Below are 44,445 nucleotides of genomic sequence, written 5' to 3' on the forward strand. Positions count from 1 at the left end.
CCTGGACAGCGCGGTGGCGTAGCGCAGCAGGTCGGGCACCGTCGAGAACAGGCCCGCGTGCCCGGAGACGCCGTCGAAGGCGTGGTGGGCGTTGCCGTCGGCGACCTGGCCGATCACCGGTTCGGCGCGCCAGCGGGCGAAGTCCGTGCTGCGGTAGGGGACCGGGTACGGCCGCCCGGTGTCCAGCATGGTCATCTCGACCCGGTCGTCCAGGGCGCCCATGGCCACCTCGGAGCCGGCCGGGCCGGCGTACGTGGTCGAGGTGAGGCCGAGCGGCCGGGTGACCAGCTCGGCCAGCGCGCGGTCCAGGCGCAGCCCGGTGACCGCCGCGACGATCCGGCCGAGCAGCACGAAGCCGAGGTCGGAGTAGTGCCGGGCGCGGCCGGGCCGGTAGCGGGGCGGCGGCAGCTGCGCCTGGATGTACAGCGGCCACCACTCCCACAGCCCGCCCCGGTGCAGGAGCAGGTCCCGCACGGTGATCGCCTCGTACGACCGCGGCAGGTACGCGCTCAGCGGCGCGTCCAGGTCCACGAGCCGGTCGGACACCAGGCGGATGAGCATCGTGGTCGTGGCCACGACCTTCGTGACCGAGGCGAGGTCGTGGTAGGTGTCCATGGTCATGGGCGCCGCCCCGGCGAGCCCGTCCTCCTCCTGGCGCACGGTGCGGTGCCCGGCGCACTCGGTGAGGTCGAACCAGGGCGTGCGGGCCGCCATGACCAGGCCCGGCGGCGGAGCGGGCGGCGGGGTGGCCGGCGACGTCATCGGGTCAGCACCAGGGACCGCGGCGGCTCGGCGGCGGGGGCGGGCAGGACCAGCGGTCCGGCGCCCGGGGTCAGCGTGCCGAGGATGCGGGCGGCGTGAGCGCCCGTCCCGCCGGGCACGGTGCCGGGCAGGCCGTGCGCGGTCAGCCAGCCGATCAGGGCGAACGCGATCGCCTCCTTGTCGTCGGCGGGCGCGCCGTAGTCGTCGGACGGCGCCACCCGCACGCCGGGCAGCGCCGCCCGCAGCCCGTCCATGATCACGGGGTTGCGGCAGCCGCCGCCCGAGACGACCAGCGCGCTCACCCCGGCGGCCAGCACGTCCTGGGTGACCGTGCGCACGGTCAGCTCGGTCAGCGTCGCGACGAGGTCCGCGTCCCCGATCGTTCCCGTCCCGGCAGCCGCCTCCGCCGCGTCGCCGAGGCGCAGGCCCGCCTTCGCCAGGGCCGTCTCCACGTACTCCGGGTGGAACAGCTCCTTGCCGGTGCTCTTCGGCGCCGGCAGCCGGTAGTACGGCTCGTCCAGCAGCACCTCCAGCAGCCCCTCGGCCACCCGTCCGGAGGCGGCGATCCGGCCGTCCTCGTCGAAGCCCCGCGCGTTCAGCCCCCGGCCCGTCACCACCGCGTCGATCAGCGCGTTCGCCGGCCCGATGTCGTAGGCGTACAGCAGCGAGTCCCCGCGCACCACCGTCATGTTCGCGATGCCGCCCAGGTTGAGCGCCGCCGCCCCGCCGTCGTGCGCGCCGAGCAGCAGCCCGTCCAGCACCGACACCAGCGGCGCGCCGTGCCCGCCCGCCGTGATGTCCCTGATCCGCACGTCCGACAGCACCGGCGCACCCGTGCGCTCGGCGATCCACGCGGGCTGCCCGATCTGCAGCGTGCCGAGCGCGTGCGCGCCCTCCACCCAGTGGTAGACGGTCTGCCCGTGCGAGACGACCAGGTCCACCGGTCCGCCCGCCTCGATCGCCGCGGCCGCCGCCTCGGCGAAGCACTGCCCGATGAGCGTGTCCAGCTCGCACACCTCGGCCAGCGTCGTGCGCGCCGGCGGCAGCGCCGCGATCAGCCGGGACCGCAGCCCGGCGGGGTACGGCGTGCTCGCCGTGTGCCCCACCCGGCCTTCGAGCACGCTCCCGACCGGCTCGAAGTCCACCACGGCCACGTCGATCCCGTCGTGCGAGGTGCCGGAGATCATCCCGAGAACCTTCATGCCCGCTCCCCGCGCTCTTCCAGTGCCGTCCGCAGCCGCCCGCCGGCCCTGGCCAGCCGGGCCGCCGCGTCCTGCGGTGACAGGTCGAAGCGCGAGGCCACGACCGCCTGCTTGACGTTGAAGCCGTTGGCGTCCAGGGCGGCCAGCGCCTCCTCGCGCCCGCTGCCGGTGATCGTCCGCACCATGCGCACGGCCCGCTCGCGCAGCTTGCCGTTGCTGGCCTTCACGTCGACCATGAGGTTCCCGTACGTCTTGCCGAGCCGCACCATCACGATCGTCGAGAACATGTTGAGCACGAGCTTCTGCGCCGTGCCCGCCTTGAGCCGGGTCGAGCCGCTGATCACCTCGGGCCCGACGAGCACCTCGATCGCGTGCTCGGCCGCCGCGCTCAGCGGCGTGCCCGCGTTGCACGACAACCCGACGGTCAGCGCGCCGCGCTCGCGCGCCCGCCGCACGGCCGCCAGCACGTACGGCGTGCGCCCGCTGGAGGCGACGCCCACCACGGTGTCCAGGGGCCCGATCCCGGCCTCGGCCACGCCCGCGGCCCCCGCCTCCTCGTCGTCCTCGGCCCCCTCGCAGGGGGACACGATCGCGCTCTCGCCGCCCGCGATGATCGCGAAGACCTGCTCGGGCGGCGTGGAGAACGTCGGCGGGCACTCGGAGGCGTCCAGCACCCCGAGCCGGCCCGGGGTGCCCGCGCCCACGTACACGAGCCGGCCGCCGGCCTCCATGCGCGCGGCGGCGGCCTCGATCGCCGTGGTGATGCTGGGCAGCGCCGCCGCGACGGCGGCGGGCACCGTGGCGTCGGCCGCGTTCATCGTCGCCGCCAGCTCCCCGACGCTCATCGCGTCGATGCCGGCGAAGCGCGGATCGGCCGACTCGGTCGTCAGCTCTGAGAGGTTGTTCACCGCTTTCCTCGGTTTCGGGGGTCGAGAGTGTCGCGCAGGCCGTCGCCGAGCAGGTTCAGTCCCACCACGAGCAGTACGACGACCGCGCCGGGCGCGATCAGCGTCCACGGGGCCACGAACACGAGGCTGCGCGCCTCGAAGATCATCGAGCCGAGCGACGGCGCCGGCGGCGGGGTGCCCAGGCCCAGGAAGCTCAGCGACGCCTCGGTCAGCACCGCCCACGACAGCGACAGCGCCACCTGGATGACGATGATCGAGGTGATGTTCGGCAGTACGTGACGCAGCATGATCTGCCCGCGGCTCTGGCCGGTGGAGACGGCCGCCTTCACGTACTCGATCTCCCTGAGCGAGAGCACGGGCCCGCGGGTGACGCGGACGAAGATGGGGACGTACACGATGGCGATGGCCACGGCGATCGTGAACCAGTTGCGGTCCAGCACCGAGGCCAGCGACAGCGCCAGCAGCAGCGGCGGGAAGGCGAACAGCACGTTCGTCACCCCGCCGATCGCCCCGTCGGCCAGGCCCCGGTAGAAGCCGGACACCAGCCCGCCCAGCGTGCCCACCACGGTCGCGAACGCCACCGCGACGACCGCGATGAGCGCCGAGTTGCCCACCCCGGCCGCGACCCGGGAGAAGACGTCCCGGCCGAACTGGTCGGTGCCGAACAGGTGCTCGCCCGACGGCGACAGGAACCGCGAGGGCGGGTGCTGCGCGATCGGGTCGTACGGCAGCAGCCCCAGGTAGCCCAGCCCCGCCACCACGGCCAGCAGCACCAGGATCACGACGCCCGCCAGCCCCGCCGGGCTGCGCCGCAGCAGGGCGCTCATGAGGCCCTCACCCGCGGGTCGATGATCCGGTAGAGCATGTCGGTCAGCAGGTTCACCAGGACGAACGCCAGCGCGATCACCAGCACCGTGCTCTGCACGACCGCGTACTCCTTCTGCTGGATGCCCAGCAGCACCTGCCGCCCGATGCCGGGCACGGAGAAGATCTGCTCCACCACGACCGCCCCGCCCAGCAGGTAGCCGAACTGCAGGCCGGTCATGGTCACGATCGGCACCAGAGCGTTGCCGAGCACGTGTCTGACCTGCAGCCGCCGCTCCGGCACGCCCTTGGCGCGGGCGGTGCGGACGAAGTCGTTCGAGCGCACCTCCAGCACCGCCGTGCGGGTGGTGCGCAGGATCGGCGCCGCGATGCCGAATCCCAGAACGAGCGCGGGCAGGAACATCTGCTGCAGGTTGAGCAGCGGGTTCTCGAAGAGTGGGGCGAAGCCCTGCCCGTTGGGGTTGAACCCGAACGACGCCGCGAAGACCGACAGCAGCGTCGTGGCCAGCAGGAACGCCGGGATCGACAATCCCGCCAGGCTCACGACCTGGCCGGCGGCGTCCCTGGCCGAGTTCGTCCGGGAGGCGGCCAGCATGCCGAGCGGCACCCCGATCAGCAGGGCCAGCACGATCGAGAACACCGCCAGCTCGAACGTCACCGGCAGCGCGTTCAGGGTCAGCTCCAGCACGCTCTGCTGGGAGCGGGCCGAGTAGCCGAAGTTCCCGGTGAACATGTTGCCCAGCCACGAGAAGAACTGCGTGACCAGCGGCTGGTCCAGGCCGTAGTACTGCTCCAGAGCCTGCCGCTGGGCCGGGGTGAGCGCGGCGGCCTCGGTGCCGAGGCCCGCCGTGATCTGGTTGCCGGGGATCGCGCGGAGCATCACGAAGACGAACACGGCCACCCCGAACAGGATGCCCAGCGTCTCGGCGACGCGCCGCACGACACGGTTGCGCAGGAACATCAGCCGACGGAGGTGGTGCGCAGGTACTGCAGCGAGCCGCTGGCCATCGGCACGAAGCCCTGCACGTTGGAGGTCGTGGCGGTGTAGGTGTAGCCGGCGAACAGCCAGATCCACGCCGCGTTGTCCTCCAGCTGGGCCGACACCTGGTCGTAGATGGCCTTGCGCTCGGCCTGGTCGGTCGTGGCCTTGCCCTCGGCGAACAGCTTGTCGAGCTCGGGGGAGCTGTAGCCGGCGACCTTGTTCAGGTTGCCCTTGCTGGTGAAGTAGCGGCCGTAGGAGCCGTCGGGGTCGGGACGGCCGCCGTTGAGCGCGACGGCCGCGTCGAAGTCGGCCGCCACCCAGCGGTCCACGAACGCGCCGGACTCCAGTACCTCCAGCTCCAGGTTGATCTTGGCCTCGGCCAGCTGGGCCTTGAGGTTCTGGGCCTCGTTGACGGAGGTGGCGTACTCGCCCTGGGACACGATGGTCTTGACCGTCACGCCGCCGGACTTGCCGGCCTTGCCGAGATACTCGGCCGCCTTGGCGAGGTCGCGGGTGGGGCAGGGGCGCTTGTTCGGGTCCGACTTGAACGCCGGGGCGGTGATCGGGCCGGTCACCTCGCCCTCGCCGAGCGCCGCGGTGTCCAGCACCTGCTTGCGGTCGATCGCGCACTGCACGGCCAGGCGCACGTTGACGTCCTTGAGGTCGCCGCGCTGCGCGTTCAGCTGCAGGACGTGGTAGTTGAGCTGCGGCGTCTTGGCGACGGTGATCGTGCCGCCGCCCCCGGCGGTCTGCGCGACGAGCGGGTCGTTGAAGACCGCGAGCTGGACGTTGCCCGACTGCATGGCCGAGACGATGGACGACTCGTCGGGGATCACCCGGAACTCGACCGAGCCGACCTTGGGCTTCTCGGCGCCCCAGTACTTGTCGTTCCTGGCCAGCGTGATCGACTGGCTGGGCACGCGCTTGCCCAGCGTGAACGGGCCGGTGCCGTTCGGCGTGGCGTTGAGCTTCTCCTCGGTGTCGTCGGAGGAGAGGATGGCCATGTTGACCGTGGCCAGGTTGGCGGGCAGCGCGGCGTCGGGGCCGGTCAGCTCCAGCACGACCGTGCCCGCGTCGGGTGCCTCGACGGACTTCACCGACGACAGCGAGGCCCTGGCCACGGCGGCCGTCTTCTCGTCCATGATCTTGTCGAGGGAGTCCTTGACGTCCTTGGAGTCGAAGGCGCTGCCGTCGGCGTAGGTCACGCCCTGGCGGAGCTTGAGCGTCAGCTTCTTCCCGTCCTGCGAGGTCTCCCACGACTCGGCCAGGCCGGGGACCACGTTGAGGTCCTTGTCGAACTCGGTGAGTGTGCCGTACAGGTTCTGCAGCACGTTGACGGCCTGGAACTGGGTGGCCTTCCAGGGGAAGAGCGTGTCCGGGTCGGAGGTCACGCCGACCACGAGCGTGCCGCCGGCCTGACCGGTGGAGCCGGTGCCGGCGGCGGGCCCAGGAGAGGAGGACGAGCAGCTGGTGAGGGCGAGGGAAAGCGCAGCGGCGAGGCCGGCCGCGGAGACGGCGCCACGGGGCATGTGGTCTCCTCTGGGCAGTAGGTCATAAAATTACGCAGACCATACCACCAGGGTATTTTCTTTCCATCAACCGGGATGGGTGACGATGGCCGAGGACGCCGAGACCCTGCTGATCCGCATCCGTGCCGCCATGCCCGCGCTGCGGCCGTCGGAGCGGCGCATCGCCGAGGTGTTCACCGGCGATCCGGCCGCGGTGGCGAACCTGTCCATCGCCGAGCTGGCCGCCCGCTGCGAGACCTCCACGACGTCGGTGGTGCGCTTCTACCGGCGCATGGGCTACGCCCACTACATGGACTTCAGGATCGACCTGACCAGGGCGGTGGCCAGGGAGGAGCACGCCAGGTCGAGCCTGCCCGAGGTGTCGGGCGACATCGACCGGAACGACAGCCTGGAGGGCATCGTCTCCAAGGTCGCGATGAACGAGACGCTGTCCATCGCCGACACGGCCCGCTCGCTGGACATGGAGGCGCTGGGCGAGGCGGTGCTGCTGCTGCTGGCCGCCCGCCGGATCGACACCTTCGGCGTGGGGGCGAGCGCGCTGGTGGGGCTCGACCTGCAGCAGAAGCTGTCGCGCATCGGGCGTACCGCGATCAACTGGCACGACTCCCACTCGGCCTGGACCTCGGCGGCCACGCTGAAGTACGGCTGCGTGGCGGTGGCCGTCTCGCACACCGGGGCCACCGTGGACACGGTCGAGTTCCTGTCCATCGCCCGCAAGTCGGGGGCCGCGACGGTCGCGATCACGAACTTCAGCGACTCGCCGCTGGCCCGCACGGCCGACGTGACGCTCACGACCGCCGCGCGGGAGACCAAGTTCCGCTCGGGCGCGCTGGGCAGCCGCATCGCCCAGCTCATGGTCGTGGACTGCCTGTTCACGGCGGTCGCGCAGGCCTCCTACGACGAGTCGATGGAGGCGCTGCGCAACACGTACGCGGTCGTGCACGACCGCGTCGTCAAGCGGATCTAGCCGTGTTCCGGTCGCGCTCTAGGCGGGGCGCTGGACCGTCTCGCAGTCCACGCTGACGTTGTCGCCCGCCCCGGGGTCGGCGAGCGCCAGGTCGGTGCCCTCGCCGCAGGACGACAGGTGATCGGAGACGTTGTCCCGCAGGTCGATCACGTCGTTGCCGCGGCCCGCCGACAGGGTGTCCCGGCCGTTGCCGCCGGTGAGCCTGTTGTTCTGCGCGTCGCCGGTCAGCGTGTCGCCGAAGGAGCCGCCGACCAGGTTCTCGGTCTGGACGTTGTCCTTGTCGGCTGGGCGGGAACCGTCGGCCTCGCGCCCGTCGTTTCCGGCGAAGTCCAGGCTCACCCGGACGCCGGTGGTCCCGTTCGGGCCGGTGGCCGGCACGCCGGAGTAGTCCGCGGTGTCCTCGCCGGCGCCGCCGGCATACAAGATCTGGCTGGTCGCCGCGCCCACGGTGCCCTTGGACCGGCTGGGACGGAAGACGTCGTCGCCGCCGTCACCTTCGACGGTGCCCGCCAGCGGGACCTGCGTGACGAACCTGTCGGCGCCCTCGCCCAGCCGGGCGGCGATCCTGGTGATGCCGACGGAACAGCGCACGGTGGTGAGGTCGCCGGGGGCCGAGACGCAGCCGGCGCCGGGCGTGATGTTCACCGAGTCGCTGATCCGCAGCGCGTTGGTGCCCGACTCGAGCGTGATCAGGACGTTGTTGGCGTCGGCGGAGCCGGTGTAGTCGAGCTGTAACAGGCCGCCGGTCACCACCCGTACCGACGCGGACGAGGTGCCGGCCGCGGCGTGTCCGGTCGCGGGGAGCGCGGCGAGCGCTCCCACGGCGAGGCCGCCGAGTAGAGAAAGGTGCAGGGCTCGGCGCTTGAGCGTGCTCATGATTCCTCCTATGGAGAGGTTGAATGATTGACGGCTCCATAGTGGTGTGGAACTTTGTTCTGCTCTGCGTCTTTGTGCACGGATGATCTGTCTTCCTCGCAACATCTTCACAGCCGCGATTCACCTGGGGTTCACTGGCCCGCTCTACCTTGTAGGCCCATGAGCTGGAGGTACCGGGCCAACGCGACTCTTGAGGGCCTGACGGGATACACATTGACGCGGCGGCTGCGCAAGGAGCCCCCGAAACCGCCGCCACCGCCCAAGGTGCCGCTGGAGTTGCAGCGGCTGCCCGGGGACACGGTGCGGCCGCCCACGGACCCGGAGCACGACCGGCTGCTGCGCGAGCCCGTCTTCCTGCTGTCGTCGGTACGGTCGGGCTCCACGCTGCTGCGCGTCATGCTCAACAGCCACTCGCAGATCCACTCGCCGATCGAGACGCACTTCCGGCGGGTGACCGTCGGCCTGGGCACCGACCCCGTACGCCAGGCCATGGAGCTGCTCGGCCACAGCCACAGCGACATCGAGCACCTCGTGTGGGACCGGCTGCTGCACCGCGAGCTGACCCGCAGCGGCAAGCCGATCATGGCCGAGAAGACGCCCAGCAACGTCTTCGCCTGGCGGCGCATCTCGACCTGCTGGCCGGACGCGCGCTTCGTCTTCCTGCTGCGCCACCCGATGTCGATCGTGCAGTCCTGGCACGAGGCCGACCCGGTCAAGCGGCCCATGGAGGAGGCCGTGCCGCGCACGCTGAGCTACATGACCTACCTGGAGGAGGCGCGTACCCACCTGGAGGGCCTGACCCTGCGCTACGAGGAGCTGGTCGCCGACCCCGAGGCCCAGCTGCGCAGGCTGTGCCTGTTCCTGGGCGTGGAGTTCGAGCCCGTCATGCTCAACTACGGCAAGAAGGACCACGGCGGCTTCGTCAAGGGCATCGGCGACTGGCGGGACAAGATCCGCACCGGCACGGTCGTCGCCGGGCGTCCCCTGCCCTCACCCGAGGAGATCCCCGCCGAGCTGCACGACATCTGCCGGACGTGGGACTATCTCCGGTGACAAGGGTCTCACCCCGGTGGTGGCCGGTATGTGACAGAGTTCGCTCGCGATTTGCCCGCCATTCGCCCGGGGCTCCGATATGTTGCCCTTCGTGATCAACGGGCCCTCTCGCCGAGCCTTATTCGCCGGTACCCTCGCCGGCCTCACCCTGCCCGCGGTAACCCCCGCGGGCGCCGAGGCCTCCGCCCGCGGCAACCTGCCCGCGCGGCCGAACATCCTGCTCATCCTGGCCGACGACCTGGGATGGGGTGAGATCGGCAGCAACGGGCAGCGCATGATCCGGACCCCGAACCTGGACCGGCTGGCGGCCGAGGGCGTGCAGTTCAAGGCCGCGTACGCGGGGGCGCCGCTCTGCGCGCCGTCGCGCTGCGCGCTGCTCACCGGGCTGCACGCCGGGCACAGCACCGTGCGGGAGAACCCGGAGGGCGGGCCGCAGCACGCGCTCACCGACGCCGACCTGACGTTCGCCGAGCTGCTGCGGCTGTCCGGCTACCGTACGGCCTGCATCGGCAAGTGGGGCTTCGGCCCCGAGGAGCCCGGCCAGGACTCCCACCCGAACGCGCGCGGCTTCGACGAGTTCTTCGGCTACATCGGCCACGCCCACGCCCACCATTACTTCCCGAAATACCTCTGGCACAACGGGAAGAAGGTGCAGCTCGACGGCACGTCGTACGCGCCGCACCTGTTCCGGCAGCGGGCCGTCGAGTTCATCAACGCCGACAGCGAGGACCCGTTCCTGCTGTACTACGCCAGCAACCTGCCCCACTCGCCGAGTGTGATCCCCGGCGACGCCGGCCCGTACGAGGACAAACCCTGGAGCGGCCCGAACCGCCGCCACGCCGCGCAGGTGGCCCGGCTCGACACCGACGTCGCCGCACTGGTCAGGGCGCTGCGCGACTCGGGCCGGGCCAAGGACACCCTCGTGCTGTTCACCAGCGACAACGGCCCGCACCGGGAGAAGGGCGTGACGCCCTGGCTGTTCGACTCCAACGGCCCTTTCCGTGCCGACAAGCGCGACGTGTACGAGGGCGGCATCCGCGTCCCGATGATCGCCTGGTCGCCCGGCCTGCGACCCCGGGTGGAGCGGCAGCCGGTGGCGTTCTGGGACGTCCTGCCGACGTTCGGGGACCTGGCCGGGGTGCCGCTGCCCGCGCACCTCGACGGCCGCTCCTTCCGCGGCCTGCTCACCGGCGAGGGCGCCCCCAAGCACGACCACCTGGTGTGGAACCGGCCGCGCAAGGCCCAGGCCATCCGCCGGGGCCGGTGGAAGGTGGTCAGGCTGGCGCCCAACATCGCCGGCGCCGGGCCCGAGGGCCGGGTCGAGCTGTACGACCTGCTCGACGACCCCGGGGAGCAGCGGGACCTGGCCGCCGCCCGGCCCGCCCTGACCCAGGAGCTGGTGGACCGGCTCGACCGCTCGATCGGGCCCGACCCGCGCATCCCGTACGGGCTGCGGACGGAGCTCCAGGGCGGCCAGGTCGTGGTGACCCTGCACAACGGCTCCTCCGTGCCCTGGCGCCGGGTTCAGCTCGGCCTCGACGGGCAACGCCGGACGCGGGCGCACACCGTCGAGCGGGTGGACCCGGGGACGGCCATCGCGGTCGGCTTCCCGGAGCCGTCCGGCCGCATCACGGCGCGGGCCGCCTTCGAGGCGGACGGCAGGTCGCACGTCTTCCGCCGGGCCCACACGGGCGGGGAGCGCCCGCTCACGCTGCGCTCCGTCGGCTGAACCGGGGCGTCAGGGGGTCATGCGCGTGACCCCCTGCGCCACTGCTTCCAGCTCATCTGCCAGAAGCCCCAGCCGTTGTCCCACTCCAGCCGCCGGTCCGTGCCGGTGATCTGCACCACGTCACCCCGCCTGGTGCGCTCGTAGAACCAGGCGGCGTGGCGCGGGCTGACGTTCACGCACCCGTGGCTGACGTTGGCCCGGCCCTGCGAGCCGACCGACCACGGCGCGCTGTGCACGAACTCGCCGCTGTCGGAGATCCGCACCGCGTCGTTCACCACGGTCTCGTAGTACCCCGCCTGGCCCGGCGCCCGGCCCGGGGAGGTCATGACCTCCGGGTCGGTCTTGGCCATGGTCAGGTGGACCCCGCTGGTCGTCGTGTACTCGCGGGTGGCGCCGTTGCCCGCGCTGATCGGGATCGTGCGCACCTTCTCGCCGTCCCGCCGGACGACCATGGTGTGCTCGTCCACGTCCACCGTGCTGATCCGGGCCGCGCCGATCTCGAACGTGGTGCGGTGCCCCTTGACGCCGTACACGTTCCTGCCGGCCCGTACCCCGGTCAGGCGGGCCTCGAAGGTCACCTTCTGGTGCGCCTTCCAGTACGTACGGGTGCGGTAGACCGCGGTCCGGTCGTCGAGCCAGCGCCAGGCGCCCTCGGACCGCTTGCCCGACTCGACCACCAGCGCCCGCTCGACGGCGGCCTTGTCGGCCACGTCCCGGTTGAACGTCACGATGATCGGCATCCCCACCCCGACCTTCTCGCCCCGCTCCGGCGTCACGTCCTCGACCTCGATCGTCCTGGCGGGCTTCAGCGTCCGGAACCGGCTGGTCGCGGTCGCCGCCGTGCCGCCCGCCCCGGTGGCCGCCGCGGCGACGGTGAAGGACCTGGCGGGGGCGAGCGCGCGGTCGGACGTCCACTCCGTACGGGCGGCGTTGAAGTGCCCCTTCACGCCCTTGACCGTGACCTCCGTGAGCGTCCCGCCCGACACCCGCACGGCGACGCCCCGCTCGGGCCGCACGTTCCGGCCGCCGTCGGCGGGCGTGATCTCGATCACCGGCGGCGCGGCCGCGGGCGGCGGCCCCGCGACGGGGACCGCGGGCGGCTTGCCGGGCCGGTCCAGGGCCAGGACCACCGCCGTGGTCAGCAGCATCACGGCAGTAAGGATCACGAAATATCGCAACAACCGGCGGATCATGACCAGAGCCTGGCGAGGGCCCTGTTTCCCCGGCGTTAGCGGCGGCTCGCATGGAAGCGTCACCCCGGCGGCACGTCACCCTAGTAACAACGAGTAATGACATCGCTACTGAAAGTTGACATTCTGATATCCAGGACATTCCTACGACGAGAGGAACGCATGAATCTGATCACCCGCTCGGAATGGCACGCGAAGAAGCCGTCGAGCGACTACACCCGCCTGTCGTCCACCCAAGGAGTCAAGATCCACTACACGGGTGGCAAGGTGCCGGCCGACCTCGCGGAGTCCGGCAACCACGACCGCTGCGTCGACCTGGTCCAGGACATCCAGCGCATGCACATGTCAGGGGGCCGCGGCGAGAGGTACATCGACCTGGGCTACAACATGGTGTGCTGCCCCCACGGGCGCACGTTCATGGGCCGCGGCCCCCACGCCCTCCCGGCCGCCAACGGCGCGGGCCTCAACTCCGACCATTACGCGGTTCTTGCCCTGGTCGGCAGTTCGGGGCTGACCGAGCCGAACGACGACCTGCTCAACGCCCTGGTCGACGCCATCGAATACCTGCGCGAGCACGGCGACGCCGGCCGCCAGGTCAAGGGGCACCGCGACGGCTACGACACCTCGTGCCCGGGCGACCCGCTCTACCGCTGGGTACGCGACGGGGCCGACCGGCCCTGACGGTCCCCTTAGAGCAGGCGCCCGACGTGGGCCAGCGCCTGCTTGAGCAGCACGCCCTGCCCACCGGCCATCTCCTCCTGCACCATCGGCGAGGCCGCCTCCTCCGGCGTGAACCACACCAGGTCGAGCGCGTCCTGCCGGGGCCGGCAGTCCCCGGCGACGGGCACGATGTAGGCCAGGGAGACGGCGTGCTGCCGCGGGTCGTGATAAGGGGTGACGCCCGGCGTGGGGAAATACTCGGCGACCGTGAACGGCTGCGGGGAGATGGGGATGCGGGGGAGCGCCACGGGGCCGAGGTCCTTCTCCAGGTGACGCATGAGCGCGTCGCGGATCCGCTCGTGGTGGAGCACCCGCCCCGAGACCAGCGCCCGGCTGACCGTGCCGTCCGACTGGATGCGCAGCAGCAGCCCGACGTGGGTGACCACGCCGGTGTCATCGGCCCGCACCGGCACGGCGTCGACATAGAGGATCGGCAGCCGGCCCCGCACCGACTCCAGTTCTTCCGGGGCGAGCCAGGCGGGCGTCGTTTCGGTCTTTTCGGTCATCTGCTGATCGTACGGCCCGGTGGGTCACCGGCGTACCGCGCTCCTGCCCAGTGAGATCGTGCCGGCTGTGGTCCGGCCCGCCAGCCAGGACGTCGTGCAGATGAACAGCACGATGCCCAGGAACGGCAGATATTCGAGGACTTTTCGCTTCATGTGAGGTCATGCTCCGATCTGCTCTTGACCAGCCGCCTGCGTTGCGGCTGCACGGTGTAGCGGGGGTCGTTCGCCGACTCCATCCCGGCCCGGAAGATCCCGAACCTGGTGCACGCCGACCCCGCCAGCAGGGCCGCGCCGGCCGCCATGGCCGCGATCCGGCTGCGCCGGCCCAGCGTCGCCCCGGTCAGCGCGCCCGCCAGGGACAGCGCCTCGCCCAGCCGCAGCAGCCTGCTGCGCTTCAGCGGCTCGGCCAGCGGCCCCAGCCGGCGCTCCATGCGGGTGGCGGCCGCGCACTCCACGGCCGCGCCCAGCAGCGCCGCCCGGCGCGCCGGGGCCGACTCCGACAGCGGCGCGGCCAGCATCCCGAGCCCGCCCGCCGCGGCCGCCGCCGACCCGGCGAACAGGAACGGCATCTCCCGGAACCCCTCGTGCCAGGCGGGCACGGCGGTGTCGCAGATCAGCGCGGCCGTGTACGTGGCCACCGCCGGCCCGGTCAGCCCGGCCCCCACGGTCGCGGCCCGCCCCAGGCCCGGGAACAGCCCGGTGACGCCGGTGGCCGCCGCGCAGGCGGCCTGCGGGGCGTACCCGCTGAGGATCCAGGTGCCGACGCTCATCGGCGAGGTCACCTTGAACACCCGCAACATGTTGAGGAAGCGCTCCGGCCGGCCCAGATCGTGGACCAGGCAGTAGAGCGAGCCGCCCACCGCGCCCAGCGCGCCGACCTTGGCCGCCCTGGCCAGGTGGGGCCGGCCGGTGAGCTCGGCGGCGGCGGCCAGCGTGGACGACGCGCCCGCCAGACCGCCCAGGAACAGGTAGCCGGCGATGTCGGGGGCCTGCCACGTCGGCTCGTTCAGCACCGGCCGGCCGTAGTAGGAGTCGAAGTCCGCCTTCGGCACCATCAGCCGCTCGCGCCTGCGGCCCGCCGAGCCCGGCGTCGCCTCGCGCTCGCCGCGCACCTCGGCCGAGCCGTCCAGCCGCACATCGGTCTGGCTCATCAGCGCCGCCGCCTTCCCTTCCCGTCCGTCCGGCTCATCAGCGCCGCCTCCCCCATCACGCTCGCCCGGTCCATCAGCGCCGCCCTCCCCGCACGTCCGAGCGGCCCTTCAGCGCCGTGGCCGCCACCCCCGCCAGCAGGGCGAGGGCCGCCACGCCCACGTGCCGCCACATCGACGGCAGGTCCCTGGTGGTCACCACCGGATCGGGCGGCAGGCCGTACACTTCAGGCTCGTCCAGCAGCAGGAAGAACGCGCCCGTGCCGCCCACCCCGTCGTCCGGGTCGTGGCCGTACAGGCGGGCCGAGCCCATCCCGGCCTCGCGCACCTGCGCCAGGCGGCGCTCGGCCCGCTCGCGCAGCTCGTCCAGGTCACCGAACTGGATGGAGTCCGTCGGGCACGTCTTGGCGCAGGCCGGCTCCTCGCCCGCGCCCAGGCGGTCGTAGCACATCGTGCACTTGGCCGCGGTGCCGCTGGTCTCCCGCTTGCCGATCACGCCGAACGGGCACGCGGGCACGCAGTAGCCGCAGCCGTTGCAGACGTCCTCCTGCACCACGACCGTGCCGTACTCGGTGCGGAACAGCGACCCGGTCGGGCACACGTCCAGGCAGGCCGCGTGCGTGCAGTGCTTGCACACGTCGGAGGCCATCAGCCAGCGGAAGTCCATGTCGCCGACCCCGGGCTCCTGGTGCCCGAGGGGCCGCCGCTGCTCGACGAACGCCACGTGCCGCCAGGTGTCGGCGCTCAGCCCCACGGTGTTGTCGTAGGACATGCCGGTGAAGTCGAGGCCGTCGTCGGGGACGTGGTTCCACTCCTTGCACGCCACCTCGCACGCCTTGCAGCCGATGCAGATGCTGGTGTCGGTGAAGAACCCCACCCGGCTCTCGCCGAGCTTCTCTTCCAGGTCGAATGCCACGGCTCACACCTCCATTCCGGTGTCGGCGCCCACGCCGGCGCGCCGCTGGTAGGACCTGACCAGCTCCGGCAGGGCGGGGCCGCGCGGCCGCCGCCCGGGGCGGATGTCCGCCGACAGGGCCTTGACCTCCTGGATGTGCGAGTTGGGGTCCAGCGAGATCGATGACAGCTCGTTCGCCGCGTCGCCCTTGGCCAGCCCGTTGGGGCCGTAGTGGAACGGCAGGCCGATCTGGTGCAGGACCCGCCCGTCCAGGTGCAGCGACGGGATCCGGTCGGTGACCATGACCCGGGCCTCGATGGCGTTGCGCGCCGTGATGATCGTGGCCCAGTCGCCGTGCACGAGCCCGCGCTCGGCCGCCAGCGCGGGCGAGACCTCGCAGAACATCTCCGGCTGCAGCTCGGCCAGGTAGGGGGTGAAGCGGCTCATGCCGCCCGCGGTGAAGTGCTCGGTCAGCCGGTACGTCGTCACCACGTACGGGTAGACCGACGCCCCCGGCTCCTCCCCGCTCGGCTGGTAGCGGTTGTTCTCGTGCGGATAGACCTTGCGCACCGGGTTGCGCTGGTGCCCGTAGAGCGGGTTGGCCACCGGCGAGTCCTGCGGCTCGTAGTGCGTGGGCAGCGGCCCGTCCACCACCCCCGCGGGCGCGAACAGCCAGCCCTTGCCGTCGGCCTGCATGATGAACGGGTCGATCCCCGACAGCGCCTCCACGCCCTGGGCCTCCGGCGGCGGCCGGTAACCGGGGCTCTTGTCCGTCTCGAAGTCGGGCACGTCGTGGCCGGTCCACCGGCCCGCGCTCTCGTCCCACCAGACCAGCCGCTTGCGCTCGCTCCACGGGCTGCCATCGGGCCTGGCCGAGGCCCGGTTGTACAGCACGCGCCGGTTGGCCGGCCACGCCCACGCCCATTCGGCGGCGATCCAGTCCTGCTCCGAGCCCGGTTTGCGGCGCGCGGCCTGGTTGACGCCGTCGGCGTAGACGCCGCTGTAGATCCAGCAGCCGCACGACGTGGAGCCGTCGGCCTTGAGCGCGGCGTAGCCCGGCAACGGCCGGCCCTCCGCGTCCCGGCCGTTGATCTCGGCCAGCACCGCCTCCGCCGACGGCTCCGCCGTCTCGCCGGCCACCGGGTAGTCCCAGGTGAGGTCCAGCACGGGCGCGTCCATCGGGTCCTGCGACCCGGCCAGCTTCTCCCGGATGATGCGGCCCAGGTGGTACATGAACCACAGGTCGCTGCGGGCGTCGCCGGCCGGCTCGACCGCCTGGTGGTGCCACTGGAGCCACCGGTTGGTGTTGGTGAAGCTGCCGCTCTTCTCGGTGTGGGCCGCCGCGGGCAGGAAGAACACCTCCGTGCCGATGTCGGCCGTGCGCAGCTCGCCCGACTCGATCTCGGGCCCGTCCTTCCACCAGGTGGCGCTCTCGATCAGGTTGAAGTCGCGCACCACCAGCCAGTCGAGGTTCGCCATGCCCAGGCGCTGCATCTTCGCGTTGGCCGAGCCGACCGCCGGGTTCTCGCCGAGCAGCAGGTAACCCTTGCAGACGCCCTCCATCTGCGCCATCACCGTGTCGTACGTGCTGTGCGAGCCCGTCAGCCGGGGCAGCCAGCCGAACCGGTAGTCGTTGTCCGCCTGCGCCGAGTCGCCCCACCACGCCTTGAGCAGGCTGATCAGGTAGGCGGGCATGTTCGCCCAGAAACCCTTGTGCGGCGCGTCGGCCAGCAGGAAGTCCCGCAGCCGCTCGTTCTCGTGCGCGTGCGGCATCGGGATGTAGCCGGGCAGCAGGTTGAACAGCGTCGGCACGTCGCTGGAGCCCTGGATGCTGGCGTGCCCGCGCAGCGCCTGGATGCCGCCGCCCGGGCGGCCGATGTTGCCGAGCAGCAACTGCAGGATGCTCGCCGCCCGGATGAACTGGGAGCCGTCGCTGTGCTGCGTCCAGCCCACCGCGTAGACGAACTCCGAGGTCTTCTCCGGCCCGGAGTTCTCCGTCAGGTGGCGGCACACCTCCTCGAACAGGTGCCTGGGCACCCCGCACACCCGCTCGACCATCTCCGGCGTGTAGCGCGCGTAGTGGCGGCGCAGCACCTGCAGCACGCAGCGCGGGTGCCGCAGCGTCTCGTCCCGCTCCGGCCGCCCGTCCAGCGGCACGCCGGTGCCGCCCTGTACCTCGCCGCGGCCCGGCGGCGTCTTGCCGGCCCGGCGCAGGAACTCCGCGTCGCGCTCGCCCGAGGAGGGCACCGCCGTCATCCCCTCGTACTGCCAGGAGTCCTGGTCGTACTTGCGGTTGTCCGGGTCGAAGCCGGAGAACACGCCGTCGAGGTCCTCGGCGTCGCGGTAGTCCTCGCGCAGGATGGTGGCCGCGTTGGTGTAGTTGACCACGTATTCGCGGAAGTACAGCTCGTTCTCCAGCACGTGGCTGATGATCGCGCCGAGGAAGGCCACGTCGGAGCCGGCGCGGATGGGCACGTGCACGTCGGCCAGCGCGCTCGTACGGGTGAAGCGGGGGTCCACGTGGATGATCACCGCGCCGCGCGCCTTGGCCTCCATCACCCACTGGAAGCCCACGGGATGGCACTCGGCGAAGTTCGAGCCCTGGATGACCACGCAGTCGGAGTGCTGCAGGTCCTGCATGAACGTGGTGGCGCCGCCCCGCCCGAACGACGTGCCCAGCCCCACCACGGTCGAGCTGTGGCAGACGCGGGCCTGGTTCTCGATCTGCACCACGCCCAGCGCCGTCAGCAGCTTCTTGATGAGGTAGTTCTCCTCGTTGTCCAGCGTGGCGCCGCCCAGGCTGGCGATGCCCATGGTCCGGGCGGTGCGCCGGCCGTCGCTCTCCCACTCCCAGGTCTCGCGCCTGGTCGCGATGATCCGGTCGGCGATCATGTCCATGGCCGTGGCCAGGTCGATCGCCTGCCAGTCGGCCGCGCCCGGCGGCCGGTAGAGCGCCTGGTGCCGGCGCTCGGAGCCGGTGGTGAGCTGCAGGGTGGCCGCGCCCTTCGGGCACAGCCGGCCGCGGCTGATGGGAGAGTCGGGGTCGCCCTCGATCTGGACGACCCGCTCATCCCGTACGTACACGTTCTGGCCGCAGCCCACCGCGCAGTACGGGCAGACCGACTTCACCACCCGGTCGGCCACGGCCGTACGGGCCCGAAGCGCCCCCGTCCTGGCCGACTTCGCCGCCGACCCCCGCGCCGTACGGTCCTCGCCGGTTAGCTGCCGCAGCAGCGGCCACGCGAAATCCATGACACCCCCCGATGCCCCACGGCCCGAGTCCTGCCCGGGCGGGACGGGGGGAAAACCGGCAGGTCAGAAGACGCGGGCGGCGGCCTCGTCCCAGGCGGCGCGGTCGCCGGAGGGCTCGTAGCGGCGCAGCGGCTCGGCCGAGGCGACCAGCGAGCGCATCTCGTCCAGGCCGGAGACCAGCCCGGCCGCCCGCGCCTGCACCAGCACGTTGCCGAACGTGGTCGCCTCCGCCGGGCCCGCCACCACCGGCAGCCCGCAGGCGTCGGCGGTGAACTGGCACAGCAGCTCGTTCCGCGACCCGCCGCCCACCAGGTGGACCACCTCGACGTCGCGCCCCGACAGCTCCATCGCCTGCCGCACGGCCAGCCGGTGCCCCAGCGCCAGGCTCTCCAGCACGCACCGCACGAAGGCGGCGGGGGAGGAGGGCGGGCGCTGGCCGGTGCGGCGGCACTCGGCGGCGATCCTGGCCGGCATGTCGCCCGGCGGCATGAACACCGGCTCGTCCGGGTTCACCACGGCGGCGAACGCCGGCTCGCCGGCCGCGGCCGCCAGCAGCTCGCCCAGGTCGGAGCCCGGCCAGGCGCGCAGGCACTCCTGCAGCAGCCACAGGCCCATGACGTTGCGCAGGTAGCGGACGGTGCCGTCGATGCCGGCCTCGTTGGTGAAGTTCGCGGCCCGGCTCCGCGGGGTCAGGACCGGCTCCGGCAGCTCCACCCCGGCCAGCGACCAGGTGCCGCACGAGACGTACGCGAAGGCGGGGCCCGAGGCGGGCACCGCGGCCACCGCCGAGGCCGTGTCGTGCGAGCCCACCGCCCGGACGGGCGCCGACCAGCCGATCTCCCCGGCCACGTCGCGCCGCAGGCCGCCGACCGCGTCGCCGGGCTGCCGCAGCCCGGGGAAGATCCCGGAGGGCAGGCCGAGCTGCTTGATCAGCGGTAACGCCCACGACCGGGTGCGCACGTCGAGCAGGCCCGTCGTCGAGGCGTTGGTCACCTCGGCGCCGACCTCGCCGGTCAGCCAGTAGCCGATCAGGTCGGGGATCAGCAACATCGTGGCCGCCCCGTCGAGCCGGTCGGCCAGCAGCTGGTAGATCGTGTTGAACGGCAGCACCTGCAGCCCGGACACGTCGTACAGGGTCTCCGCCCCGACCGCGTCCGCGACCTGCTCGGCCACGCCGCGCGTGCGGTCGTCGCGGTAGTGCACCGGGTTGCCCAGCATCGCGCCCGACTCGTCGAGCAGCGCGTAGTCCACCGCCCACGAGTCCACGCCGATGGAGGAGACCGGGCCGGCGGCGCGCAGGCCGGTCAGGATCTCCCGGTAGAGGCCGAGGACGTCCCAGTAGAGCCGGTCCGCCACGCGTACCGGGCCGTTCGGGAAGCGGTGCGCCTCGGCCAGGCTCAGCCCGTCGGACAGGTCGGCCAGCATCACCCGGCCACTGGAGGCGCCCAGGTCCACGGCGGCGAAACGGCGGCTCATTGCGTCGACTCCCTGGCGACGAGCTCCGGCTGGAACATGATGTGCTGGTGCGCGTGCGTCTCTGGATTGTCGCACTCGTCCAGCAGCAGCTCGGTGGCGATGCGGCCGAGCTGGTACGTGGGCTGGCGCATCGAGCTGAGCGACACGGTCGAGGCGGCGGCGAAGTCGATGTCGTCGTAGCCCATCAGCACCACGTCCTCCGGCACCCGGACCCCCGACCGCAGCAGCGCGCGCAGCACGCCGAGCGCGAGCAGGTCGTTGGCGCAGAAGACGGCCTCGGGCAGGCCGTGCGCGATCAGGTCGGCGGCGGCCTTCTCGCCCGCGCGGGCCGTCATCGTCGTGGCCTCGTACACGCGCAGGTCCTCGGGCTCCAGCCCGACGCCGCGCATCGCGGCCTTGGCGCCCTCGCGCCGCTCCACGCACTGCCTGATCGTCAGCGGGCCGGTCACGTAGGCCACGGTGCGCGCCCCCTTGGCCAGCAGGTGCGCGACCGCGGCCCGGCCGCCCGCCACGTCGTCCACGGCCACCGCGCACTGGTCGGGCCGGTGCGCGGGATGGTCCACCAGCACCACGCTGATGCCGTGCCCGCGCAGCCGGTCGAGCCTGGCCGGGTCCTCGCCGGACGGGGTGATCAGCACGCCGCGCACCCGGTGCTCGGCCAGCACGCGCAGGTTGCGGTCCTCCTTGTCCGGCGACCCGGCCGAGTTGCCCAGGATGACCGCGTAGCCCAGCTCGCTGGCCACGTCCTCGACGCCGGCGGCGACCTCGGTGAAGAACGGGTTGCCGATGTCGATCACGCTCAGGCCGATCGTCCTGCTGTGCCCGGCGCGCAGCGTCGAGGCCGAGCCGTGCCGGACGAACCCCAGCTCGCTGATGGCCGCCTCCACCCGCTCCCGCGTGGCGGGTGCGACCTTGCCCGGCCGGTTCAGTACGTTGGAGACCGTGCCTGGTGAGACGCCCGCGAAGGCGGCGACGTCCTTGATGCTGACCATGGCCATGGAGCCCAATTAAAACGTACTAACGAACCCTGCGCCAGTCGCGGCACCGGTAGGAACGCTGATTCCCGTTGACACCGCCGCGAAAGGGACCCTAACGTCGCGCGCCGGAAGTAAAACGTTCTATTAGAGGAGCGCGCTCATGATCCGGGCTGCCATCATAGGGGCCGGCGCCATCGCCGCGCACAGCCACGTGCCCGCCCTGCGGGCCCACCGTGACCGCGTCGAGCTGGTGGCCGTGGCGGACGTGGCCGGGGACCGGGCGAAGTCGCTGGCCGACGGTGTGGCGGCCTACACCGATCCGGGCGACCTGCTCGCCGCCGAGCGTCCCGACCTGGTGCTGATCTGCACGCCGCCGCACCTGCACGTCGAGCAGGCGATCGCGGCCCTGGGGGCCGGGGCGTGGGTGTGGTGCGAGAAGCCGGCCACGCTCTCCCTCGCCGAGTACGACCGGATCCAGGCGGCCGAGGGTCCCGGCGGCCCGTACCTGTCGGTGGTCTACCAGCAGCGCTTCGGCTCCGGCGCGGACCATCTGCGCTCGCTGGGCGGCGCGCTGGGCCGGCCGCTGCTGGCGCTGTGCCAGACGACGTGGCACCGCGGCGCGGACTACTACGCCGTCCCGTACCGCGGCAAGTGGGCCACCGAGGGCGGCGGCACCACCGTGCTGCACGGCGTGCACCAGATGGACCTCATGCTGTCGGTGTTCGGCGACTGGGCGGAGATCAGGGCGATGGCGGGCCGCCTGGACCGGCCCATCGAGACCGAGGACGTGTCGATGGCCATGGTCAGGTTCGAGAGCGGCGCGATGGCCTCGGTGGTGACCAGCGTGCTGTCGCCGCGCGAGGAGAGCTATCTGCGCTTCGACTTCGCCGAGGCCACGGTCGAGCTGCGGCACCTGTACGGCTACCACAACGCCGACTGGAGCTCCACCTCCCCGCTGTGGAACCCGCCCGAGGACCTCCCCAGCAGCCACGCCACCCAGCTCGGCCTGCTGCTCGACGCCTACGGGCGCGGCGAGCGCCCCCCCGGCCTCCGGCGCGGACGGCCGGCGGGCGATGGAGTTCGTCACCGGCCTGTACGCCTCCGCCTTCACCGGCCGCCCGGTGCGCCGCGACGAGATCACCCCGGACAGCCCGTTCTACCACCGGCTCGACGGCGGCATTGAAACGTTCTTCACGGCTGACGCCCTTTCATAACGTTCCGGCAACCGGCGCATCACGGGACCTGCTCGGATCCCGATGGCCTGCCTGCGGAATCACCCCCGCTGATCAGCCACAACCGCTCACGGCGGAGAGTGAGGTCTTGTGCGGCGCGGCAGAGGAACGTTTTAATCCCCCGTAAACGTAGGCGTAACGGGCTGTGAGCGCTAACAGTATCTCGAAAGGCAGGCTTCATGCCGGATGTCATCGCGTACGGCGGCGACTGGAACCCCGAGCAGTGGCCCGAGGAGACGTGGGAGCAGGACGTCGCGCTGATGCGCGAGGCCGGCGTCAACCGGGTCAGCGTCGGGATCTTCTCCTGGTCGATGCTCGAGCCCGCCGAGGGCGTGTTCGACTTCGGCTGGCTCGACCGGGTGATGGACCTGCTGGCCGCCAACGGGATCCGGGCCAACCTGGCCACCCCCTCCGCCTCCCCGCCGCCCTGGTTCGGCGACGCCTACCCCGAGGCGCTGCCGGTGGACGCGGACGGGCGGCGGCTGTACCACGGCAGCCGGCAGGGCTTCTGCCCCAGCTCGCCGATCTACCGCGAGAAGGCGCTGCGCATCGCCGAGCAGGTGGCCCTGCGCTACCGGGAGCACCCGGCGCTGGCCCTGTGGCACGTGCACAACGAGTACGGCTGCCACAACGCCCGCTGCTACTGCGACACCTCGGCGGCGGCCTTCCGCGCCTGGCTGCGTACGCACTACTCCTCGCTCGACGCGCTCAACGAGGCCTGGGGCACCGCGTTCTGGTCCCAGCGCTACGGCGACTGGGCGCAGATCCTGCCGCCGCGCGCCACGCCCAGCTTCCCCAACCCGGGCCAGCAGCTCGACTTCCGCCGGTTCAGCTCGGACGCGCTCGTCGAGCTCTACATCGCCGAGCGCGACCTGCTCAGGGAGCTCGCCCCCGACGTGCCCGCCACCACGAACCTGATGGCGGGCGCGCACTGGGACATGGACTGCTGGGCCTTCGCCGCCGAGCTGGACGTGGTCTCCACCGACCACTACCTGGCCGGCGCCCGCCCGGAGCCGCACATCGACCTGGCCTTCGCCGCCGACTACGCCCGCTCGCTCAACGGCGGCCGCCCCTGGCTGCTCATGGAGCACTCCACCAGCGCGGTCAACTGGCAGCCCCGCAACCTCGCCAAGACCCCCGGCGAGCTGCGCCGCAACTCCCTGTCCCACCTGGCCAGGGGCGCGGACGGGATCATGTTCTTCCAGTGGCGCCAGTCGCGGGCCGGCGCGGAGAAGTGGCACTCGGCGATGCTGCCGCACGCGGGCACCGGCACCAAGGTCTGGCGCGAGGTCGTGGCGCTCGGCGCCGAGCTGGCCGGGCTCTCCGACGTGGCGGGCAGCACGGTACGGGCCGACGTGGCCCTGCTCGTCGACCACTCCAGCGTGTGGGCCCAGGACCACCCCGCCCAGCCCACCGCCGAGCTGGACCCGGTGGAGGAGGCCAAGCGCTGGCACGCCGCGCTCTGGCGGGCCGGCGTCACCTGCGACGTGGCCCACCCCGAAGGGGACCTGACCGGCTACCGCCTGGTCCTGGTGCCCCAGCTGTACCTGGTGAGCGACTCGGGAGCGGCCAACGTGGAGGAGTTCGCCCGCCGGGGCGGCGTCGTGCTCGTGGGGCCGTACAGCGGGATCGTGGACGAGCACGACCGGGTGCGGCTGGGCGGCTACCCCGGCGCCTGGCGGGACCTGCTCGGCGTGACCGTCGAGGAGTTCTTCCCGCTGGCGGCGCCGATCCGGCTGGCCTCGGGCGCGACCGGGACCGTGTGGAGCGAGGCGGCGCAGGTCACGACCGCGAAGGTGCTCGACACGTACGCCACCGGCGAGCCCGCCTGGACCCGCAACGAGTTCGGCGCCGGCGCCGCGCACTATCTCACCACCAGGCTCGACGACGCCGCGCTGGCCCAGGTCATCGCCACGGCCTGCCACGAGGCCGAGGTCGAGCCCCCCGCCAGGAGCGTGCCGGGGGTGGAGGTCGTCCGCCGCTCGCACGCCGACGGCCGCTCGTTCCTCTTCGCGATCAACCACACCCCCGAGGACGCCACCGTGACGCTGACATCGGGCACCACGATCACCGTCCCCGCCGGCGACGTCACGATCACCCCCACCTGACCGCACCACCGCCCACCGGGTGCCGCTGAGCCTTGGAGGGACGGCTGAGAGCCTCCGAGAACCCTGGCGTCTCCCGCCCCGGGGATGACACGTTTTAACACCTCAGCCCCACCCTCGCACCGGATCAGGGGCGGCCGGTGCATTGACAGCGAGCATCAGGAATCGTAGTTTCCTGCACAACGGATTAAAACGTTTTGAAGGGAGTGGCAGTGCAACGCGTCTGCTTCCTGCTGAAAGTCCGCCCGGAGCGGCTGGCGGAGTACCGCGAACGCCACCGCGAGGTCTGGCCGGAGATGCGAGAGGCGCTGTCACGCACCGGCTGGCACAACTACTCGCTCTTCCTCAGGGAAGACGGCCTGCTCGTGGGCTACCTGGAGACCGACGACTTCGAGGCCGCGCAGAAGGCCATGGCCGAGACCGAGGTCAACGCCCGCTGGCAGGCCGAGATGGCGCCGTACTTCGAGGGCCTCGACGGCCGCCCCGACGAGGGCATGGCACCGCTGACCGAAGTGTTCCACCTGGATTGATCGGGGAGTAATGACTGACATCAAGGCCGCCCTGAGGGCACAGCACATCGAGACGCCGTCCTGGGCGTTCGGCAACAGTGGCACCCGGTTCAAGGTCTTCGCGCAGCGGGGGGTGCCGCGGGATCCGTACGAGAAGCTGGCCGATGCGGCGCAGGTGCACGCGTATACCGGGATCGCGCCGACGGTGGCGCTGCACATTCCGTGGGACAAGGTGGATGATTACGCCGATCTGGCTCGGCATGCGCGTGAGCTGGGTGTGGGGATCGGTGCGATCAATTCCAACGTGTTCCAGGATGACGACTACATGCTGGGCAGTGTCACTCATCCGCAGGCGCGGGTGCGCCGCAAGGCGACCGATCATCTGCTGGAGTGTGTGGACATCATGGATGCCACCGGTTCGGACACGTTGAAGCTGTGGTTCTCCGACGGCATCAATTATCCGGGTCAGGATGATCTGCGGGCCCGGCAGGATCGGCTGGCGGAGTCGCTGGCGCGGGTGTATGGCCGGTTGGGGGAGGGGCAGCGGTTCCTGCTGGAGTACAAGCTGTTCGAGCCGGCCTTCTACGCCACCGACGTGCCTGATTGGGGGACGGCTTACGCGCATTGTGTGAAGCTGGGGCCGAAGGCGCAGGTGGTGGTGGACACGGGTCATCACGCGCCGGGGACCAACATCGAGTTCATCGTGGCGTTCCTGTTGCGGGAGGGCAAGCTGGGCGGGTTCGACTTCAACTCGCGGTTCTACGCCGATGACGATCTGATGGTGGGGGCGGCGGATCCGTTCCAGTTGTTCCGCATCATGTTCGAGGTGATCCGGGGTGGCGGGTTGCGCGATGAGGTGGCGTTCATGCTGGATCAGTGTCACAACATCGAGCCGAAGATCCCGGGTCAGATCCGTTCGGTGATGAATGTGCAGGAGGCGACGGCCAAGGCGTTGCTGGTGGATCGGGACGCGCTGGCCGCGGCTCAGTCCGCGGGTGATGTGCTGGGTGCGAACGCGGTGTTCATGGACGCCTACAACACCGACGTGCGGCCGTTGCTGGCGGAGTTGCGTCAGGAGATGGGTCTGGCGCCCGACCCGATGGCGGCCTACGCCAGGTCCGGATATTTCGAGAAGATCGCCGCCGACCGGGTCGGCGGCGAGCAGGCCGGCTGGGGGGCCTGAAACACCATGTCTGACGTCGTGAACGAACTGCTCGAACGCTCCCACCGCCTGGGCGCCGACCCGCGCAACACCAACTTCGCGGGCGGCAACACCTCGGCCAAGGGCGCCGCGCCCGACCCGGTCACCGGCGAGGAGGTGGAGCTGCTCTGGGTCAAGGGCTCGGGCGGCGACCTCGGCACGCTGAAGGAGTCCGGCCTGGCCGTGCTCCGCCTCGACCGGCTGCGCGCGCTCAAGGGCGTCTACCCGGGCGTCGAGCGCGAGGACGAGATGGTCGCCGCCTTCGACTACTGCCTGCACGGCAAGGGCGGGGCCGCGCCGTCGATCGACACCGCCATGCACGGCCTGGTCGAGGCCGGGCACGTGGACCACCTGCACCCCGACGCGGGCATCGCGATCGCCACCGCCGCCGACGGCGAGGAGCTGACCGGGCGCGTCTTCGGCGACCGGGTCGTGTGGGTGCCGTGGCGGCGGCCCGGCTTCCAGCTCGGCCTGGACATCGCCGCCATCAAGGAGGCGAACCCGCAGGCCATCGGCTGCGTCCTGGGCGGCCACGGCATCACCGCGTGGGGCTCGACCTCCGAGGAGTGCGAGGCCCGCTCGCTGGAGATCATCCGCACCGCCGAGACGTACCTCGCCGAGCACGGCCGCCCCGACCCGTTCGGCCCGGTGATCCACCAGACCCTCGGCGAGGCCGAGCGGCACGAGCGGGCCGCCGCGCTCTTCCCGATCGTGCGCGGCCTGGCCTCCACCGACGTGCGCGTGGTCGGCCACTACACCGACAGCGCCGAGGTGCTGGACTTCGTCTCGCGGGCCGAGCACCCGAGGCTGGCGGCGCTGGGCACGTCCTGCCCCGACCACTTCCTGCGCACCAAGGTCGCGCCGCTGGTGCTGGACCTGCCACCGGACGCGCCGCTGGAGCGGGTGGCCGAGCGGCTGCGCGAGCTGCACGCCGCCTACCGCGCCGACTACACCGCCTACTACGACCGGCACGCCACCCCCGACTCGCCGCCCATGCGCGGCGCGGACCCGGCGATCGTGCTGGTGCCGGGCGTCGGCATGTTCTCCTTCGGCAAGGACAAGCAGACCGCCCGGGTGGCCGGCGAGTTCTACGTCAACGCCGTCAACGTCATGCGCGGCGCCGAGTCCGTGTCCTCCTACGCCCCCATCCCCGAGTCGGAGAAGTTCCGCATCGAGTACTGGGAGCTGGAGGAGGCCAAGCTCCGCCGCATGCCGAAGCCCAAGCCCCTCGCCACCCGCGTCGCGCTGGTGACCGGCGGCGGCTCGGGCATCGGCGCCGCCACCGCCCGCCGGCTGGCCGCCGAGGGCGCGTGCGTGATCGTGGCCGACCGCGACCTGGCCGCCGCCGAGAAGGTGGCCGCGGAGATCGGCGCGCGCGCCTACCGGGTGCCGGACGTCGCCGTGGCCGTCGGGGTGGACGTCACGTCCGAGGAGCAGATCGCCGCGGCCGTACGCGCGGGCGTGCTCGCCTTCGGCGGCGTCGACCTGGTCGTCAACAACGCCGGCCTGTCGCTGTCCAGGGCGCTCCTGGAGACCACGGCGGCCGACTGGGACCTGCAGCACGACGTCATGGCGCGCGGCTCGTTCCTGGTGTCCAGGGAGACCGCCAAGGTCATGATCGACCAGGGCATGGGCGGCGACATCGTCTACATCTCCTCCAAGAACGCCGTCTTCGCCGGCCCCAACAACGTCGCCTACGGCGCCGCCAAGGCCGACCAGGCCCACCAGGTACGCCTGCTCGCCGCCGAGCTGGGCGGCCACGGCATCCGGGTCAACGGCGTCAACCCCGACGGCGTCGTACGCGGCTCCGGCATCTTCGCCTCCGGCTGGGGCGCCAACCGCGCCGCCGTCTACGGGGTGGAGGAGGAGAAGCTCGGCGAGTTCTACGCCCAGCGGACCCTGCTCAAGCGCGAGGTCCTGCCCGAGCACGTGGCCAACGCCGTCTTCGCGCTCACGGCGAGCGACCTCACCCACACCACGGGCCTGCACGTCCCGGTGGACGCCGGCGTGGCGGCGGCCTTCCTGCGTTAGGAGCCGGCCGCCACCATACCGACCACCGCCAGCACGCCTCCGGCCGCCGTGACCAGGACCCCTCCGGTCACGGCGGCCCGGCGCCCCCTGCGCGCGCCCAGCCAGTACATGACCACGTACGGCAGGAACCCCAGCCCCGCCAGCCCGGCCCCCGGCAGCGCCAACGCCGCCAGCACGCCCCTGGTGCCCGCCGGCACGGCCCGGTCGCCCTCGGGCGTGAGCCGGGCCCGCAGCACGTCGCCGGCCTCCGAGTCGGGCGACGCGGCCACCTCCACGACCGCCTCGCCGGAGTCGGGCGTGAACCTCCCGCGGCAGTCGTACCGGCCCTCGCCCAGGTCCTCGCACGAGACGACGCGCAGCGTCCCCGGCGTGCCGGCCCGTCCCGCCGCCAGCTCCAGCTCCCCGACCGCGAGCACCATCGGCAGCATGCAGATCCCCAGCCACAGCAGGACGAGCACGATCCGGCCGGACGGCCCAGGCCCCCTGCCGCGTGTAGGGGCGCTCAGATCGGACAGGAATTCGGTCATGACCCCCATCCTGGCCGCCTGTTCTTGGAGCTCACCTGCGGGTGACAAGTCTCACGTTCCGGTCCTCGGCTCCCTCCCGGCTTGCATGTTCATCCTCCAAAGTGCATCATCTTCACAAGCAAGGTCATGAGTGTTGATGCATAATCATGCAGGAGGGGTTCGAATTGAGGGCAGCGATCGCGGGAGCCAGCGGCTACGCGGGGGGTGAGCTGCTGCGCCTCCTGCTCGGCCATCCCGAGTTCGAGATCGGCGCGCTCACCGCCGCCTCCAGTGCGGGCAGCCTCCTCGGCGCGCACCAGCCCCACCTGCCGCAACTGGCCGACCGTGTCATCGAGGACACCACGGCCGACGCGCTCGCCGGGCACGACGTGGTCTTCCTGGCCCTGCCGCACGGCCATTCCGCCGCCGTCGCCGCGCAGCTCGGCGCCGAGACGATCGTGGTCGACTGCGGCGCCGACCACCGGCTCGCCGACCCGGCCGCCTGGCAGGAGTTCTACGGCGGCGACCACGCCGGCACCTGGCCCTACGGCCTGCCCGAGCTGCCCGGCCAGCGCGAGGTCCTCAGGACGGCCCGCCGCATCGCGGTCCCCGGCTGCTACCCCACCTCGGTCCTGCTCGCCCTGGCGCCCGCGTTCGCCGCCGGGCTGGCCGGCCCCGACGTGGTCGTGGTGGCCGCCAGCGGCACCAGCGGCGCCGGCAGGTCGCTCAAGCCCAACCTGCTCGGCAGCGAGGTCATGGGCTCGGTGAGCGCCTACGGCGTGGGCGGCGTGCACCGGCACACCCCCGAGATGGAGCAGGGCCTGTCGGCCGTCGCGGGCACGCCCGTACGCGTGTCGTTCACCCCGACGCTGGCCCCCATGAGCCGGGGCATCCTCGCCACCTGCAGCGCGCCCGCCGCCCCCGGGGTGACCAGGGAGTCGCTGCGCTCGGCGTACGAGGTCGCGCTCAAGGGCGAGCCGTTCGTCCGGCTCCTGCCCGAGGGCACCTGGCCGGCCACCTCCATGACCTACGGCGCCAACACCGCCGCCCTTCAGGTGACGCTCGACGAGCGCGCGGGCCGCGTGGTCGCCGTCATCGCCATCGACAACCTCACCAAGGGCACCGCCGGGGGCGCCCTCCAGAGCGTGAACCTCGCCCTCGGCCTGCCGGAAGAGCTCGGCCTTCCTACGACAGGAGTCGCACCATGAGCGTTACCGCCCCCCTGGGGTTCAGGGCCGCGGGCGTTGCCGCCGGGATCAAATCCGGCGGCGCCCGCGACCTGGCCCTCGTCGTCAACGACGGGCCCAGCCGCGCCGCCGCGGGCGTCTTCACCGCCAACCGCGTGAAGGCCGCCCCCGTGCTGTGGTCGCAGCAGGTCCTGGCGGGCGGGCGGCTGCGAGCGGTGGTGCTCAACTCCGGCGGCGCCAACGCCTGCACCGGCCCCGAGGGCTTCCAGGACACCCACGCCACCGCCGAGAAGGCGGCCGACCTGCTCGAGGACTCCGCGGGCGAGATCGCGATCTGCTCGACCGGCCTGATCGGCGAGCGGCTGCCGATGGAGGAGCTGCTGGCCGGCGTCGAGACCGCCGCGGGCCAGCTCTCCCGCGACGGCGGCCTGGCCGCGGCCGACGCGATCCGCACCACCGACACCGTCTCGAAGATCTCCTTCAAGCGGGCCGGCGGCTACATGGTCGGCGGGATGGCCAAGGGCGCCGGCATGCTCGCCCCCGCCCTGGCCACCATGCTCTGCGTGATCACCACCGACGCCGACCTGACCAGCGAGGAGCTGGACGCCGCGCTGCGCAGGGCCACGGCCTTGACGTTCGACCGGCTCGACACCGACGGCTGCATGTCCACCAACGACACCGTGCTCCTGCTGGCCAGCGGCGCCTCCGGGGTGCGGCCGGACCTGGCCGAGTTCGAGCAGAAGGTCACCGAGGTCTGCGCCGACCTGGCCAGGCAGCTGCTGGTGGACGCCGAGGGCGCCTCCAAGGCCATCGCCATCGAGGTGGTCGGCGCGGCCTCCGAGGACGACGCGGTCAAGGTCGGCCGCTCGGTGGCCCGCTCCAACCTGCTCAAGTGCGCCATCCACGGCGAGGACCCCAACTGGGGCCGCGTCCTGGCCGCCGTCGGCACCACCGACGCGGTGTTCGAGCCCGACCGGCTCAACGTGGCCATCAACGGCATCTGGATCTGCCGGGGCGGCGCGGTCGGCGACGACCGGTCCAAGGTGGACATGCGCGGCCGGGACGTGACGATCACCATCGACCTGTCCGCCGGCCCGCACACCGCGACGGTGCACACCACCGACCTGACGGCCGACTACGTCCACGAGAACTCGGCGTACTCCTCATGAGGCTCACCACCGCCCAGAGCAAGGCGGAGGCGCTGATCGAGGCGCTGCCCTGGCTGACCCGCTTCCACGGCGCGACCATCGTGATCAAGTACGGCGGCAACGCCATGACCGAGGAGGCTCTCAAGGAGGGCTTCGCCGAGGACGTGGTCTTCCTGCACCAGACGGGTCTGCGCCCGGTCGTCGTGCACGGCGGCGGCCCGCAGATCAGCAGCGCGCTGGACAAGGCGGGCATCGAGTCCACGTTCACCGCCGGGCTGCGGGTCACCACTCCCGAGGCCATGCAGGTCGTCAGGATGGTGCTCACGGGCCAGGTCAACCGCGACATCGTGGGCCTGGTCAACCGGCACGGCCCGTTCGCCGTCGGCATGTCCGGCGAGGACGCCCACCTGTTCACGGCCGTGCGCAAGCACGCCGTCGTGAACGGCGAGCCGGTGGACATCGGCCAGGTCGGCGAGATCATCAAGGTCGATCCGGGCGCGGTGCACGCCCTGCTCGACAACGGCCGCATCCCGGTCATCTCCAGCGTGGCGCGGAGCGACGACGGCGAGATCTACAACGTCAACGCCGACACCGCCGCCGCCGCGCTGGCCGTGGCCCTCAAGGCGCAGAAGCTGATCGTGCTGACCGACGTCGAGGGCCTGTACGCCAACTGGCCCGACGACACCGACGTGATCGACCTGCTCACCGCCGACGAGCTCGCGGCGATGATGCCCACACTGTCCAGCGGCATGGTGCCCAAGATGGAGGCGTGCCTGACGGCCGTGCAGGGCGGGGTGCCCCAGGCCCACGTGCTCGACGGCCGCGTGCCCCATTCACTGCTGCTGGAGATCTTCACCAATGAAGGAATCGGAACGATGGTGATGCCCTCATGAGCCTGTTCGAGAGGTTCGAGACCGCTTTCATGCCCAACTACGGCGTCCCCCCGGTCGCCCTGGCACGAGGCGAGGGCACCCGCGTCTGGGACGTGGACGGCAAGGAATACCTCGACTTCATCGCCGGCATCGCGACCAGCTCGCTCGGGCACGCCCACCCCGCCCTCGTCGAGGCCGTCTCCACGCAGGTCGCCACGATCGCGCACACCAGCAACCTGTTCCTGCACGAGCCCGAGGTGCTGCTCGCCGAGAAGCTGCTCACCCTGCTGAACGCCCCCGCCCGGATCTTCTTCGCCAACTCCGGCACCGAGGCGAACGAGGCCGCGTACAAGCTGGCGCTCAAGTACGGCAGGCGCGAGGGCCGCTCCTACTTCGTGGCCGCCGAGAACGGCTTCCACGGCCGCACCATCGGCGCCCTGTCCCTGACGGGCAAGAAGGCCATCCGCGACCAGTTCGGCCCGTTCCCGGTCGAGGTGCGCTTCGTCCCGTACGGCGACGCCGACGCGCTCAAGGACGCCGTCACCGGCGACTGCATCGCGGTCTTCCTGGAGCCCACGCAGGGCGAGGCCGGCGTGGTCCCGCCGCCCGAGGGCTACTTCGAGGCGGCCCGCGAGATCTGCGACTCGACCGGCGCCCTGCTGGTGGCCGACGAGATCCAGTCGGCCATCGGCCGCACCGGCCACTGGTTCGCCCACCAGGCCGACGGCGTCGTCCCCGACATCCTCACCCTGGCCAAGGGCCTGGGCGGCGGGCTGCCGATCGGCGCGTGCGTCGGGTTCGGCGACGCGGGCAAGCTGTTCGAGAAGGGTGACCACGGCTCCACGTTCGGCGGGAACCCGGTTTCCTGCGCCGCGGCGCTGGCCGTGCTGGGCAACCTCGACCTCGACCACGTCAAGTCGGTCGCGGCCCGCCTGCGCACGGGTCTGGAGGCGGCCGGCCATCCGCTGCTGAAGGGCGTGCGCGGGCGGGGCCTGTGGCTGGCCGCGGTGCTGGCCGAGCCCCGCTCGGCCGAGGTCCAGAAGGCGGCCGCGGACGCCGGCTTCCTGGTCAACGCCCTGCAGCCCGACGCCGTACGCATCGCGCCGCCCCTGGTCGTCACGGCCGGCGAGGTGGACGCGTTCGTGGCGGCCTTCCCGGCGATCCTCGCGGAGGCGGCCAAGTGACCGGGCACAGCGCGGACTCGGCGCATATTGGGCACAGCGCGGACTCGGCGCATATTGGGCACAGCGCGGACTCGGCGCATATTGGGCACAGCGCGGACTCGGCGCAGCCCAGGCACTTCCTGCGAGACGACGATCTCACGCCGGCCGAGCAGGCGGAGGTCCTCGACCTCGCGGCCGCCATGAAGAAGGACAGGTTCGGCTACCGCCCCTTCGAGGGCCCGCGGAGCGTCGCCGTCCTGTTCGACAAGCCGTCCGCCAGGACCCGCGTCTCCTTCCACACCGGCATCGGCGAGCTCGGCGGCCTGCCGCTGATCGTGGACAACGTCACGGTGCTCATGGGCCGCGGCGAGCCGCCCGCCGACCTCGCCAGGGTTCTCGACCGGCAGGTCTCCGCCATCGTCTGGCGGACCACCGGCCAGGAGCGGATCGACGAGATGGCCGCCCACTCCCGGGTGCCGGTCGTCAACGCGCTCACCGACGAGTTCCACCCCTGCCAGATCCTCGCCGACCTGCAGACCGTCCGGGAGCGGCTGGGCAGGACGGCCGGGGTCACGCTCACGTACGTGGGCGACGGCGCCAACAACATGGCCCACTCCTACCTGCTCGGCGGTGTCACCGCGGGCATGCACGTACGCGTCGCCGCCCCGGCCGGCTACCAGCCCGACGCGGTCGTCCTCGACCGGGCCGCGGCCATCGCCGCCAGGACGGGCGGCTCGGTCGTCGCGCTGTCCGATCCGGCGGCCGCCGCCGAGGGCGCCCATGTGATCGCCACAGACACGTGGGTTTCGATGGGCCAGGACGGCAAGGAGGAGCGGGTGGCCGCGCTCATGCCGTACCAGGTGAACTCCGAGCTGATCGAGCACGCCGCGCCCGACGCGATCGTGCTGCACTGCCTGCCCGCCTACCGCGAGTACGAGATCACCACCGAGGTCCTCGAAGGCCCGCGGAGCGTGGTGTGGGATCAGGCGGAGAACCGGCTGCACGCCCAGAAGGCCCTGCTCCACTGGTTGGTCACCCGACGATGACGATCCCGATGACCAAGGCCGCGCGGCAGGCGAAGATCACCGATCTGCTGCAGCGGAAGGCCGTGCGCTCCCAGCCCGAGCTGGCCAAGCTGCTGGCCGAGAGCGGCGTCGAGGTCACCCAGGCCACGCTCTCGCGGGACCTCGACGAGCTCGGCGCGCTCAAGCTGCGCGCCGACGACGGCTCGCTCGTGTACGCCCTGCCCGGCGAGGGCGGCGGCCGGATCCCGCTCACCCGGCTGGGCAGCGGCGGCGAGTCCCCCGACGCCCGGTTGCACCGCATCGCGGAGGAGCTGCTGGTCGCGGCCGAGGCGTCGGCGAACCTGGTCATCGTGCGAACCCCTCCTGGTGCGGCCCAGTTCCTCGCCTCCGCCATCGACCACGCCGACTGGGAGTCGATCCTCGGCACGGTGGCGGGTGACGACACGATCCTCGTCATCAGCCGCGATCCGACGGGCGGGCAGGTCGTCGCCGACGCGCTGCTGAAGGTCGCGGATCGGCGCAGCTAGAAGCCTCAGTCCAGGGAGAATATGAAATGTCGGAAAGAGTAGTCCTCGCGTACTCAGGCGGTCTCGACACCTCGGTCGCCATCCCGTACCTTGCCGAGAAGATGAACGCCGAGGTCGTCGCCGTCGCCGTGGACCTCGGCCAGGGCGGCGAGGACATGGAGGCGATCCAGAAGCGGGCCATGGACTGCGGCGCGGTCGAGTCGGTCGTCGTGGACGCCAGGGAGGAGTTCGCCGCCGACTTCTGCGTGCCCGCCCTGCAGGCGAACGCCCTCTACATGGACCGCTACCCGCTGGTGTCCTCGCTCTCGCGCCCGCTCATCGTCAAGCACCTGGTGACGGCGGCCAAGCAGTTCGGCGGCACGATCGTCTCCCACGGCTGCACCGGCAAGGGCAACGACCAGGTCCGCTTCGAGGCCGGCCTGGCCGCGCTGGCCCCCGACCTGCGGGTCATCGCGCCCGCCAGGGACTTCGCCTGGACGCGCGACAAGGCCATCGAGTACGCCGAGGCCAAGGGCCTGCCCATCGAGACGTCGAAGAAGAACCCGTTCTCCATCGATCAGAACCTCTGGGGCCGCGCCGTCGAGACCGGCTTCCTCGAGGACATCTGGAACGGCCCCACCGAAGAGGTCTACTCCTACACCGCCGACCCGAAGGAGCCGCGCGAGGCCGACGAGGTCGTGATCACGTTCGAGCGCGGCGTGCCGGTCAAGGTCGACGGGCGCGCGCTCACGCCGTACCAGATCATCGACGAGATCAACCGGCGCGCCGGAGCCCAGGGCGTGGGCCGGATCGACATGGTCGAGGACCGCCTGGTCGGCATCAAGTCGCGCGAGGTGTACGAGGCGCCGGGCGCCGTCGCGCTGATCTCCGCGCACATGGAGCTGGAGAACGTCACCGTCGAACGCGACCTGGCCCGCTTCAAGCGCGGCGTGGACCAGCGCTGGAGCGAGCTCGTCTACGACGGCCTGTGGTTCTCGCCGCTCAAGGACGCCCTCGACGCCCTGATCGCCGACGCGCAGAAGCACGTCAACGGCGACGTCAGGATGACCCTGCACGGCGGCTGCGCGACCGTGACCGGCCGCCGCTCCGAGGATTCCCTGTACGACTTCTCGCTCGCCACGTACGACACCGGCGACACCTTCGACCAGTCGCTGGCCAAGGGCTTCGTCCAGCTCTTCTCCCTTCCCGCTAAGATCGCGGCCGCGCGCGACGCGAAGAAGGGCTGACTTGCACTATGGTCGCGCCGGAGCGAGGAGCTCGGGGGGAGATCGCCGGGCATGGTGCCACCGGGCACCTAAGCGGGCGCGATCAACAGAAACATGATGGAGGATACGACGGTGAGTGATGGCAAGCCGATGCGGCTGTGGGGCGGACGCTTCGAGAGCGGCCCGTCCGACGCGCTGGCCCGGCTGTCGGTGAGCGTCCACTTCGACTGGCGGCTGGTGCCGTACGACCTGGCGGCGTCCAGGGCGCACGCCCGCGTGCTGCACAGGGCGGGGCTGCTGAGCGACGAGGAGCTCGAGCGCATGATCGGCGCGCTCGACGACCTGGAGCGCGCCTGCAAGGCGGGCGAGTTCCGGCCGACGGTCGCCGACGAGGACGTGCACACCGCGCTGGAGCGCGGCCTGCTGGAGCGGCTCGGCACGCTCGGCGGCAAGCTCCGCGCCGGCCGCTCGCGCAACGACCAGATCGCCACCGACCTGCGCCTCTACCTCCGCGACCACGCCCGCACGGTCGTCTCCCGCCTGGTCGAGCTGGAGACCGCGCTGATGGCCCAGGCCGAGCAGCACGCCGACACGGCCGCGCCCGGCATGACGCACCTGCAGCACGCGCAGCCGGTCTCGTTCGGCCACCAGCTCCTGGCCCACGTGCACGCCTTCGCCCGCGACATCGACCGGCTCATCGACTGGGACAAGCGCGCCGCGATCTCTCCGCTCGGTGCCGGCGCGCTGGCGGGTTCCTCGCTCCCGCTCGACCCGCGGGCCGTGGCCGAGGAGCTGGGCTTCTCCGCCGCCGCGCCCAACTCGATGGACGCCGTCGCCGACCGCGACTTCGCCGCCGAGTTCCTGTTCGACGCGGCCATGATCGGCGTGCACCTGTCGCGGCTGGGCGAGGAGATCGTCCTGTGGGCCTCGCAGGAGTTCCGCTGGATCGAGATGGACGACGCCTACTCCACCGGCTCGTCGATCATGCCGCAGAAGAAGAACCCCGACGTCGCCGAGCTGGCCCGCGGCAAGTCCGGGCGCCTCATCGGCAACCTGATGTCGCTGCTCACCACGCTCAAGGGCCTCCCGCTCACCTACAACCGCGACCTGCAGGAGGACAAGGAGCCGGTGTTCGACTCCGTCGACACGCTCCTGCTGGTCCTGCCCGCGATGGCCGGCCTGGTCGCCACCATGCGGATCAACACGGCCCGCATGGAGGCCTCGGCCCCCGACGGGTTCGCGCTGGCCACCGACCTGGCCGAGCTGCTGGTGCGGCGCGGGGTGCCGTTCCGCGAGGCGCACGAGGCCGTCGGCCACCTCGTGGTGTGGTGCCAGGTCAACGACAAGGACCTCGGCGAGCTGACGGACGACGAGCTGGTCAAGGTGTCGCCGCACCTGACCCCCGACGTGCGCGACGTGCTCAGCGTGCCCGGCGCCCTGGCCGCCCGCAGGGCCCACGGCGGCACCGCGCCCGACCGCGTCCGCGACCAGCTCATCGCGCTGCGGGAGGCGGTCGACACGCAGGCGGCATGGGCAGCGGGGAGCTGAGCTCCGCCGCGGTGCCGCGGAGCTTCTTCGACCGGCCGTCGCACGAGGTGGCGCCCGAACTGCTCGGGCGCGTGCTCGTGCACGGCGCCGTCGCCGTGCGCCTGACCGAGATCGAGGCGTACGGCGGCCCGGGCGAGGACCCGGCGGCGCACACCTACCGGGGCCGGACGCCGCGCAACGCGGTGATGTTCGGCCCGCCGGGCCACCTGTACGTGTACTTCACCTACGGCATGCACTTCTGCGCGAACCTCGTGTGCCTGCCCGAGGGCTCCGGCTCGGCCGTGCTGCTGCGGGCGGGCGAGGTGGTGGCGGGCACGGAGCTGGCGCGCGCCCGCCGCTCGGCCGCCCGGCCTGTCGCGGACCGTGACCTGGCCCGCGGCCCGGCCCGGCTGGCGGTGGCCCTCGGCCTGCTGCGCGAGCACAACGGCCTCGACGCCATCCTCGAAGGCTCGCCCACCGGCCGCCCGCGCGAGTCGGCCACCATGCGGCAGGGCCGGCCCGCGGATCCGGCGACGATCAGGTCAGGACCGCGCACCGGCGTGTCGACGGCCAAGGACACCCCGTGGCGGTTCTGGATCGACGGCGACCCGACCGTCTCGCCGTATCGTGCTCACGTGCCCCGCCGCCGCAGCACCGCGGCCACCTCAGTGGGGGAGGTGCCCAGCTCGTGAGGGCTGAAGATGTGCAGGTTGTCGCCGGTGTCGATCTCCAGCATCTCGCTGCGCAGACCCCACCGCCGGCGTACGTCCACCTTGATGTCCCAGATCGACTCCCACGGCACGTGCCGCCTGCCCGCGAACCCGTGCACCACGGTGATGCCGCTCTCGTCGGCCGCCAGGCGTACGGGGACCAGCAGGTCACGCAGCCCCATCCCGCCCACCAGCACGGCAGCCGGGACAGCCAGGATTACGCCGCGAAAATCGCCCTCAACCCACCAGTAAACGGCGAGCCCGGCACACACCAGAGCCCCTAAGATCTTGAAAACGGCCAGCTCACGACGGACCCTCCACATGGGCACCCACCCTATCCAGGTGGACGTATCCAAGTGGCGCGCATGCGCACCGATCGGGCAGGCTAAAGGCACCGTCCTCCGACCCAGGGAAGCCAGATCACCGTGACCGACATCATCGACGACCTCGCGTGGCGAGGTCTGATCGCCCAGTCCACCGACCTCGACGCCCTGCGCGCGTCCATGGCCAAGGGTCCGATCACGGTCTATTCCGGTTTCGACCCCACCGCGCCGTCGCTGCACATCGGCCACTTCGTGCCGCTGCTGACGCTGCGCCGCCTCCAGCTCGCCGGGCACAACCCGATCGGCCTGGTCGGCGGCGCCACCGGCCTGATCGGCGACCCGAGCGGCCGCAACACCGAGCGCTCGCTCAACTCCTCCGAGATCGTCGCCGAGTGGGTGGAGCGCCTGCGCGGCCAGGTCGGCAGGTTCCTCGACTTCGACGCCGAGGCGAACCCGGCGCGCCTGGTCAGCAACCTCGACTGGACCGGCGAGCTGAGCGCCATCGACTTCCTGCGCGACATCGGCAAGCACTTCCCGGTCAACCGCATGCTGGCCAGGGAGTCGGTCTCCGCGCGCCTGGCCGGCGAGGGGCTCAGCTACACCGAGTTCAGCTACCAGATCCTGCAGTCCAACGACTACCTCGAGCTCTACCGCCGCTACGACTGCACGCTGCAGATCGGCGGCAGCGACCAGTGGGGCAACATCACCGCGGGCGCCGACCTGATCCGCCGCGTCGAGGGCGGGCACGTCCACGTCCTCACCCAGCCGCTGATCACCAAGGCCGACGGCACCAAGTTCGGCAAGACCGCGGGCGGCGCGCTCTGGCTCGACCCCGCGATGACCTCCCCGTACGCCTTCTACCAGTACTTCCTCAACTCCGACGACCGCGACGTGATCCACTACCTCAAGGTGTTCACGTTCCGAAGCCGTGAGGAGATCGAGGCGCTGGAGAAGGCCGTCGCCGAACGCCCCTTCGCCCGCGAGGCCCAGCGCACGCTGGCCGAGGACCTCACCGAGCTGCTCCACGGCCGCGCCGAGCTGGACGCGGTGGTGGCCGCCTCCAAGGCGCTGTTCGGCCAGGGCTCGCTGGAGGAGCTGCCGGCCGCCACCCTGGCGGCCGCGCTGGCCGAGGTGCCCAAGGCCACCGTCCCCGAGCTCGGCGTGTCGTTCGTGGACCTGCTGGCCGACAGCGGCCTGGTCGAGTCCAAGTCGGCGGCCCGTCGGGCGGTCAAGGAGGGCGGGGCGTACCTCAACAACCGCAAGATCACCGACGAGTCCTACGTGCCGGTCGCCGACGACCTGCTGGCCGGGCGGTTCATGGTCCTGCGGCGCGGCAAGAAGTCGATCGGCGGCGTCGAGGTCGCCTGACCCTCACCTGTTCGACGCGAGCGGGCCTTTCGCGGGGCGAGGGGCCCGCTTTCGCGTGATACTCCAGGCATGCTGTCGGCCGCGGACCTACCGGACGACGATCGCCCCCGCTCTCGGGGCGGCGGCGGCCGTGCCGGTGGTCCTGCCGGTCAACCAGCAGTTCCCTGACGCGTGAACAACGCCACCGTCATCCCCGGCAGATCGCCCGAGTGCTTGGCCGAGCTGAGCTCGAACCCCGCCCGCTCCACCTCCCCCACCCGGGCCACGGAGTCGCCCTCCAGCCCCGACTGCTTCGTCCCCCGCCACACGACCCAAACCCGCTCGCGCCCCTCCAGCACGCCCGAGACATCGGACCGCTCCGGGTACCCGAACCCATCAGGATCGGGCGAATCCCCCGACCGCAGGACATCCACCGGCATCAGGGAATCCGCGTAGTAATCGAACCCCGTACGCAAGTGGCTCTGCCCGTACACGATCGCGTCGTCCGGTTCGGCCTTGATCACCCGCAGGGCCCAGGGGATGTTCTCGAACCGCCCGTTCTCCTCCCGTACCTCCACGTGCTCGGGAACGGCCAGCGCGCACCCGAGCGCGACGACCAGCACCCCCGCCACCACGTGGAACCGGGGCAGGCAGGCCACCGCCAGCCCCGCCAGGAGCGCCAGCGCCGGGGCTGTCACGAAGAGGTAGCGGTCCACGTACACCGGCGTCACCAGCTGCGACACCGCCAGCAGCAGCACCGGCGGCAGCACCAGCCAGCCCACCAGCACGAACGCCCACACGCCGTCGTCTCGCCGAGCCCGCCACAGCAGCACCGCCCCGGCCAGCGCCAGCGCGAACAGGGCCAGGCCCAGCGCGTTCGCCCCCGCCGCCATCTTGGGGAACTTCAGCCACACCTCGGGCCCGCGCTGCGGGATCCAGCTGATCGCGTGCCGCTCGCCGAACCCGATCAGCCCCAGCACGGCGGCCGGCACACATCCGACGGCCAGCGCGACCGCCATCCGCCCCACCGCCACCCGCCGCACCAGCAGCAGCTGGGCAGGCAGGACGAGCACCGCGAACAGGTGCGTGGAGCACACGAGCGCCACCGCCACCCCGTACACCACCCACCGCCGCCCGTCGGCCCGCTCGATCGCCCGGTGCAACGCCCAGAACGAGAACACCACCGCTGCCGCGGCGAACGCATAAGACCTGGCGAAAGCCCCGTAGTAGGACACCGAGGGCAGGATCGCGAACACGGCGGCGGCGATCACGCCCGCACGAGTGCTGTGCAACCGCCGCCCCAGGTCGACCAGGAACCACGCCGCCACCCCGATCGCCACCGCCGACGGCAACCGCAGCCACAGCTCCGCCGTGCCCAGCTTCATCCAGAAGTGCATGAACAGGTAGTACGGGAGGAAGTGGCCGTCAATGTGCCGCGCCAGCTCGAACATCTCCGGCAACGAGCGGGAGGCGGAGCTGATGGTGGCCAGTTCGTCGCCGTTCAGGGTGGCGGAGCCCGTGCCCGAGAACGCCGCGGCCCCGGCGAGCAACGCCATCCACCAGGGGGTTGACGTGCGGAGACGCTGGGCCGGGCGAGCAGGGGGAGCTAGTGTGGCGGCAGTGGTCACCGGGGCAGGATACGCGGCATAGGGTCGCGCGCATGGCGAATGTGATCGTTTGCGACCTGTACGGCGTGATCGCCCGTACGCAACCCGACGGGGCACCGTCCAGGTCGGCGGCCACGAGCTCGGGCACGTCCCCGCCACGTACGCCGAGCCGCTCACCCACCGCCGCCCCGTACCCACGCCGCCCCGACCCGCGTCATAGGCCGGCCGGCACGCCTTCCAGAACCGCACCTTCGGCACCGCGAGCCGCCGCCCCGCGATGGTGGAGGCGGTGCACGAGCCAGCCGAGCAGGGGGACCGGCTCCAGCTGCTCTCGAACATCGCCGCGGAGCTGGCTGGAGCGGTTCGCGTCGCTGCCTGATCGGGATGGGCCCGGAACCCGGTGACAGCCCGTAAGTCCCGACACCTTCACCCCGGGGACACCCGCGATACCTCGGACCTCCGACCTCCGCTCCGGAGTCCATGCCTCAGCCCTTTACGCGCCGACTTCCGTACACGATCAGCCGACTTTCGCACGGCGCTCAGCTTCATGCCGCCATCGCCCGGGCCGCGATCGTCCTTCAGCCGCCATCGTCTGTCGGGCGCCCATCGGTCTGTGTCAGGCCGGCCATCATCTGTCGGGCGGCCATCGTCTCTGTCAGGCCGGCCATCGTCTCTGTCAGGCACGACCATCGTCCGCGTCAGGCCGGCTTCTCACCGCCGAGCGCGAGCAGGGCGGCCAGCGTGGCGTCCTTGTGATCGCGCGTCCAGGGACTGCCGACCTGCGTCCGCAGGCCGTCCACCCGCTCCACCACGCCAGGTCCGAGCACGCGGGCAGCAGTGTCACGCAGCTGCTTGAAGTCGTACCGGCTCACCGCCAGCCCCGCGCCCCGCGCCGCCTCCGCCAGCGCCTCGTGGTAGAGCTCCCCCTCGGCGCCGTGCAGGTAGTGGTGCTTGGCCAGCACCTCGGTCAGGTCACCGGGTATCGTCATCCGCCCCGCGCCCACCGCCCCCAGGTCGAGAGCCACACCGTGCACGTCGTGCCCCGCCTGCGCCAGGTTCAGCGCGGCAGCGTCCAGGGCCTCACGAGCCGCCGTACGAGCGGACCGCTCCACGCGGGCGATCAGCTCGCCCGCCGCCCCGGCATCGAGGCCGGCGGCAGCATGATAGGGCTGGTCAGGCAGCGAAGGGTCGTCGAGCAGCGCCACCCGCTCGCGCATCAGCACCTCGGGCGCAGCGGGCCCGCCACCCACCGCCACCAGCACGGCCCAGCCACAGTGATCTCGCACTCCGAGCGCCGCCGAACCCAAGCCGGCTCACCTCCAAGTCACTGCCGGGTGGTGCGTGTCGGCTTCATAACGATCACGACCTGCCGCTCGGCATCGCCGACCGGCCTTGCGTACCTCAGGCCGTAGCGCCTGGCCGGCACATCGAAGAAGTCACCCGAGGGATCCGGCTCGGCCCGCTCGACCACACCACGGGACTCCACGTAACGGTACGGCTCCTCGGGGTCGTTGATGGAGACCGCGAGGTGCGGATTTTCCATCACATTCCGGCACTTACAGCGATCCGTCGTGGTCGTGAACCGCAAGAACTCCCCGTCCCAGATCGCCCACACCGGATTCACGTTAAGCGTCCCGTCCGGCCCGATCGTGGCCCGATGGGCGAACAGCGGCCGGGTCAGCAGATCGAGGTGGCTTTCAGGAATCATCGCAACCTCCTCTCTGGCGCTCTGACCAGTCAGGTCAGTCCCACTTGGGCTTCGTGCGGGGATGCCTGTGGAGGAACGACTCGGCCTGCACAGCAAGCGCACCGAGCAGGTGGCCGTAGGGCCGGCCGGGCTGACCGTTCCCCAGTACGCCGCGCTGTCCGCACCCGCCGACAGCCCGGGATCTCAGGGGCCGCCTCGGCCCGAGCGTGCCTGGTCACACCCACGGCCATGGCCGTGGTCCTCAAGAACCTGGAGGACCACGGCCTGGTCGAGCGCTCACCACACCCCTGGCGATCGCGGAGGAGTTCAGAGAGGAGGAACGGCCGGCGCTACGCGGACTGCTGGCCCGCTGCAACGAAGCCATCACCCGCACCACGTCCGAACTGTGACCCGCCACCCCACCAGCAGCAACGGCACAGCCCTCACCCACACTCGACCATTGAGCCGCGTCCACGCTTGAGTCGCATCCACGACACGTACCGCGTCTCCAGCCACCGGCCCGGGGCTGTGTCCGCAGCCCGGCCGCAATGTCCTGAGTTCAGTTGACGGGGGTCGCAACCCGCCGGTCCCGCCCCGGAACCGGCATCTGCCGCCCATTCAAGGGCGAAGGCCCAAGCGACGACGACACTTGACGGCGCCTGCTCCATGCCACGGCGGCAGCGGGCTCGAAGAGCTTCCCGAGCCTGCAGTTCTCCGAGCCTGCTGTTCCCCGAGCCCGCAGCTCCTGGCCCTTGGCTGCCCGGCCTTAGCTTCGACTGGTCACGGTGGCGCTTGCCCAGTCACGTGCGCACCGCCCAACCACCTCACGCCGCACCTCGTGCCACACAGTCGGGCCGCCTGGCTATGGCCGCATCCACGGTTGCAGCACTGCCCGACGCAGCACTGGAGGAGCAGGTCATGCGCACGGCTATGCCGCCTTGAGCCATTGCCCGCTCACCCCGGTGGCTCCCCCTGAGGCCGGCGCGGATTCCCGCGATATCCGAAGCGTCGCCTCACACCCTCAGGCGGGGCGATTTGACGTGTCGCGGATCACGACCTAATCTTTCACTTCGCCCCGGGAGTGAGCCGGACGCCGGTCAGGCGGACGGGCCCCAGGGCAAGCCCCTTGAAATAACGAGCCACTCGGCAGAGCCGCTTCGGCGTGCTCCAGGCTGGGTCGTTTCCAGGCGCGCCGACGCAACCGAAAAACCGGTTGATTCGACACAGCCCGGATGCCACGGTAAGTTACGAGGGTTGCCCCGGAACCGGGGCGCACAATCTTGGAAGATCTGAACCGTTTCGATCAAGTCGCTGGATTTGACACGGATCGGCCAAGCTGATAAGGTTGCGAAGAGCGAGATTGCGCCTCCGGGTCGGATTCACCGCAAGTGAATCCCGATCGGATGAATGCGTCCGTTTCTTGAGAACTCAACAGTGTGTTAAAAGCCAGTGCATGATGCACAACCCCGTCATGGATTGATTGTGACGGATTCCTTTGGTTGATGTCCATCGTGGATGGATGTTGGCCAGGATGAT

Annotated in this window: 39 protein-coding genes (1 of these 39 running past the window's edge); 19 read left to right on the forward strand and 20 right to left on the reverse strand. The window is 71.5% G+C overall.

Translation table 11 applies throughout. The features are described from left to right. The 6 genes in view from ACBJ59_RS11755 to ACBJ59_RS11780 are tightly spaced (each overlapping or abutting the next) and all read right to left on the reverse strand, a layout consistent with a single transcriptional unit that may run on beyond the window. On the reverse strand, positions 1–762 hold the 5' portion of the coding sequence (locus ACBJ59_RS11755; protein ID WP_375110177.1) for a serine hydrolase domain-containing protein. It extends 297 nt beyond the left edge of the window; the window shows 762 of its 1,059 coding nt (coding positions 1–762); the start codon lies at positions 760–762; its stop codon lies off the left edge, out of view. Continuing rightward, positions 759–1,964: an anhydro-N-acetylmuramic acid kinase gene (locus tag ACBJ59_RS11760; protein ID WP_375110178.1), complete on the reverse strand. Its 1,206-nt coding sequence runs from the start codon at positions 1,962–1,964 to the stop codon at positions 759–761. Before ACBJ59_RS11760 ends, ACBJ59_RS11755 begins: the two co-directional genes overlap by 4 nt. Further along, positions 1,961–2,872, reverse strand: coding sequence for an N-acetylmuramic acid 6-phosphate etherase (gene murQ / locus ACBJ59_RS11765; protein ID WP_375110179.1), 912 nt, complete (start codon positions 2,870–2,872; stop codon positions 1,961–1,963). Before murQ ends, ACBJ59_RS11760 begins: the two co-directional genes overlap by 4 nt. Beyond that, entirely contained in the window at positions 2,869–3,699 is an 831-nt protein-coding gene (locus ACBJ59_RS11770; RefSeq protein WP_364116660.1) for an ABC transporter permease, read from the reverse strand. Before ACBJ59_RS11770 ends, murQ begins: the two co-directional genes overlap by 4 nt. Then, positions 3,696–4,658 carry an ABC transporter permease gene (locus ACBJ59_RS11775; RefSeq protein ID WP_364116662.1) on the reverse strand — a complete coding sequence of 321 codons (963 nt, stop codon included), beginning with the start codon at positions 4,656–4,658 and terminating at the stop codon, positions 3,696–3,698. Before ACBJ59_RS11775 ends, ACBJ59_RS11770 begins: the two co-directional genes overlap by 4 nt. Next, positions 4,658–6,208, reverse strand: a complete 1,551-nt coding sequence (locus ACBJ59_RS11780) for an ABC transporter substrate-binding protein (protein WP_375110180.1) — start codon at positions 6,206–6,208, stop codon at positions 4,658–4,660. Before ACBJ59_RS11780 ends, ACBJ59_RS11775 begins: the two co-directional genes overlap by 1 nt. 85 nt (positions 6,209–6,293) lie before the next feature. On the opposite strand from ACBJ59_RS11780, the gene ACBJ59_RS11785 reads away from it, so the two are divergent. Beyond that, positions 6,294–7,175 carry a MurR/RpiR family transcriptional regulator gene (locus tag ACBJ59_RS11785; protein ID WP_375110181.1) on the forward strand — a complete coding sequence of 294 codons (882 nt, stop codon included), beginning with the start codon at positions 6,294–6,296 and terminating at the stop codon, positions 7,173–7,175. A gap of 18 nt (positions 7,176–7,193) precedes the next feature. Here the strand turns inward: ACBJ59_RS11785 and ACBJ59_RS11790 are convergent, their stop codons facing one another. Further along, on the reverse strand, positions 7,194–8,051 hold the full coding sequence (locus ACBJ59_RS11790; protein ID WP_375110182.1) for a hypothetical protein: 858 nt from the start codon (positions 8,049–8,051) through the stop codon (positions 7,194–7,196). A 159-nt stretch (positions 8,052–8,210) separates the two neighbouring features. Here ACBJ59_RS11790 and ACBJ59_RS11795 point away from each other — a divergent pair, with 159 nt between their 5' ends. Together ACBJ59_RS11795 and ACBJ59_RS11800 are read left to right on the forward strand one after the other, a co-directional pair. Then, positions 8,211–9,104, forward strand: a complete 894-nt coding sequence (locus tag ACBJ59_RS11795; protein ID WP_375110183.1) for a sulfotransferase — start codon at positions 8,211–8,213, stop codon at positions 9,102–9,104. Positions 9,105–9,195: 91 nt separating this feature from the next. Beyond that, positions 9,196–10,833: an arylsulfatase gene (locus ACBJ59_RS11800; protein ID WP_375110184.1), complete on the forward strand. Its 1,638-nt coding sequence runs from the start codon at positions 9,196–9,198 to the stop codon at positions 10,831–10,833. A 17-nt stretch (positions 10,834–10,850) separates the two neighbouring features. Here the strand turns inward: ACBJ59_RS11800 and ACBJ59_RS11805 are convergent, their stop codons facing one another. Further along, entirely contained in the window at positions 10,851–11,981 is a 1,131-nt protein-coding gene (locus ACBJ59_RS11805; protein ID WP_375110224.1) for an Ig-like domain-containing protein, read from the reverse strand. Between the two features lie 204 nt (positions 11,982–12,185). Here ACBJ59_RS11805 and ACBJ59_RS11810 point away from each other — a divergent pair, with 204 nt between their 5' ends. Further along, the gene (locus tag ACBJ59_RS11810) at positions 12,186–12,704 is read left to right on the forward strand and encodes a peptidoglycan recognition family protein (protein WP_364116674.1); all 519 of its coding nucleotides are present in this window, start codon (positions 12,186–12,188) and stop codon (positions 12,702–12,704) included. A gap of 8 nt (positions 12,705–12,712) precedes the next feature. Here ACBJ59_RS11810 and ACBJ59_RS11815 read toward each other — a convergent pair whose 3' ends face one another. The 7 genes from ACBJ59_RS11815 to ACBJ59_RS11845 all read right to left on the reverse strand — a co-directional run bounded on the left by ACBJ59_RS11815 (position 12,713) and on the right by ACBJ59_RS11845 (position 21,018). Further along, positions 12,713–13,249, reverse strand: coding sequence for an NUDIX hydrolase family protein (locus ACBJ59_RS11815; protein ID WP_364116676.1), 537 nt, complete (start codon positions 13,247–13,249; stop codon positions 12,713–12,715). 24 nt (positions 13,250–13,273) lie between these two features. Beyond that, positions 13,274–13,402 carry a hypothetical protein gene (locus ACBJ59_RS11820; RefSeq protein ID WP_375110185.1) on the reverse strand — a complete coding sequence of 43 codons (129 nt, stop codon included), beginning with the start codon at positions 13,400–13,402 and terminating at the stop codon, positions 13,274–13,276. Then, a complete protein-coding gene (nrfD, locus tag ACBJ59_RS11825) occupies positions 13,399–14,400 on the reverse strand; it encodes an NrfD/PsrC family molybdoenzyme membrane anchor subunit (RefSeq protein WP_375110186.1) in 1,002 nt (333 codons plus the stop codon). Before nrfD ends, ACBJ59_RS11820 begins: the two co-directional genes overlap by 4 nt. Positions 14,401–14,473: 73 nt before the next feature. Beyond that, on the reverse strand, positions 14,474–15,313 hold the full coding sequence (locus tag ACBJ59_RS11830) for a 4Fe-4S dicluster domain-containing protein (RefSeq protein WP_375110187.1): 840 nt from the start codon (positions 15,311–15,313) through the stop codon (positions 14,474–14,476). A 3-nt stretch (positions 15,314–15,316) separates the two neighbouring features. Next, complete coding sequence (gene fdh / locus ACBJ59_RS11835) at positions 15,317–18,544, reverse strand: formate dehydrogenase (RefSeq protein WP_375110188.1); 3,228 nt, start codon at positions 18,542–18,544, stop codon at positions 15,317–15,319. Between the two features lie 63 nt (positions 18,545–18,607). After that, positions 18,608–20,020, reverse strand: a complete 1,413-nt coding sequence (locus tag ACBJ59_RS11840; RefSeq protein WP_375110189.1) for a rhamnulokinase family protein — start codon at positions 20,018–20,020, stop codon at positions 18,608–18,610. Then, complete coding sequence (locus ACBJ59_RS11845; protein ID WP_375110190.1) at positions 20,017–21,018, reverse strand: LacI family DNA-binding transcriptional regulator; 1,002 nt, start codon at positions 21,016–21,018, stop codon at positions 20,017–20,019. Before ACBJ59_RS11845 ends, ACBJ59_RS11840 begins: the two co-directional genes overlap by 4 nt. A 139-nt stretch (positions 21,019–21,157) precedes the next feature. Here ACBJ59_RS11845 and ACBJ59_RS11850 point away from each other — a divergent pair, with 139 nt between their 5' ends. From ACBJ59_RS11850 to ACBJ59_RS11870, 5 genes are all read left to right on the forward strand, one after another. Next, entirely contained in the window at positions 21,158–22,180 is a 1,023-nt protein-coding gene (locus ACBJ59_RS11850; RefSeq protein ID WP_375110191.1) for a Gfo/Idh/MocA family protein, read from the forward strand. A gap of 228 nt (positions 22,181–22,408) precedes the next feature. Then, positions 22,409–24,337, forward strand: coding sequence for a beta-galactosidase (locus ACBJ59_RS11855; protein WP_375110192.1), 1,929 nt, complete (start codon positions 22,409–22,411; stop codon positions 24,335–24,337). A 209-nt stretch (positions 24,338–24,546) separates the two neighbouring features. Continuing rightward, entirely contained in the window at positions 24,547–24,864 is a 318-nt protein-coding gene (locus tag ACBJ59_RS11860; RefSeq protein WP_375110193.1) for an L-rhamnose mutarotase, read from the forward strand. Positions 24,865–24,874: 10 nt separating this feature from the next. Then, on the forward strand, positions 24,875–26,026 hold the full coding sequence (rhaI, locus tag ACBJ59_RS11865; RefSeq protein WP_375110194.1) for an L-rhamnose isomerase: 1,152 nt from the start codon (positions 24,875–24,877) through the stop codon (positions 26,024–26,026). Between the two features lie 6 nt (positions 26,027–26,032). Then, positions 26,033–28,075 carry a bifunctional aldolase/short-chain dehydrogenase gene (locus ACBJ59_RS11870; RefSeq protein ID WP_375110195.1) on the forward strand — a complete coding sequence of 681 codons (2,043 nt, stop codon included), beginning with the start codon at positions 26,033–26,035 and terminating at the stop codon, positions 28,073–28,075. Here the strand turns inward: ACBJ59_RS11870 and ACBJ59_RS11875 are convergent. Next, the gene (locus ACBJ59_RS11875) at positions 28,072–28,602 is read right to left on the reverse strand and encodes a hypothetical protein (protein ID WP_375110196.1); all 531 of its coding nucleotides are present in this window, start codon (positions 28,600–28,602) and stop codon (positions 28,072–28,074) included. The genes ACBJ59_RS11870 and ACBJ59_RS11875 overlap by 4 nt on opposite strands. A 146-nt stretch (positions 28,603–28,748) precedes the next feature. Between ACBJ59_RS11875 and argC the strand changes: the two genes are divergently transcribed. The 9 genes from argC (at position 28,749) to ACBJ59_RS11920 (ending at position 37,927) form a co-directional block, all read left to right on the forward strand. Then, positions 28,749–29,789, forward strand: coding sequence for an N-acetyl-gamma-glutamyl-phosphate reductase (argC, locus tag ACBJ59_RS11880; RefSeq protein ID WP_375110197.1), 1,041 nt, complete (start codon positions 28,749–28,751; stop codon positions 29,787–29,789). Beyond that, a complete protein-coding gene (gene argJ, locus ACBJ59_RS11885; RefSeq protein ID WP_375110198.1) occupies positions 29,786–30,937 on the forward strand; it encodes a bifunctional glutamate N-acetyltransferase/amino-acid acetyltransferase ArgJ in 1,152 nt (383 codons plus the stop codon). The genes argC and argJ overlap by 4 nt, the downstream gene beginning before the upstream one ends. Beyond that, on the forward strand, positions 30,934–31,809 hold the full coding sequence (gene argB / locus ACBJ59_RS11890; protein WP_375110199.1) for an acetylglutamate kinase: 876 nt from the start codon (positions 30,934–30,936) through the stop codon (positions 31,807–31,809). Before argJ ends, argB begins: the two co-directional genes overlap by 4 nt. After that, the gene (locus tag ACBJ59_RS11895; protein ID WP_375110200.1) at positions 31,806–32,972 is read left to right on the forward strand and encodes an acetylornithine transaminase; all 1,167 of its coding nucleotides are present in this window, start codon (positions 31,806–31,808) and stop codon (positions 32,970–32,972) included. Before argB ends, ACBJ59_RS11895 begins: the two co-directional genes overlap by 4 nt. Positions 32,973–33,052: 80 nt before the next feature. After that, positions 33,053–33,997: an ornithine carbamoyltransferase gene (gene argF / locus ACBJ59_RS11900; RefSeq protein ID WP_375110225.1), complete on the forward strand. Its 945-nt coding sequence runs from the start codon at positions 33,053–33,055 to the stop codon at positions 33,995–33,997. Next, a complete protein-coding gene (locus ACBJ59_RS11905; RefSeq protein ID WP_364137456.1) occupies positions 33,994–34,503 on the forward strand; it encodes an arginine repressor in 510 nt (169 codons plus the stop codon). Before argF ends, ACBJ59_RS11905 begins: the two co-directional genes overlap by 4 nt. A gap of 26 nt (positions 34,504–34,529) precedes the next feature. Then, entirely contained in the window at positions 34,530–35,729 is a 1,200-nt protein-coding gene (locus ACBJ59_RS11910; protein WP_375110201.1) for an argininosuccinate synthase, read from the forward strand. A 96-nt stretch (positions 35,730–35,825) separates the two neighbouring features. Beyond that, positions 35,826–37,256 (forward strand): argininosuccinate lyase, encoded by a 1,431-nt coding sequence (argH, locus tag ACBJ59_RS11915; RefSeq protein WP_375110226.1) that lies wholly within the window; start codon positions 35,826–35,828, stop codon positions 37,254–37,256. Beyond that, positions 37,238–37,927, forward strand: a complete 690-nt coding sequence (locus ACBJ59_RS11920; protein ID WP_375110202.1) for a DNA-3-methyladenine glycosylase — start codon at positions 37,238–37,240, stop codon at positions 37,925–37,927. The genes argH and ACBJ59_RS11920 overlap by 19 nt, the downstream gene beginning before the upstream one ends. On the opposite strand, the gene ACBJ59_RS11925 is transcribed toward ACBJ59_RS11920, so the two are convergent. After that, positions 37,867–38,127: a PH domain-containing protein gene (locus tag ACBJ59_RS11925; protein ID WP_375110203.1), complete on the reverse strand. Its 261-nt coding sequence runs from the start codon at positions 38,125–38,127 to the stop codon at positions 37,867–37,869. The two genes, ACBJ59_RS11920 and ACBJ59_RS11925, sit on opposite strands and share 61 nt — an antisense overlap. A 243-nt stretch (positions 38,128–38,370) precedes the next feature. Between ACBJ59_RS11925 and tyrS the strand changes: the two genes are divergently transcribed. Beyond that, the gene (tyrS, locus tag ACBJ59_RS11930; RefSeq protein WP_375110204.1) at positions 38,371–39,636 is read left to right on the forward strand and encodes a tyrosine--tRNA ligase; all 1,266 of its coding nucleotides are present in this window, start codon (positions 38,371–38,373) and stop codon (positions 39,634–39,636) included. 149 nt (positions 39,637–39,785) lie between these two features. Here the strand turns inward: tyrS and ACBJ59_RS11935 are convergent, their stop codons facing one another. The 3 genes from ACBJ59_RS11935 to ACBJ59_RS11945 all read right to left on the reverse strand — a co-directional run bounded on the left by ACBJ59_RS11935 (position 39,786) and on the right by ACBJ59_RS11945 (position 42,930). Then, positions 39,786–41,171: a glycosyltransferase family 39 protein gene (locus ACBJ59_RS11935; protein ID WP_375110205.1), complete on the reverse strand. Its 1,386-nt coding sequence runs from the start codon at positions 41,169–41,171 to the stop codon at positions 39,786–39,788. Positions 41,172–41,920: 749 nt separating this feature from the next. Continuing rightward, entirely contained in the window at positions 41,921–42,508 is a 588-nt protein-coding gene (locus ACBJ59_RS11940; RefSeq protein WP_375110206.1) for a hypothetical protein, read from the reverse strand. Between the two features lie 38 nt (positions 42,509–42,546). Then, a complete protein-coding gene (locus ACBJ59_RS11945; protein ID WP_375110207.1) occupies positions 42,547–42,930 on the reverse strand; it encodes a PPOX class F420-dependent oxidoreductase in 384 nt (127 codons plus the stop codon). Positions 42,931–44,445: the final 1,515 nt, after the last annotated feature.

Origin of the sequence: Nonomuraea sp. MTCD27 (assembly GCF_041950495.1) — a bacterium.
In the GTDB taxonomy this organism is placed as follows: Bacteria; Actinomycetota; Actinomycetes; order Streptosporangiales; family Streptosporangiaceae; genus Nonomuraea.

Bases quoted from the DNA above. Each gene is read 5' to 3' on its own strand.
- ACBJ59_RS11760 (WP_375110178.1), bottom strand. From the start codon at position 1,964: ATGAAGGTTCTCGGGATGATCTCCGGCACCTCGCACGACGGGATCGAC.
- ACBJ59_RS11770 (WP_364116660.1), bottom strand. From the start codon at position 3,699: ATGAGCGCCCTGCTGCGGCGCAGCCCGGCGGGGCTGGCGGGCGTCGTG.
- ACBJ59_RS11775 (WP_364116662.1), bottom strand. From the start codon at position 4,658: ATGTTCCTGCGCAACCGTGTCGTGCGGCGCGTCGCCGAGACGCTGGGC.
- ACBJ59_RS11780 (WP_375110180.1), bottom strand. From the start codon at position 6,208: ATGCCCCGTGGCGCCGTCTCCGCGGCCGGCCTCGCCGCTGCGCTTTCC.
- ACBJ59_RS11785 (WP_375110181.1), top strand. From the start codon at position 6,294: ATGGCCGAGGACGCCGAGACCCTGCTGATCCGCATCCGTGCCGCCATG.
- ACBJ59_RS11790 (WP_375110182.1), bottom strand. From the start codon at position 8,051: ATGAGCACGCTCAAGCGCCGAGCCCTGCACCTTTCTCTACTCGGCGGC.
- ACBJ59_RS11795 (WP_375110183.1), top strand. From the start codon at position 8,211: ATGAGCTGGAGGTACCGGGCCAACGCGACTCTTGAGGGCCTGACGGGA.
- ACBJ59_RS11805 (WP_375110224.1), bottom strand. From the start codon at position 11,981: ATGCTGCTGACCACGGCGGTGGTCCTGGCCCTGGACCGGCCCGGCAAG.
- ACBJ59_RS11810 (WP_364116674.1), top strand. From the start codon at position 12,186: ATGAATCTGATCACCCGCTCGGAATGGCACGCGAAGAAGCCGTCGAGC.
- ACBJ59_RS11815 (WP_364116676.1), bottom strand. From the start codon at position 13,249: ATGACCGAAAAGACCGAAACGACGCCCGCCTGGCTCGCCCCGGAAGAA.
- ACBJ59_RS11820 (WP_375110185.1), bottom strand. From the start codon at position 13,402: ATGAAGCGAAAAGTCCTCGAATATCTGCCGTTCCTGGGCATCGTGCTG.
- nrfD (WP_375110186.1), bottom strand. From the start codon at position 14,400: ATGAGCCAGACCGATGTGCGGCTGGACGGCTCGGCCGAGGTGCGCGGC.
- fdh (WP_375110188.1), bottom strand. From the start codon at position 18,544: ATGGATTTCGCGTGGCCGCTGCTGCGGCAGCTAACCGGCGAGGACCGT.
- ACBJ59_RS11840 (WP_375110189.1), bottom strand. From the start codon at position 20,020: ATGAGCCGCCGTTTCGCCGCCGTGGACCTGGGCGCCTCCAGTGGCCGG.
- ACBJ59_RS11845 (WP_375110190.1), bottom strand. From the start codon at position 21,018: ATGGCCATGGTCAGCATCAAGGACGTCGCCGCCTTCGCGGGCGTCTCA.
- ACBJ59_RS11850 (WP_375110191.1), top strand. From the start codon at position 21,158: ATGATCCGGGCTGCCATCATAGGGGCCGGCGCCATCGCCGCGCACAGC.
- ACBJ59_RS11855 (WP_375110192.1), top strand. From the start codon at position 22,409: ATGCCGGATGTCATCGCGTACGGCGGCGACTGGAACCCCGAGCAGTGG.
- rhaI (WP_375110194.1), top strand. From the start codon at position 24,875: ATGACTGACATCAAGGCCGCCCTGAGGGCACAGCACATCGAGACGCCG.
- ACBJ59_RS11870 (WP_375110195.1), top strand. From the start codon at position 26,033: ATGTCTGACGTCGTGAACGAACTGCTCGAACGCTCCCACCGCCTGGGC.
- ACBJ59_RS11875 (WP_375110196.1), bottom strand. From the start codon at position 28,602: ATGACCGAATTCCTGTCCGATCTGAGCGCCCCTACACGCGGCAGGGGG.
- argC (WP_375110197.1), top strand. From the start codon at position 28,749: ATGCAGGAGGGGTTCGAATTGAGGGCAGCGATCGCGGGAGCCAGCGGC.
- argJ (WP_375110198.1), top strand. From the start codon at position 29,786: ATGAGCGTTACCGCCCCCCTGGGGTTCAGGGCCGCGGGCGTTGCCGCC.
- argB (WP_375110199.1), top strand. From the start codon at position 30,934: ATGAGGCTCACCACCGCCCAGAGCAAGGCGGAGGCGCTGATCGAGGCG.
- ACBJ59_RS11895 (WP_375110200.1), top strand. From the start codon at position 31,806: ATGAGCCTGTTCGAGAGGTTCGAGACCGCTTTCATGCCCAACTACGGC.
- ACBJ59_RS11905 (WP_364137456.1), top strand. From the start codon at position 33,994: ATGACGATCCCGATGACCAAGGCCGCGCGGCAGGCGAAGATCACCGAT.
- ACBJ59_RS11910 (WP_375110201.1), top strand. From the start codon at position 34,530: ATGTCGGAAAGAGTAGTCCTCGCGTACTCAGGCGGTCTCGACACCTCG.
- argH (WP_375110226.1), top strand. From the start codon at position 35,826: ATGGAGGATACGACGGTGAGTGATGGCAAGCCGATGCGGCTGTGGGGC.
- ACBJ59_RS11920 (WP_375110202.1), top strand. From the start codon at position 37,238: ATGGGCAGCGGGGAGCTGAGCTCCGCCGCGGTGCCGCGGAGCTTCTTC.
- ACBJ59_RS11925 (WP_375110203.1), bottom strand. From the start codon at position 38,127: ATGGGGCTGCGTGACCTGCTGGTCCCCGTACGCCTGGCGGCCGACGAG.
- ACBJ59_RS11935 (WP_375110205.1), bottom strand. From the start codon at position 41,171: ATGGCGTTGCTCGCCGGGGCCGCGGCGTTCTCGGGCACGGGCTCCGCC.
- ACBJ59_RS11945 (WP_375110207.1), bottom strand. From the start codon at position 42,930: ATGATTCCTGAAAGCCACCTCGATCTGCTGACCCGGCCGCTGTTCGCC.